The 57671-nt window shown below is 41.5% G+C and carries 31 protein-coding genes, 2 tRNA genes and 1 pseudogene; 17 read left to right on the forward strand and 17 right to left on the reverse strand.

What is annotated here, in order from left to right:
* Positions 1-289: 289 nt before the first annotated feature.
* The 6 genes from ACYPZI_RS00005 to ACYPZI_RS00030 form a co-directional block, all read right to left on the reverse strand.
* Complete coding sequence (locus ACYPZI_RS00005) at positions 290-2071, reverse strand: biotin/lipoyl-containing protein (protein WP_459597354.1); 1782 nt, start codon at positions 2069-2071, stop codon at positions 290-292.
* A 358-nt stretch (positions 2072-2429) separates the two neighbouring features.
* On the reverse strand, positions 2430-4901 hold the full coding sequence (locus ACYPZI_RS00010) for a bifunctional UDP-N-acetylmuramoyl-tripeptide:D-alanyl-D-alanine ligase/alanine racemase (protein WP_459597356.1): 2472 nt from the start codon (positions 4899-4901) through the stop codon (positions 2430-2432).
* A gap of 22 nt (positions 4902-4923) precedes the next feature.
* Entirely contained in the window at positions 4924-5904 is a 981-nt protein-coding gene (locus ACYPZI_RS00015) for a GSCFA domain-containing protein (protein WP_459597358.1), read from the reverse strand.
* Between the two features lie 130 nt (positions 5905-6034).
* On the reverse strand, positions 6035-6652 hold the full coding sequence (locus tag ACYPZI_RS00020; RefSeq protein ID WP_459597360.1) for a hypothetical protein: 618 nt from the start codon (positions 6650-6652) through the stop codon (positions 6035-6037).
* A gap of 260 nt (positions 6653-6912) precedes the next feature.
* Positions 6913-7356, reverse strand: a complete 444-nt coding sequence (locus ACYPZI_RS00025; RefSeq protein ID WP_459597362.1) for a hypothetical protein — start codon at positions 7354-7356, stop codon at positions 6913-6915.
* Positions 7357-7360: 4 nt separating this feature from the next.
* The gene (locus ACYPZI_RS00030) at positions 7361-7858 is read right to left on the reverse strand and encodes a hypothetical protein (protein WP_459597364.1); all 498 of its coding nucleotides are present in this window, start codon (positions 7856-7858) and stop codon (positions 7361-7363) included.
* Positions 7859-8084: 226 nt separating this feature from the next.
* Between ACYPZI_RS00030 and ACYPZI_RS00035 the strand changes: the two genes are divergently transcribed.
* The 5 genes from ACYPZI_RS00035 (at position 8085) to ACYPZI_RS00055 (ending at position 16389) form a co-directional block, all read left to right on the forward strand.
* Positions 8085-10292: a RelA/SpoT family protein gene (locus ACYPZI_RS00035; RefSeq protein ID WP_459597366.1), complete on the forward strand. Its 2208-nt coding sequence runs from the start codon at positions 8085-8087 to the stop codon at positions 10290-10292.
* A gap of 773 nt (positions 10293-11065) precedes the next feature.
* Positions 11066-12733 (forward strand): fibrobacter succinogenes major paralogous domain-containing protein, encoded by a 1668-nt coding sequence (locus tag ACYPZI_RS00040; protein WP_459597368.1) that lies wholly within the window; start codon positions 11066-11068, stop codon positions 12731-12733.
* A gap of 224 nt (positions 12734-12957) precedes the next feature.
* Positions 12958-13134, forward strand: coding sequence for a hypothetical protein (locus ACYPZI_RS00045; RefSeq protein WP_459597370.1), 177 nt, complete (start codon positions 12958-12960; stop codon positions 13132-13134).
* A 326-nt stretch (positions 13135-13460) separates the two neighbouring features.
* Positions 13461-15134 carry a fibrobacter succinogenes major paralogous domain-containing protein gene (locus ACYPZI_RS00050; protein WP_459597372.1) on the forward strand — a complete coding sequence of 558 codons (1674 nt, stop codon included), beginning with the start codon at positions 13461-13463 and terminating at the stop codon, positions 15132-15134.
* Positions 15135-15159: 25 nt separating this feature from the next.
* Positions 15160-16389 (forward strand): TlpA family protein disulfide reductase, encoded by a 1230-nt coding sequence (locus ACYPZI_RS00055; RefSeq protein ID WP_459597374.1) that lies wholly within the window; start codon positions 15160-15162, stop codon positions 16387-16389.
* Positions 16390-16423: 34 nt separating this feature from the next.
* Here the strand turns inward: ACYPZI_RS00055 and ACYPZI_RS00060 are convergent, their stop codons facing one another.
* The 4 genes from ACYPZI_RS00060 to ACYPZI_RS00075 all read right to left on the reverse strand — a co-directional run bounded on the left by ACYPZI_RS00060 (position 16424) and on the right by ACYPZI_RS00075 (position 24746).
* Positions 16424-17626 (reverse strand): acetate kinase, encoded by a 1203-nt coding sequence (locus tag ACYPZI_RS00060; protein WP_459597376.1) that lies wholly within the window; start codon positions 17624-17626, stop codon positions 16424-16426.
* 4 nt (positions 17627-17630) lie between these two features.
* Positions 17631-18596 carry a 3-hydroxyacyl-CoA dehydrogenase family protein gene (locus tag ACYPZI_RS00065; protein WP_459597378.1) on the reverse strand — a complete coding sequence of 322 codons (966 nt, stop codon included), beginning with the start codon at positions 18594-18596 and terminating at the stop codon, positions 17631-17633.
* A 297-nt stretch (positions 18597-18893) separates the two neighbouring features.
* Positions 18894-19904, reverse strand: a complete 1011-nt coding sequence (gene pta, locus ACYPZI_RS00070; protein WP_459597380.1) for a phosphate acetyltransferase — start codon at positions 19902-19904, stop codon at positions 18894-18896.
* 867 nt (positions 19905-20771) lie between these two features.
* Complete coding sequence (locus ACYPZI_RS00075) at positions 20772-24746, reverse strand: hybrid sensor histidine kinase/response regulator transcription factor (RefSeq protein ID WP_459597382.1); 3975 nt, start codon at positions 24744-24746, stop codon at positions 20772-20774.
* Positions 24747-24995: 249 nt separating this feature from the next.
* On the opposite strand from ACYPZI_RS00075, the gene ACYPZI_RS00080 reads away from it, so the two are divergent.
* From ACYPZI_RS00080 to ACYPZI_RS00125, 10 genes are all read left to right on the forward strand, one after another.
* On the forward strand, positions 24996-27197 hold the full coding sequence (locus ACYPZI_RS00080) for an alpha-galactosidase (protein ID WP_459597384.1): 2202 nt from the start codon (positions 24996-24998) through the stop codon (positions 27195-27197).
* A gap of 46 nt (positions 27198-27243) precedes the next feature.
* Entirely contained in the window at positions 27244-29247 is a 2004-nt protein-coding gene (locus ACYPZI_RS00085; RefSeq protein WP_459597386.1) for an alpha-galactosidase, read from the forward strand.
* A 313-nt stretch (positions 29248-29560) separates the two neighbouring features.
* The gene (locus tag ACYPZI_RS00090; protein ID WP_459597388.1) at positions 29561-32734 is read left to right on the forward strand and encodes a SusC/RagA family TonB-linked outer membrane protein; all 3174 of its coding nucleotides are present in this window, start codon (positions 29561-29563) and stop codon (positions 32732-32734) included.
* An 11-nt stretch (positions 32735-32745) separates the two neighbouring features.
* Positions 32746-34731 carry a RagB/SusD family nutrient uptake outer membrane protein gene (locus tag ACYPZI_RS00095; protein WP_459597390.1) on the forward strand — a complete coding sequence of 662 codons (1986 nt, stop codon included), beginning with the start codon at positions 32746-32748 and terminating at the stop codon, positions 34729-34731.
* A 20-nt stretch (positions 34732-34751) separates the two neighbouring features.
* Positions 34752-35939 (forward strand): DUF5000 domain-containing lipoprotein, encoded by a 1188-nt coding sequence (locus tag ACYPZI_RS00100; protein ID WP_459597392.1) that lies wholly within the window; start codon positions 34752-34754, stop codon positions 35937-35939.
* Between the two features lie 25 nt (positions 35940-35964).
* Positions 35965-37113, forward strand: a complete 1149-nt coding sequence (locus tag ACYPZI_RS00105) for a DUF4998 domain-containing protein (protein WP_459597394.1) — start codon at positions 35965-35967, stop codon at positions 37111-37113.
* A 176-nt stretch (positions 37114-37289) separates the two neighbouring features.
* Entirely contained in the window at positions 37290-39305 is a 2016-nt protein-coding gene (locus ACYPZI_RS00110; RefSeq protein ID WP_459597396.1) for a sialate O-acetylesterase, read from the forward strand.
* Positions 39306-39329: 24 nt separating this feature from the next.
* Entirely contained in the window at positions 39330-41570 is a 2241-nt protein-coding gene (locus tag ACYPZI_RS00115) for a glycoside hydrolase family 95 protein (RefSeq protein WP_459597398.1), read from the forward strand.
* Positions 41571-41580: 10 nt separating this feature from the next.
* Positions 41581-43428 carry an alpha-1,3-galactosidase-related protein gene (locus ACYPZI_RS00120; RefSeq protein WP_459597400.1) on the forward strand — a complete coding sequence of 616 codons (1848 nt, stop codon included), beginning with the start codon at positions 41581-41583 and terminating at the stop codon, positions 43426-43428.
* A gap of 144 nt (positions 43429-43572) precedes the next feature.
* Positions 43573-44181 carry an IMPACT family protein gene (locus ACYPZI_RS00125; protein ID WP_459597402.1) on the forward strand — a complete coding sequence of 203 codons (609 nt, stop codon included), beginning with the start codon at positions 43573-43575 and terminating at the stop codon, positions 44179-44181.
* 44 nt (positions 44182-44225) lie between these two features.
* Here the strand turns inward: ACYPZI_RS00125 and ACYPZI_RS00130 are convergent, their stop codons facing one another.
* From ACYPZI_RS00130 to ACYPZI_RS00155, 6 genes and pseudogenes are all read right to left on the reverse strand, one after another.
* Complete coding sequence (locus ACYPZI_RS00130) at positions 44226-47453, reverse strand: UvrD-helicase domain-containing protein (protein ID WP_459597404.1); 3228 nt, start codon at positions 47451-47453, stop codon at positions 44226-44228.
* Complete coding sequence (locus ACYPZI_RS00135; protein WP_459597782.1) at positions 47431-47775, reverse strand: translation initiation factor; 345 nt, start codon at positions 47773-47775, stop codon at positions 47431-47433. The genes ACYPZI_RS00130 and ACYPZI_RS00135 overlap by 23 nt, the downstream gene beginning before the upstream one ends.
* A gap of 50 nt (positions 47776-47825) precedes the next feature.
* Positions 47826-48391 (reverse strand): annotated as a pseudogene (locus tag ACYPZI_RS00140) (nitroreductase family protein).
* Between the two features lie 295 nt (positions 48392-48686).
* A tRNA-Leu gene (locus tag ACYPZI_RS00145) sits at positions 48687-48770 on the reverse strand.
* 8 nt (positions 48771-48778) lie between these two features.
* Positions 48779-48851 (reverse strand) — tRNA-Gly (locus ACYPZI_RS00150).
* A 177-nt stretch (positions 48852-49028) separates the two neighbouring features.
* A complete protein-coding gene (locus tag ACYPZI_RS00155; protein ID WP_459597406.1) occupies positions 49029-49364 on the reverse strand; it encodes a septal ring lytic transglycosylase RlpA family protein in 336 nt (111 codons plus the stop codon).
* A gap of 33 nt (positions 49365-49397) precedes the next feature.
* Between ACYPZI_RS00155 and ACYPZI_RS00160 the strand changes: the two genes are divergently transcribed.
* Positions 49398-49649, forward strand: a complete 252-nt coding sequence (locus ACYPZI_RS00160; RefSeq protein WP_459597408.1) for a transposase — start codon at positions 49398-49400, stop codon at positions 49647-49649.
* A gap of 220 nt (positions 49650-49869) precedes the next feature.
* Here ACYPZI_RS00160 and ACYPZI_RS00165 read toward each other — a convergent pair whose 3' ends face one another.
* Positions 49870-53931 (reverse strand): two-component regulator propeller domain-containing protein, encoded by a 4062-nt coding sequence (locus ACYPZI_RS00165; RefSeq protein ID WP_459597409.1) that lies wholly within the window; start codon positions 53929-53931, stop codon positions 49870-49872.
* A 400-nt stretch (positions 53932-54331) separates the two neighbouring features.
* Here ACYPZI_RS00165 and ACYPZI_RS00170 point away from each other — a divergent pair, with 400 nt between their 5' ends.
* Positions 54332-57658 carry a SusC/RagA family TonB-linked outer membrane protein gene (locus tag ACYPZI_RS00170; RefSeq protein WP_459597411.1) on the forward strand — a complete coding sequence of 1109 codons (3327 nt, stop codon included), beginning with the start codon at positions 54332-54334 and terminating at the stop codon, positions 57656-57658.
* The last annotated feature ends 13 nt before the right edge of the window (positions 57659-57671 follow it).

Consider the following 57671-nt stretch of genomic DNA (forward strand, 5'->3'; position numbering starts at 1 on the left):
GCAAACCGGTTGTGGGTCGCCGAGGGACGAAGCGCTAGCCTTTTGCTTACTTTTGGGCAATGCCAAAAGTAAGGGCAAGCCCGGCAGGGCGCGGCAGTAATGAGCATATGTTGAGAATATAAGCAATCTGTGATTGCGCGCAGAAGAAAAGGATGAAAATAATCGAACGTTTTTACATTACAGCAATAACTTTAACTGCTGATCGGCATTATATAATTGTTCTCAAAGAAGCCTTAAAAAAAGAAAAGGAACCTGTCTTTCAGATTCCCTTTCCTGTATGTATCCGGTTTTAATTCACATAAGCTAAAACCTGGTTCTTTTGCACTTTAGCCCCTTGTTTGGTTTCTATTTGTATAATTTTTCCCGAAGCCAGAGCTTTTACTTCTTCTATGCCGTAGTATGTTTGCAAGAAGCAGATGGTATCGCCTTCTTTCACTTCTGTTCCTATAACCGGAGCAGTAGATACATCATCTACATCTACCTGCCAGATAACCTGACCGCTTACTGTAGCCTGAACAGGTTTTGAGTCCGGATACTTAGCTTGTATGGCTGCCGCGTCAAATGCCGGAACTTCCACTACCTGACGGGTGACAATGATTGGCGCGCCCGCTTTTTCTTTTTCTTTTTCAAGGTCGGCATTGAAGCGTTCTTTAGCCAATCCCGATTTGTAGTCGCGATATTGACGGTCGTGCATAGCCAATTCGAACAACTCTTCATCGTCCTGACCATAATCCCAACCATTGTCATCCATTTCTTTACGGTATGTATCAAGGGCATCCGGATACTCATCCTGGGGATTATCAGTATAAAATTCAAGATTTTTAGACTTGGCCAGTTCAATGATCTCGTCATCCAGTTTGCCCGGAAGTGTCCCTGTCTTGCCAAGTATCATGTTCCAGCTGTCTTTGTCTATGTTTGAGAAGCGAGGTTGTCCCTGAGCCAAAGCAAAGATATTCATCAACGCGATATTCTTCACATATTGGCTGAATGGTGTCACCAATGGCGGATAACCAAGTTTAGGCCAAATATATTCTACTTCTTCGAACAACTGAACTACCAGGTCGTTCAACGAAACTTCTGCTTTGCCGTTGTTACGAAGAGCCATATTAATAGCAGGATGCATCCCTCTGAGGTCAGACATCATCGATCCCATCATACCGCCGGGAAGTCCGCACCCAACAAGCAGCGAAGACATTCTGAAGTTTGAAGGGTCCATAAAGTATCCCAAGAAGTCGTCTATGAAGCCTTGTGTCATCGCGCGAGCCTCCATATAGGCATTCATATTGATGTCAGGAACAGAAAATCCTGCATCTTTCAACATGGCCTGAATGGTGATCACGTCCGGATGGATCATACCCCACGATACAGGTTCCATGGCAACATCGATATATTCTGCTCCCGCGCGGGCAACTTCAAGCATAGAAGCTACAGAAAATCCCGGGCCCGAGTGTCCGTGATATTCGATAGGAATATTCGGGTGACGGTCTTTCAGGGCTTTCACCAGTCTGCCAAGAAAAGCAGGACGACCGATTCCGGCCATATCTTTCAAGCAGATTTCGTCTGCTCCGAAGTCCACCAGTTTGTCGGCAAAATCAACATAGTAGTCCACTGTATGCAATGGCGAGTGAGTAATACAAAGAGCAGTCTGAGAAATCATCCCGGCTTCTTTAGCATACTTTACAGATAACTCCAGGTTGCGGGGATCGTTCAATCCGTCGAACGAACGCGAAATGTCTGTTCCCTGCGCTTTTTTCACTTTAAACATCAGGCGGCGGACATCTTTTGGCACAGGATACATACGCAAAGCGTTCAGTCCGCGCTCCAGCATGTGCGTTTGGATGCCTGCCTTGTTGAAGGCCGCAGTCCATGCCCGTACCGACTTGTTCGGATTTTCTCCATAGAGTAAGTTAACTTGCTCGAAAGCACCCCCGTTAGTTTCTACACGGGCAAAACAACCCATATCGATAATCACAGGCGCGATTTGTTTTAGTTGATCGACGCGTGGCTGGTATTTTCCCGATGATTGCCACATGTCACGATAAAGAAGGCTAAATTTAATTTCTCTTCCCATAGCTTTTTTTAGGTATTATACTGAAAAGAGCGGCATAGGGGACACTATACGCACTCAAAAATAATTAATTCAAATATCTGTATATCAATCTCTCAATTGCCTCACAAATTTAGTTTTTTATATCCGAATAAAAGAATAAAACGGATACTAAAATTATCAATTTGTCATTAAAAATTTGTAATAATCCGATTTTCTCACAAGGTTTCTTAATTATTGCACAGACATAAGGAAAATGCGCAATCTTTTTGATTTTTAATAGACCGGAGGTTTGCTACTTAGAGTTGGCAAATTGGCATAAAAAATGCCGCGTAATCGCAGGAGTAATCGCGGCACTATATTTTTATTGAAATTTATCTTTTCACTCCTTATAATAAATATGTTTCACCCTGTTCGAAATAGAGGTGAATATTTCGTACGGAATTGTATTGATTTGTTTTGCCAGATCTTTAACAGACGGGCTTTCTCCGAAGATAGTGACCACATCACCTTCTTTAACATCTACGCCTGTTATATCAACCATCGTTAAATCCATGCAGATATTACCGACAATAGGTACCATATGCCCGTTTACAAGCACACTACCCACTCCGTTACCGAACTGACGACTGATACCATCGGCATATCCGATACGGATGGTGGCAATAGTCGCATCCTTGTCGAAATGCCCCTTACGCCCATAACCCACCGTTTCTCCGGCTTTGATATGCTTTATTTGCAGGACGGTGGTTTTCAGCGTACACACATTACGCAACCCTTCCTGCCCACTGGCGCTGACACCATAGAGGCTTATTCCCAGACGCACCATATCCATCTGCTCCTCCGGAAAACGTTCTATGCCTGCCGAGTTGAGGATATGTTTCATTACCGGATAATGACAGTGCCCTTCAATTTCTCCGGCTATCTTTTTGAATGTTTTTATCTGCTCTAAAGTGAAATCGTCGAAATTCCAACTTTCGCTCGCCGCCAGGTGAGAAAATATGGATTGTATGCGCACGCCTGTCTGGGTTTTAATACGATCCATCAACTCAGGAATATCCTCTCCGGTGAAACCCAGACGGTGCATACCCGTATCTATTTTCAGATGGATAGGGTAGTTAGTAATGCCTTGCAACTTAGCTTCTTTGATAAAGGCGTCGAGAATACGGAAGTTGTACACTTCGGGTTCGAGGGAATAGGTAGCCAGTTCTTCAAATCCTCCGACTTCAGAATTCAGCACAATGACAGGTACTTTTATTCCCTGCTTACGCAAAAAGACTCCTTCTTCGGCAACAGCAACAGCCAGATAATCGCACTTGTGATATTGCAATGTTTTGGCGACTTCCACCGAACCTGTGCCATAGCCATCGGCTTTGACCATACAGATCATCTTTGTTTTCGGATCGAGCTTTGACCTGTAAAACTTATAATTGTGGACGATGGCATCCAAGTCAATATCGAGAACCGTTTCATGTGTTTTCTCTTCGAGCAACCGGTTAATGCTTTCGAAAGAAAAACTGCGGGCACCCTTCAAGAGGATAAACATATCGCGGAAGTCGTGCCACATGTTAGAATGTATAAAAGCGTCCGTAGTGTCGAAAAAATGACTTTCTATCCCTTTAAACATTTCCTTATGAACCGAAATTTCTTTTCCGACACCGATCAGCAAATCTATCTTCTTATTTATCATCAAATTCGACGCCAGATAATATAATTCTTTCGGCGCCAGTCCCGACTGGGGAATATCGGATATGATCAGGACTTTCTTCTGTTCGCGGTCGGTTGCCCGCTGGGCCAAAAAGTCCAACGCGATATTCAGGGAATTTATATCAGAATTGTAAGAATCGTTTATCAATGTCGAATTATTCTTACCTTGACGAACGTCGAGCCGCATAGCTACGGGTTCCAGCTCTGCCATTCTCTTATTCAGTTCCGAAAGAGGGGTTCGCAAATAAAAAGCCGCCGCCAGCACTTGAATGGCATTTTCGACAGACGCGCTGTCTGTAAATGGGATCGTAACCTCCGACGCCATTCCCAACATAGTATAATGTATGGTAGTCGATTTTTCGTGTTTTCGCACCTTCATTATATGTAAAGGGCTATCATCAGCCCCTTTACGCGACCACGTCAAACGCTTATGAGATAAGCAGGCTATCTCCATGCACTCGTCTATCAGCTTATTTTCTTCTTCGCAAATAATCACATCGCAATGGATAAACAACTCCAGTTTTTCCAGGCATTTTTGTTTCATCGATTTGAAGCCTTCCTGATGTGCCTGTCCGATATTGGTAAATATACCGATAGACGGACGGATAATGCCTTCCAGTTTAGACATTTCCTCCGGTTGAGAAATACCGGCCTCAAATATACCAAGCTGCGTGTGACCGTTCATCTGCCATACAGACAAGGGTACGCCTATCTGAGAGTTATAGCTCCGGGGTGAATGGGTGACATTAAAATCCTGATGAAGAATCTGATAGAGCCATTCCTTTACCACTGTTTTGCCATTACTGCCCGTTATACCGATCACAGGGACATCGAACCGTTTACGGTGATGTGCCGCCAAACGCTGCAAAGCCGCCAATGTATTGGTGACAACAAGAAAATTGGCATCATGGTACTCTTCCCATTCGGGAAGCAATTTGCTTACAACAAAATTACGAACACCGAGCTCGTATAGTTCATTTATATATTTATGTCCATCATTATTCTTTGTAGACAGGGCAAAAAATAATGTTTCGTCAGGGAAAAATACCTGACGGCTGTCCGTGAGCAATATACTTATCGAGGCTTCATTGAAGCCGGAAGGTATAGCATCCAGAATTTTAGCTATTTCTTGTATCGAATATTTCATTGTAGGGGGTTCTCCAATCCGGTTATATACGGTTTATTATGTCCGAAATTTCATCTTCACAACAAATGTATGGATATTTCTCGTCGAATGCTTTAAGCTTTAACAAAGTTTGCCTTAAAAAAAGCTTATATTCCTCACTATCAATATTAAGTGGTCGATGATTGAGTGCGGAAAATATTTTTCGCCACTCCTCTATTATAGTATGAGTCTCTTTAAACATATAGGTTTCCGCAAGCCGTTCCCATATATATCTGACCGCGACGGAATTTGGATGCACCATATCTTCGTTATAGAAACGGTAGTCACGCAGTTCATCCAGAACGATCTCGTAAGAAGGAAAATAATGCAGAGACCGATCTGATCTACATAACTCGTCGACGGCCAAAAGAAGAACGGATTTACTCAACTGATTATCATGCGCGCCGTCTTTCAAGTGCCTGATAGGACTTACCGTAAAAATGACTTGCAACAAAGGATTTATTTCTTTCAATCGTTTCAATAAACTGCTCCAATCCTCAACAATATCTTCTATACCCAGCCTGTACCTATCGAAACGGTCGGCGGGAAGCTTATGGCAATTCCCTGCAACTTTACCTGAGTCTTTATTCCGGAAAACGTATGCCGTGCCGAAGGTTATGAACAAGATATCAGCTTGTCGAAGATCGTGGTGCGCTTGCTCAAGTCTACGGTTTATTTGCTCTAAACATATTTCTTTATCAAAATGAGAAAAAGAACTGTGATGGGAAAAGCTATGATAGAGCCCTTTGTATTCGAAAATATCGTCGGCGCCAAACTTCTGCTCATCTGTAAGTAATTGTAATGCCTGACTGATCGATTGGGGATTATACAGAACACCAAATGGATTGAGGTTTACATTAAACTTATTGTCGATAAGCAATCGCCCTATATTTTCAATAAAACATGAGCCGAACATCAGAATCCGGCTTTTATGTGATATATCTAAACCCGGTTTGGGAATGTCTGTTTTTGTTCTAAAGTCCATTTACATTAGAATTTAAAAATTTAAGGATTTAAAGATTTAAGGATTTAAGGATTTAAAAAATTAAAAATTATTGACTACCGACTACTGACTACTGACTACTGACTACTGACTACTAACTACTAACTACTCCCTATATTTTCTTTCCAGCCAGATCTTTTCTTTTTATCACCGGAACATCTTTTTCGTTAATGAAAAGTACAGGGAAATACCCCTCGTCGAGGCTCCACCCGGCATTCTGTTTAACAACATCCTTCTTGGCATATGCTCTGACATATATGCCCGAATCACTCTCTTTGTGATGTATCAGTACTGCCTTTTTGTAAAACGACTCTTTATTCTCCGACAGGATTTCATGCAAAGAAATATTCTGAGCCAGATTGGTTATATAATATTTATCCTGCCTGCGGGTATTATTCACAAAAACAGCATACAAAATATCTTTCTTCTCCCCGATAGTTGCCGCCAGGCAAACATGAAACGCTCCGGGAACAACCATCGCGGCTTTTTGCAAATGCTTTTTCATTGCTTTCAGCCAGATAGTACCTACGGCAAACAACAGTACATAAGGAATAGCATACAGTGAGTAGAGTTTATCATACCGGAAAAGATACAACAAACCTGCCAGACCAATAAACAGAATAAGAACAGGCGGGAGCATCGAGAGATTTTTCCACCACAAAGTTTTATTTAAATAGCTCCGTTTAAAGTTGTAATCTTTTTCAAGGACAGCATAATCATTCGGCTTCATATTCATTGATTTGTTTAAGGGCAAAGTTATAAACGATTTTCAGAATATTGGCTTTTCCGACTTTCATAATAATGTTTAATTAGAAAATATTAAAGATAGAACCTGTTTAAATTTTATTCGTTCCGAAAATGAACGAATAAAGAGCTATAATAAAATGTTTTGGTAAAATTTAAACAGGCTCTTAGTTATCATAAAAAAACTCCCACTTTTGGCGAATACATACACAAGCGGGAGTTCAGGTTAATCTTTTTCTCATAATGTCATCGTTTTTCTACTCTGATCGTTTCAATTAGACCATCCAGAAGGTCTGGAAGAGGTATTGGAGGATAACCATTTTCTTTTGCTGTTTTAACCCAATTATTTAACGCTTGATTCGCTTCGTTGCCAACAATAGCGACAGCAACTTCATAATATCCTGTTTCCATTGGCTCGCCGAGATATACAGCACAAACCCATTCTGAATTTTTCAGAGTTCGCTCTGCGATTCCCTGAGGATACCATCCATCAAAGCCTTCTAAATGAGCAAAAACCCATACATGCCCATTAACTGGCACATTAACAGCTTTACCTCTCATCGAAACCGGACGAGTAGTAATTTGTGATCCATCTTTATGGGAAGTAAAGCTTAATTCGCGCTTCTGACCATAAACAAAACTTAACGAAAATATCGCTAAAAACGATAAACACAACAATTTCTTTTTCATAGTTTTAGTAGTTTAGTGATTTAAAGAACTCATCATAATGATTAAACTGCGTTTTAGAATCTGTATAGCCCTTGATAGAATCGATCAATGCTTTACTCTTTTGTGATTCAGTAAGCAATTCGTAAGCCTGCCTCATTTTATTCAAAGCCTCTGTTATTGTTTTTCCCTCCAAATCACGCGCTTTCTCAACTAGTTTTGTTATTTCTTTATTTTTTATTGGCAGTGTTGTTTCTGTGATATTGGGCAGAGATTTAGATTTCAGCGTATCTTCCTCTTGAATAGATGTTTGTGATTCAGTCTCTTTTGCTTCTTTATTCAAAATAGTCAACGCGCAAATGGTTATTGCAATCAATATGACGGATATCGCTAGCAAAACTCTCTTTTTCTTGAAGTCTTTTCCCCATATAAACGTGATTATTGTCGTTATGCTCACAACAATAGCAAATATGCCTGAAATATATGTAATGACAGAGCTAGAACCTTCAAAAAAATCGGCGACCATTATTTATTTATTATACAAAAACTTACAAGTTTGATTAATAACCGCAATGTAATGTTTTTCATTGGATTTACCTCTTCTCCGTCCCTGTTTTTTCTTTCTCCAAAAAATTCAATCCTAAAAAAATAAAAACATCTACCCGAAAAAAGCATTATACTGTCAGAAAAGAATTAATTTTACTGTTAATTATCAGAAGTATTCCCTATTATACTCTTTTTGACATATCAGCATGGAAATCAATTACCACCCATATAATCAGGACGGACTGACCTATTCAAAATTCAAAAGACTGATGAGAGATTTGGAAACAACTCTCTCTGCCGGAGAATTGAATAATCTGAAACCTGTGGTAAAAAAGGCTTTATCGGAAGGAGTATATAGCAATGATGAGAAAATAGGAAGCATTACCGATCTTACCGTCAGCACCTGCATCATACTGATAGAAGAACTAGGCATGAAAAGCGCCTCTATTATATCCCTTATTTTGTATCGTCCGGTTATTTATAAGTCTACGACAATAGAGGATATAAAAAAACTATTCGGCAACGATGTTGCGGATATCGTATCAGGATTGATAAAGGTAAACACACTGGAAACCAACGAATCGGCTATAGCTTCGGACAATTACATCAAACTACTGATGTCGCTGGCCGAAGATATGCGGGTAATCCTGATCAAGATAGCCAGCCGCCTTCATAAATTCAGATGTGCCGAAAGCTACAGCGAAGCATTCCGTTTGCAACTGGCTGTGGAAGTGTCGTACCTCTATACTCCCCTGGCTCATAAACTGGGACTTTACAATATTAAAACAGAGTTCGAAGACCTCTACTTAAAATACACCGACAGGGAATCTTACGAATACATTCAAGATAAGATCAGCGAAAGTAAAGCGTCGCGTGATAAATATATCGCCGAATTCATCGCTCCTATCGATGGTAAATTAAAAGAAACAGGATTGAAGTACAGCATTAAAGGACGTGTAAAATCGATTTCATCAATCAATAACAAACTGAAAAAACAGAAAATCGATTTCGAATATATATACGACCTGTTTGCTATACGCATTGTGCTTGATTCGGATCAGGAAAAGGAAAAAGCAGAATGCTGGCAAGCCTATTCCATTGTTACGGATATGTACACCCCAAATCCGAAAAGACTGAAAGACTGGCTTTCAATCCCCAAAAGCAATGGCTACGAGTCGTTGCACATTACCGTAATGGGGCCCGAATCGCGCTGGGTAGAAGTGCAGATACGTACCCGCCGCATGGATGAAATCGCCGAACGTGGACTTGCTGCTCACTGGAAGTACAAAGGCGTGAAGAGCCAATCCAAAATGGACGACTGGCTCACAGGTTTGCGCGAAATGCTGGAAAATAAAAATCTGGGATCAGAAGAAAAACTCGAAAATTTTAAGCTCGATCTATACGACGACGAAATATACGTATTTACTCCGAAAGGCGACCTGCACAAATTACCAAATGGAGCTACGGTTCTCGATTTCGCCTTCTCTATCCATTCGCGGGTGGGATCGACATGCGTATCCGGGAAAATAAACGGGCGTAATGTCTCTATACGCCACAAACTGAAAAACGGAGACCAGATAGACATTCTTACATCGCCAAACCAATCTCCTAAACAAGACTGGCTGAATGTGGTTGTCACCTCTAAGGCTAAAAACAAGATTCGCCAAAGCCTGAAGGAGGAAGCCAATAAGCAGGTGGAAATCGCAAAAGAGCTGCTCAAACGCCGTGTAAAGAACCGGAAAATAGAGATCAACGAATCCATCATGATGCGTTTGATCAAGAAGCTTGGTTTTAAAACGATTACAGACTTCTATATAAAAATAGCAGAAGGAACGCTCGATGTAAATTCAGTAATAGACCAATATTTAGATCTGGAGAAGAAAGAGAGCGACCAGCACGAGAAACACGAAGCTATCAGCGCGGAGAATTATATTCCGCTCAATATGGATGCTGTAACGGAAACTTCGAAAGAGGAGTTGATACTTGATCAAAACCTGACCGGAGTGGATTACAAATTGGCTAAATGTTGCAATCCTATTTACGGGGATGAAATATTCGGATTTGTATCGTCGCAGGGAATTAAGATTCACAGAAAGAACTGTCCGAACGCGAACGATATGATTTCCCGCTTTGCTTACAGGCTGATACCCGCCAAATGGTCGGGTAAATCGGGATCGACATATACAGTCACTTTGCGTGTAATAGGGAACGATGACATAGGAATAATCAATAACCTGACCTCGATTATCTCGAAAGAAAACGGAATAAACATGCGCTCGATAAGCATCGACTCCATCGATGGATTATTTCAGGGAAACATATCGGTTATGCTAAACAATACCGATATGCTCAACGGACTGGTCAAGAAGCTGAAAACGGTAAAAGGAGTAAAGGAAGTCAGCAGAATAAGTTGATTATCAAAAGCGTTCAATCCCTTTCGTCATTTTATGCTGTGCGCAATCACAGATTGCTTATATTCTCAACATATTCTCATTACTGCCTTGTCTGGCTTTAGCTACGCCGTTAGCTTATAGCCTTTGCCGCTTCGCGCCATTGTTGACTGTTGACTGATAACTGTTGACTGTTATTGTCGCTTCGCGCCATTTGCTAATTTGCTAATTTGCTAATCTGCTAATTTTCAAATTATCCCCCTTCGGGGAGGGCTGGGGTGGGGCTACTTGGCATAAATTACTCTGTTTAAGTATTTTTTTATTAAAAAAGTATTTAAAATAGAACTAAAATAGTTACTTTGCTGCCCTTATGACTGCAAATAGTAAAATACAGCTATGGCCTTCGGCCGGCATAAGTGGAAAAATGCGAGAAAAAAACACAACTTCTTTCACTATTTTTCTTCCTGAAAATTTGGAAGTTAGCTGTATTTTGTTACACACACACACACACACACACACACACAATCCGGCACGCACGCGTAACACGCACGCGTAACGTAATTTACATATTTATTTCGAAAAAACAATACAGGGCATATTCTGTTTTCATGCGGAATATGCCCTGTATTGTTTTTTTCAGGGAAAAGATAAAATTAAAAATCTATTCTTCATTTTTAAAGTGGATTGCTTCGGACTATCGCCCTAGCAATGACGTGATAATAAAATATTGCAGATGGAGCATATAATTTTTTATTCGATATAAACGTTATTTTTTTTATTATACTTACAAAACAATTATGGAACGAAAAACTTTAAAACTGTTAGCAGTCATAAGCGCGTTATGCCTTATGGCTTTGCAACTGCAAGCCCAGGTAACCATCGGTTCGGGTATAGAACCCCGACGCGCGGCTTTACTCGACTTGAAAACGCAGCAGGGCTCTGCGAGTATCACTACCGTTGCGGATCCCGACAATATGACTTCCAACAAAGGCGGCCTGCTGCTGCCCCGCGTAAGCCTGACAGACATCTTCAAGCTCGACCCCTTAATGACTGACGCGGAAGTAACCGCGGAAGAAGCGGCAGCCCCTGGTTTTAAGCTCCGCCTTGCCGGGTTGATGGTGTATAATATCAACGACAACTCCACGACCCTTTACCCTGCTGTTTATACATGGAACGGGATGGGATGGGTTACTTCACAACTTAACACGGCTGTATCGTCCATTGTAAGTCAACCCGAGAAATTCAGCTTTTACGAGACGGGAGCGGAATATGGGACTGTTAAGCAGCTAAAATTTGAAGTGAGCGGGCCGGGTACATGGACGTACCAGTGGTACCAGATAACGGGCTCTAATATGCATGTCCGTATCGGTAAGCCTGTGGGAGAGCCGGGAACGATCTATCCCAATACTACAGACGCGGAGACTGACGGGTCAACGGGGGAGTACTTTACTCCGAATGCAGTCCTCAAACATTTTACCCACACCTATGCCGACAACAACGGTTTTTACAGATTCTATTGCATCGCCCAAAACGACCGCAACGAGGAATTGATCTCCGACATAGCCGAAGTAGCCGTGGGATGCGGCGCGAAGACCAATACCGGGGAATGGCTCTCCTTTATGTGCTTTAACCTGGGGGCTACCAAGCTGACTATTGCCGACCAAAGAGATCAACCTTTTAGCCCGAATGCCTTCCTTCATACTGAAAATCCAGATGAACAAGATATTTACGGTTCCCTTTTCCAGTGGGGCCGTATCGCCGACAACCATGAATTACGCGCCTCTGCCTCTGCTACGGCGCCTGTAACTCTTGGCGATATCGTTAACGGTTCTCTCTGTTCCGCATATGACTCTCGTCCTTACCAACAGATAATGACCAGTTCCTCTTGGTATGGTAGATTTATTTATGGCGCTGAAAACTGGACACCTGTCGATCAAGGTACAGCCGATCAGTTGTGGCGTAACGGCGTTTTTTTAGCGAATGACCCTTGCTCCCATTATGACTCGAACCTTACTTATCATGAGTTCTGGTATACAGGCGCCGACAACCCCACCCTCCCTATTAATCCCGCTAATCCCATTACTGCCGCTTGTGGCGAATCGAATTCAGGGTGGCGCACCCCTTCGCAGGAAGAATGGGGAGAGCTGTTCAGAGGCGGTACTCAGCCGGGTTCTCCCGCAACAGCCACTGCCAATACCTGGGAATGGAACAGCGCTAACGGCCGCGGTTACGAAATCAAACCTGACGGCAATATCACAACCCTCTTTTTGCCCGCGAGTGGCACCCGGAGCATCGTCGCCGCCGAAAATGGCCAGTTCTACAATCAGGGCTTGGAAGGCGCCTACTGGAGTGTCCGCATTAACGGTACTCTCTCGTATAGCCTGAACTTCGACAAGAATAACGTGAATCCTGCCACCGGCAGTTACCGTGCCAACGCCTTTGCGTTGCGTTGCATCAAGAATTGATAATCTGATGGCCCCACCCCGGCCCTCCTCGAAAGGGAGGGAGTTTTCCGTCATTGGTAGGGCGATAGCCCGAAGCAATCCAGTTAGGGGTTGAACACCCCTGCGGCGTTCGTTTTATCTATAATAGACAATTTGACAATTAGCGAATTAGCAAATTTGAAACAACGTTCAACGGAACGAAGTGTAGTTAAAATGTGAAAATGAGTGTGGAGTTTGCATAGTACATGACAAAAAATATTACAAAATCTTATATTGCCCTTACAGGGCGCGGTTTCAGGGGATTTCGTTTTCCCACCCAAGGCGTTGCCATTGGGCTATATTATGTAGCCCCTTCAGGGCATCAAGGAAAGAAACAGGCTGAAAGCCTGATATATTCCAGCCCGGGGGTAACACCCCGGTGAGATGACAGACTAGGGAATCGTGCCCTGTAAGGGCAACATAATAAGTCTTTTAAATGTATGTAAAATATTTTTTGTCATGTACTATGGGAGTTTGTTACTTTTTAGTTAAAAAGTTACGAGTAGACGAGATACAAGGTACAAGTTGTTGACTGTTGACTGACTACTGACTACTGACTACTAACTACTAACTACTAACTACTAACTACTAACTACTGACTACTAACTACTGTTCACTGTAGAAGTTTGTTACTTTTTTTTGAAAACGAAAAGCAGGAGTCTAAATTTTGACGCGTTTTCCCTTAATACTTAATAAACAGATAAAAATTATGAGAACAATAATAAACAGATTCAAAGGACTTTTACCGGTAGCCATGCTGCTTTTTCCCGTCCATTGCCTGCAAGCCCAGATAACCATTGGTTCGGGTATAGAATCCCAGAAGGCGGCTTTGCTCGACCTGAAAACCCGTCAGGGCACGGCGGCTATCACTGCCGTTACGGATCCCGACAATGTCAGTTCCGACAAAGGCTTGCTGCTTCCCCGCGTACAACTGGAAAACATCAGTACCCTCGAGCCTTTTATACCGGATGACGATCCTGACTTTATAGCCAATACCGGCAACCTGAAAGAGCGCCTTGCCGGGTTGATGGTGTATAATATTACCCTTGACGGTACGATTTACCCTGCCGTTTATACATGGAACGGGGCGCAGTGGCGTACTTCACAGGCTAATGCGGCTGTACCGTTCTACATTGAAAAAGATGGGCAACCCAAAAAATTCGCCTTCTACGAGACGGGAGAGCCGACGACGATTATGTCGCCTCTTGAATTTCGCGTTGTCGGGCCTGGTGACTGGACGTACCGGTGGTACCAGGTAACGAGCCATAATATGCATGTCCGTATCGCTAAGCCTGTGGGAGAGCCGGGGACTGTATCGGGCACAGGAGCTGACTCGAACTCCTTTATCCCTTCCGGAGTCCTTAAAGGCACTACCCGCGATGCCAACAACGCGGGATTCTACCGGTTTTATTGTGTTGCCGAAAGTTCATTAGGCGCGCATCTGGAATCGGATATTGCCGAAGTAGCCGTGGGTTGCGGCGCGAAGAACTCTGCCGGGGAATGGCTCTCCTTTATGTGCCTTAACCTGGGGGCTACCAAGCTGACTATTGGAGACCAACAAAATTATCCTGTCAATCTTACTGAACCTTCGGACTGTCAAGCACTTTACGGTTCCCTTTTCCAGTGGGGCCGTATTGCTGACGGCCATGAATTACGCTCCGCCACTGGAGTAAACAAATTTTGGCACCATGACGTAATTGCGGTGCCGCCTGTTCAGGATCCATTAACGGGTGTTTATTATAACGAGATAAAGATTAGCGATATCATTAGCGGTCAATTGTGTCCCTCATCCGGCATACCTTCTCCTTACTACCAGGTAGATCCAAACGGTGCCTGGCATGGTCTGTTTATTTGGGGATATGAAGACTGGACACCTGCCGGTCAGTCTCAGACTGCATCCGATCTGTTGTGGCGTACCGGGCGTTTTATCCAGAATGACCCTTGCGCCCATTATAAAACGGACGGTACTTATCAGGCGTTCTGGGCAACAGGGCCTGGAAGCGACGCTTGTACCGACGCGGGTACAGCGTGGCGCACCCCTACGCAGGAAGAATGGGGAGAGCTGTACAAAGGCGGTACTCATTCGGGTTCTCCCGCGACAGCCACTGCCAATACCTGGGTATGGAACAGCTCTGGCATTAACGGCGGTTACGAAATCAAGCCTGACGGCGTTAATACAACCCTCTTTTTGCCTGCGAGTGGCCTGCGGGACACAAGCTCAGATTCATTCGGATACCAAGGCTCGCAAGGCCAATACTGGAGTGTCGGCATTGTCGGTAAAAGTGGTGCGCACGCCCTGTCCTTCAACAACGAGGGCGTGGATCCTGCCGACGCTAAGGTCCGCTCGTCCGGCTTCGCGTTACGTTGCATCAAGGATTTATAATAAACGCTATTAATTATACTTCGGTATGTACAAAATTATCAGGCTTTTTAGTATACTATTACTGTTTCCGGCAATATCCCTTGCCCAGTCCGTATCCATCCGGTTACCCTGGTACGCCGGACGGGACTATTATTTCTGCCTGCTGGAAGGCGCTAAGCAGGACACCATCGCGAGAGGGGAACTGGACGCCGGAGGCCGGGCGTCTGTCACCCTGCCCCGAAACTACCGGGGAGTGGGACGCTTCTCTGTCAGGGAATATGGCAGGATATGGAATATCGTTATCAACGGCAATGAACAGTCCGGCCTGAGCGAGCCGGATGCAATGGTGGCAGAAACTACATTCGACGGTTCGCCGGAGAACAATTACCTGCTCAATACCCTTGCCCGGCAAAACAAAATCATAAAAGAATACGCCGAAGTTTCAAGCCGTCGGCAAAACCAAAGCCCGTCCTATGTGCTGGCTCCGCCCGAACAGCGTATGCAGGTGCTGGATAATGAGTATAAGGCTTTTAGAAAGGAGATAAATGACAGCCCTTTGTATGCCGCCCGCATAGTGGAGATACTGAATTGCCTTTCGGGAACAGGCAGTTCTTTCAACGTGCCGCCGGATGGCATATTGGAAGAACAGCGGGAGTTTATCGCCCGTATGGTCGATTTCAACGACCTGTACACCAGCGGTTTCTGGCAACAGGTACTGGAAACATGGGTACAAACTTCGACCAACGACAGCCTGCTGCTCAGCGATACCCGCCATATGATCGACAGGTGCGGCAACGATATACATATCCGCAGGGAAGTAACGCAGGCTATTATCCGCCTGTTCATCAAATATGCAAAGGACAGCCTGTTGGCAGAGCTGGGTACGGAATATCTGACCATGCCCCTAAACGGGCAACCCGCACCGGAGATTGTCGCAGGCGACAGTTCTATTGTTCCCAAACTCAGCTTGATTGTCTTTTATGAGACGGGTTGCGGCAACTGCCATTATGAGTTGGAGGAGTTGAAAAGTAAGTATAAGCTGTTGACAGATAACAATATCCGGGTTATCTCCATAGCGGCGGATGCGGACAGGGCTGTTTTCGAAGAAACGGCAACGGGCTTACCCTGGGCAGACAAGCTATGCGACTTCAAAGGCTTCGACGGAGCCAACTTCCGCAACTACGGGATAGTAGGTACTCCTACATTTATCCTGACCGACGGGGACGGTATTGTCCGTGGACGGTATGCCCAGCTGAAAGAATTGCTGAAAGAATGAGACTGTTTATTGTAAACCATCCGGCTTCATCTTTTCAACTGATATTGACGATCTTCATAGTGTCTGATGCAATCATATATTCTTCGTCGGTAGGTACTACCATCACAGTAACCTTGGAGTCGGGAGTGCTAATAACCGCTTCGTCTCCGTGTATTTCCAGATTCTTGGCTGTGTCGATCTTAATGCCCATAAATTCGAGATCTTTACACACCTGCTCTCTTACAAGGTCTACATTTTCTCCGATACCTCCGGTAAACATAAGAATATCTACACCACCTAAAGCTGCGGCGTATGCCCCTATATACTTTTTGATACGATAAATGAATATATCCAAAGCTAATTTAGCTCTCTCGTTTCCGGTAGCTATTGCAGCACGCAGTTCACGCATGTCGGACGATACACCCGAGACTCCCAATAACCCACTATGCTTGTTTACCAAAGTAGATATTGCTTGTGTGCCGATGTTTTCCTTTTCCATAATGTATGAAACGATGCCGGCATCAACATCACCCGAGCGGGTTCCCATCAGCAAGCCTTCCACCGGAGTCATACCCATAGATGTATCGATGGATTTTCCATCTTTTATGGCGGCTAATGATCCCCCATTACCTATATGGGCTGTAATGATGCGTTGTTTCTCGTATGGTACACCCAGCGATTCGCAACCTTTGCGGGATACGTAACGATGGCTTGTCCCGTGGAATCCGTATCTGCGGATGCCGTATTTCTCATATAAAGAATATGGAAGCCCGTACATATATGCTTCAGACGGCATAGTCTGATGAAATGCGGTATCGAATACCCCTACCTGGGGGATATTACCCATCAACTCCTTTACGGCATATATACCTGCTAAGTTAGGTGGATTGTGCAGAGGTGCAAGATCGATACACTCCTCCATTTTGGTTATTACTTCGTCGGTAATAAATACACTGCTGTTGAATTTTTCTCCTCCGTGCACAACGCGGTGCCCAACGGCATCTAATTCGCCGAGCGACTCGATACACCCGTATTTCGGGCTTGTCAATACGCCCAGTATATATTCTATACCTGCCTGATGCTCCAGAATTTCTCCTTCGAGGGCGACTTTATCTCCGTTTGGAAGCGGGAATTTAAGGAAAGAACCTTTGAGACCTATTTTCTCAACAACTCCCTGTGCCAGTACTTCCTTGCTTTCCATATCGAAAAGCTTATATTTGATAGATGAACTTCCACAGTTCAATACTAATATTTTCATGCTGTTAAATTAAATCGTTAGGGCCTATTATTTTTCCTGCTTCATTATACACATAGAATCCTCTTCCTTCAGATAGTCCGAGTTGTTTAGAGCGATATAGTTTCAGCAGTACCGGGGTTGCCTTGTACTTCTTATCGCCATATTCGTTGAACATGTCTTCCATCAGCATAACCAGCTTTTCGATACCTATAATGTCGGCCATCTCGAAAATCCCGTAACGTTGTCCGTAGATAATGGTAAATTCCTTGTCTATATCTTCTATGGTAGCGATGTTTTCCATCCATATCTGACATGCCTCATTAAGCATGATGATCATCAGGCGGAAGCTGACAAGTCCACTGCTTTCGTGTACCAGTATAGCCGTATGTTTGATCATTTTGGCGAAATGGAAAATCTTATTGATCGCTTCTTTTGATGTAAATGTTCCGCTTACGACTTCCAACAAACGTGCATCGGTATGCGAAATAGGGAAGTGAAGGCAAATACAGCGTTCTTTATATTTCAGGTCAGCGGCCAGTTCGCTTATGATTACTGTCGTTGCATTGGTAGCTATAATGGCATCGGGAGCCAATACCTGTTCCAGGTTGCGGAAAACTTCTTTACGAAGTTCTATGCTGCGCTCACCGGCCATATCGTAACGAATACATTCTATTACGAAGTCGCAGTTTTTCAGGTCTTCATAGTCGAGAGTCCCTTTAATGCGACCCATTGTAGCCCGTTTTTCACCTTGAGTCAGACCCCAGTTTTCGATTTTTGTATCCAGCTTGTTTTCTATATCGTTCAGGGCAATTTGTATCCTTTCTTCCGATACTTCTACGAATACAACTTCAATGCCCGAAAGGGCGGTTAGGCTAACGATATGACGCCCGTCGCGTCCGCATCCGACAACGCCTATTTTAGAAAAGAGAGATCTTTTCTTATGCTTTGTACTTAACCCATATTCTTCAATAGGTTCAATGATTTCTGCCATATATATTATTAATTTATCACCCCACCCAACCTCCCCAAAGGGGAGGGGCTGCAAAGCCATGACAAGCATACTGATAGATATACACTATATTTGTTGTAGCTTCGCTTACTACTCTCCTTTGGAGTAGGGCTGTTAAGTTCTCCACTTTATTCTGTTATTCTCTGCTGTCATCCTGAGTGGAACGAAGGATCTCCTTCGATTAAGAAGATGTTTCACTCCGTTCAACATGACAAAGAGGATATAAGGATTCAGAACTTAACAACCCCTCCCCTTTGGGGAGGTTGGGTGGGGTGCTCGTTAATTCTTTTTAGCCGCAATTGCCTGATTGGCCGCTATAGCCACCATATTATAAATGTCACTTACCGAGCATCCGCGAGAAAGGTCGTTGACCGGCGCGGCCATTCCTTGCAATATCGGACCCACGGCTTCTGCTCCGCCAAGGCGTTGTACCAGTTTGTAGGCAATATTTCCTACTTCCAGCGAAGGGAATACAAGGACGTTTGCTTTTCCAGCGACTTTACTATCCGGAGCTTTTTGTTTCCCTACCGATGGCACTAAAGCCGCATCAGCTTGCAATTCCCCGTCAATATTTAGTGAAGGGTCTATTTTTTGTGCCAATTGTGTCGCTTCTATAACTTTATCTATCATTGGGTGTTTTGCGCTGCCTTTTGTAGAGAAGCTTAGAATAGCCACCTGAGGTTCTTCGCCGACAAGGGCACGTGCGGTGTGACCTGTCGCTACAGCTATTTCTGCCAATTGCGCGGCCGTAGGGTCGGGAGTTACGGCACAGTCTGCAACCACAAGCAGTCCGTCATTTCCGTATTCTTTTTGCGAGGTGAACATAAGGAATGCTCCTGAAACCACACTTATGCCCGGAGCTGTTTTAATGATTTGCAGAGCCGGACGAAGTACATCTCCTGTTGTATTTTGCGCTCCGGCGATTTCGCCGTCCGCATCTCCGTTTTTAATCATAAGGCAGCCGATGTACAACGGGTCTTCCGCTAATTTCGCAGCCTGTTCGATGGTCATGCCTTTGGCTTTTCTCAGGTCGAAAAGGAGATTGGTATAAGTTTCTTTTTTCTCGTAATTCTGGGGGTCGATGATGGTCGCTTTGTCTATGTTGCTAAGGTTTAGTTTTGCAGCCAGATCTTTTACTTGTGTTGGGTTTCCTACAAGGATAATATCTGCTACTCCGTCTTCGATAAGGCTATCGGCGGCGGTAATGGTTCTTTCTTCCGTGCCTTCGGGTAAAACAATGCGTTGTTTGTTTGCTTTAGCCCTTTCTACAATTTGTTTTATTAAATCCATGATTATTTGATGTTTTAGTTGTATTTCTTATTTAATAAGGGCTAAGAGCCTGTTTAAATTTCCCCTTTTATTAGACGGCACAAATGTAGTAAAAATGTAAACTAGAGTTTGCATTTTTGATCAAAAAATAACAAGGAAATGTGAAATAACTAAAAAGAGGTATTCCCTTTTTAGCTTTGTCGGTTTCTTAGTCCTGTGGTTTTCCTCTGCCGCTATTCCGACAGCCCCGAGAATACAGGGGGTTAAGTATTTCCGTTATGCGAATCAGTAGTCAAAGAAGTTATCACTCGTTTCACTCATTAGTAGTCAAGGAGTTATATAAACGAAGTCTGATTTTCTTTTTAACTTCCAAGTTGCTAAGCAACTGATAACTACTTGACTACTTTAACTACTGATTGACGTTAGTTAATAATACGTAAATTTAAACCTTTTTTATTAAATAGCAAAGCTTTTGTTGTAAAAGATTTAGAAAATGTAGCCTCCTTTAGTTCCCCCGAAGGGGAAAAAGCCTCCCCGATAACTCCCTCCCTTTCGGGGAGGGCTGGGGTGGGGCTGTTGATGGTACTGACTACCGACTACTCATGACGGTCTCGCCTTTTTTATTTGTTCAGAATACGCAAGGATATTTAACAAATTGATTAACTATTCGGGGTATTGAGTTAAACAAATTTAAACTGTTAAAATTTGACCCTGAATAGTTTGGAATATATTTCAATACCCCTTATCTTTGTAATGTGTTTTTCATAGTATTAGATTTAAGGTTAACAATGAAGATTGGTTGTCGTGAGACAACCATTCCTATTTTAAGCCCTTACGTATAAATAATCATTGAAATTCAGCAATACACAAACTTGATGTATTCGTCATTCAATGTTTTTTTATTTTTTCAGAAAATTCTTTGGGAGTCATACCATATTGAATTTGGAATAGCTTGATGAAATAAGAAGAAGAATTGATGCCCACAAGATGGCAAATCTCGTTTATGCGATATTTTCCATCCTGAATCAACAGAACAGCTTTTTGCAGGCGGATGAGGCGGATAAATTCGATAGGTGAAGAATTGGTGAGATTTTTAATTTTCCTATGCAGGCTCGACCGGCTGAGGTTCAGGCGTTCTGCCAAAGTCTCTACATTGAAGTCATAATCTGTAATATTCATATTGACCAGTTCTACGACTTTCTCTAAAAAATCTTTTTCTCCCTGATGAGATACTGAGAGGTATGGTTTCTTTAAAAACTGTTCTATATCGCGCTGCCTGTTCTTTATTAAAGTTTCGAGCAGGGACGTCAGGTATTTAATAGAGAATGGCTTTTCCACATATGCGTTAGCCCCGATTTTCAAGCCTTCCACTTTACTTGGCAAGTCGTTTTTTGCAGTCAGTAAGATGAAGATGATATTATTATAATCAGAGTTCTCCCTTACAATTTTGCATAATTCAAAACCATCCATATTGGGCATCATCACATCGCTTATTATTACATCTATCTGCTTCGATTTCAAAACATCCAAAGCTTCATAGCCATCACTTGCCGATTCGGTAATGTATTCGTCTTTAAGTTCTTTAGATATAAAATGAAGCATGTCTGTATTGTCTTCCACAATCAATATAGTTTGTTTGGGAGACGAGAAAAACGATAGGGCGATATTTTGTTGCGTCAACGATTCTTCTTTGGTTTCCTGATCTGCAAGGAGGATTTTAATCTGTTTATGCATCTTGTTTACTACCGGCATTTTCAGCGTGAACACATTCATATCTTGCTGATTTTCGTAATATACGTACCCCCCGTGCATTTCTACTAAAGACCTTGTGAGGGACAAACCTATACCTGACCCGTAAGTTTCCTTCTGGGAAGATTTGACCTGAAAGAAAGGTTCAAAAATTTTGTCCTTGAGATTGGCCGGTATTAATTCACCATCATTCATTATTGTTATGGTATAATAGTCGTCATCGGCAGTAACCAGTATATAAATTTTTGATTTGGAATATTTTATAGCATTCGACAGTAAGTTGTTCAATATTTTGGTAAAGGCATCCTTGTCTGCTGCTGCCAGTATTGGCGATTCCCTTTCTTCCGTAAAGTTGAGCTGTATCTTTTTTAAGGTTATTTCTTTTTCGAACTGGGAGATTATTTCGGAAATAAACTGATTGACATTTATTTGCTGTATATCCAGCGTGAACTTGTTACTATCCACTTTCCTGAAGTCCAGAAGTTGATTTATCAACTGCAATAGCTGATTGGTATTTCTGTTTATAATATCCAGATTGTACTTTATATCCTCATTTTGGATATCATATTCCATGATGGACTCCAATGGGCCATTGATGAGAGTTAACGGTGTACGGATTTCATGGGCAATGTTTGTGAAGAAATCAACTTTTGCCTCATAGATTTCTTTATCCCGTTTAATCTCAAATATATGCTGATTTTCGATCGCTTTGTCCCTGCTCTTTTTCAGGAAATAACAGACAAGTAAGGATATGGCCAAAACTATTAGCAGGCAATAGGAGATATAAGCTAAGGTGGATTTCCACCAGGGAGGCAGTATGACAAGCTTGATAGAAGCCTCTTCATTGTTCCAAAGCCCGTCGTTATTGCTGCCTTTTACCCTTAGCGTATATTCGCCGGGAGACAGTTTAGCGTACGATGCCGTGTAATTGTTATTTGTTGTTACCCAACTATCGTCGACATTTTCCAATTTGTAGGCATACAGGTTCGATTTAGGAGAAGTGTAGCTAAGAGCGATAAAATAGAACATGATATTAGACTGATCATAATTCAATGTCAGCTCTTTTGTATAGATAATACTCTCCTGTATGGGGAAAACATCGGACTGGGGCGAAACTTCTTTATTCCCTATAGTCAATTTCGTAATATAGACGGGAGGAATAAACTTATTGGTTTCAGAATAACCCGGCCTGAATGTAACCAAGCCATCCAGGCCCCCAAAGTAGAATGTCCCGTCATTTGCTATTAGCGCTGCTTTATAATTAAAACGGTTGGATAAAAGCCCGTCATTCTGGGTATATACTTTTACTTCGTTAGTATGAGGGGTCAGCCTGACCAGCCCTTTATTTGTGCCGAACCATAGGTTATGATCTTTATCTTCCAGTATTTTGTATGTAATATCATCGGGCAGGCCATCTTTTATTGTATATGTCTTAAAGCGCCTGTCCTTCTTGTTATACATACAAGCGCCTCCCCGGTCGGTCGAAAACCAGATGTTTCCTAAGTGGTCTTCGGTGATGCTGTTTACCGAGTTTGAACTTATTGAATTATCTTTATTTGACGTGAAATGTATTAACTCCTGATTGTCCGGATTGAATTGGAAGACTCCGTTGCCTAAGGTGGCAACCCATATATATCCCTCGGTATCTTCCATTATGTCGTGAACGAAACACAGTCCAAATTCTTTCATTCCGGAAAATTTATCGTTTTGCCTGCCGGAAACAAAAATTCCCCAGGCATTCCCCAGCCAAATCTTACCTTTTCTGTCCTCGCACAAGGCATATATACTTTCTTCATTCAGCCCCAAGGTTTCGGATGAATAGTGTTTTACCGAATTATTTTGCAAATCTATAATATCCACGCCTCCTTTGAAATATCCGACCCATAGCTTCGAGTCTTGCATGAGCATCCCCAAAGTACGTTTATTATGTGTTGTTTTCGGAACTTTGCTAAAATGTTTTCGAGTAGTGTCGAAAAACATCAATCCGGCATCCTCAGTTCCAATCCATATATTTCCATTGTTATCTTCCCTCATCTCCCGTATACGGCTCGATAAATTTTTCTGTTCCGATTTTTGAGGGATATAACAATTAAAAATATTTTTCTTATTAGGGAAATAACATGCTCCACTAAAGTATGTACCGATCCATATCCCTCCTTCGCTGTCCTGGTATGTTTTTTCTATATAATTGTCAGACAACAGGTGTTTTTGAAATGCCAGTTGTCCATTTGTTTTACTCAGTTTTATCTTGTCGAGGCTAACGCTGAATAAACCATCCTGCGTACTCACCCAAAGGTCTGAATCGTAGATCGCAAGATGCCTTATTATTTTGAAGTCTATTTCGGGAAGCCCCATATGGCTTACTATTCCGTTCCGCTTATCCAAAAGTAGCAAGCGTTCTTCGTGTATTCCAATTATTAACTGTTCCTCGTAGTGGCATATCGTAAAGATGTTTTTCCCCATAACAGATTCTTTGCTGTTATCCATATCAGCATATTGGACAAAAGAATCATTTTTACTATCATATAAATATATACCCGAGCCATTTGTGCCTATCCATACCCGCCCGTTTTTTTCTATTGCGATGCATTGAGGATTGCTTACGCTGGGAAGCACTTCGTCTACGACCGAATACAATATCAGTTTTTCAGATCCCGGATTGAATTTAAAGACCCCCTGGTTAGGTACAACAATCCACAAGAAACCATCATTATCCATTTGTATGTCTTCCACCCATTGAGTAATTTCAATGCCCTTTTCTGTTTTATAATCGAAAGAGGAAAATATCTCAGTTACAGGGTTGAATACAAAGACGCCTTTGTCTGTCCCTACCCATATCTTGTTTTTCGCGTCGACGAAGAGCGAACTGATATTGTTGTTCCGTTTGCCTGTGCGGGGAGAATAACAATCGTAAACTTCCATATTGACACCATCGAACCTGTTCAGCTTATTCAGCGTCCCAAACCAAATGAAACCGTTGCCGTCCTGGATGATTGATTTTACATTATGGTGCGACAAGCCGTTCTGGTCGTTTATAGACATATAGTTATTTTGCGCGCATAAAGATGCAATCCCTTCAAAGATAATAAGGCAAAGGATAAATAGATGTTTCATGGTGCATGAGTAATGTATCTTACACAAAGATAAGTAATATGATTTATACGCTTTTGTCAATCTATGCAACAAATGTCGCAACGGATACAAAAGAAGCGGTTCTTAAAGCAAATATACTATTAATTGGCGCTTACAAGATTGAGTTAAATGAATTAAAAAGATATATTTGTGATAAATTGGCTATTGCGTACTTCTTTCATTCTGAAATTTATATTATACATATTATAATCATCTAACCAAAAAACTGCAATGAAAAATTTCTTTTTAATTGTTTTATGCTGTTTCTCGCTTAATATTTGGGGAACAACACAAAAAGGCCTGATCGAAATATCGACAGAGAACACATCCATAATATTGGGGGTATCCCTTGACGGGAAAGTTTGTTTTCTGCATTGGGGCGAAAAGATAAAAGATATACAAGCTTTTATGGATAAGCCATTCATAAAACAGCCCGATACAAATGACAATATGGCGCCTCAATTGTACCCGGCGTATGGCGGTCGCTATTATCTTGAACCGGCATTGAAACTTACACACAATGACGGAGCGCTGACAACAAGCCTGATATACGATTCACTCGATAAAGTGGAAATAGACGGCAACCGTACCGAATTTACGATTAAGCTCAAAGACAAAATATATCCTGTGTATGTTGATGTACGGTTTGTATGCTATAAAAAAGAAGACGTGATTTGTCAAAGCGTAACTATTTACCATAATGAAGATAAAACGCTGAAAGTTGAAAACCTGGCATCCTCATATATCCCGATCCATGCGGAATCTTATTACCTGACCCACTTTCATGGTACATGGGCAGCCGAAATGCAGATGGAAGAAGAAAAACTAAGGCATGGTATAAAAGTAATAGAAACAAAGAAAGGGGTAAGAGCCACACAAGCCGAAAATCCATCTTTCCTTATTTCGGTAAACACTCCTTCTAATGAAGACGCCGGGGAAATATACGCGGGAACGCTGGCCTGGTCCGGCAACTACAAACTGGCTTTTGAGATCGGCGAAACAGGGGAACTATTTATCACAGGAGGAATGAACCCTTTCGCATCCACATACAATCTCAAAGCCGGAGAAAAACTGACAAGCCCCGAAATGATACTGACATACAGTCCGGCTGGAAAAGGGGAGATATCAAGAAATTACCATGATTGGGCACGGGCATACGGCATGGCGCATGGCGACAGAACTCGCCCTATACTCCTCAATAGCTGGGAAGGCGCATATTTCAGTTTTGAAGAAAACACAATAACCTCGATGATAGACAACGCAGCCAATTTCGGAATAGAAATGTTTGTTCTCGACGATGGCTGGTTTGGCAATAAATATCCCCGCAATGGCGATAACGCCGGGTTGGGTGACTGGCAGGTGAATGAGAAAAAACTGCCAAGAGGAATAAATTATCTGGCCGGCTATGCCGTAAACAAAGGTTTACAGTTTGGAATATGGATAGAGCCCGAAATGGTAAACCCCGACAGCGAACTGGCAAAGAAACACCCCGAATGGATTGTGAAAAGCGGAAAACGGGATATTCTTCCTATGCGCAACCAGTGGCTTCTGGATCTGAGTAACCCTGAAGTACAGGACTTTGTGTTCGAAACGTTCGACAATGTCGTTTCTCTATCGAAAAATATAACCTATGTGAAGTGGGATGCCAATCGCCATGTCGATAATGCCGGGTCTGAATATCTGACAAAGGATAATCAAACACACTTTTGGTACGAATACGTGCGAGGATTGTATAAAGTATACGAGCGCATCCGTAGTAAATATCCTGACATCCAAATACAATTGTGCTCTTCCGGTGGAGGCAGGCTCGAATATGGCGCATTAAAATATCACGATGAATTTTGGGCTAGCGATAACACAAATGCCCTCGACCGCATTTTTATCCAATATGGTACAAACCTTTTTTTTCCGGCAATCGCTACAGCATCACACGTTTCCACCAGCCCGAACCATCAGACGGGAATGCTGCTGCCTCTAAAATTCAGGTTCGATGTGGCAATGTCGGGACGGCTGGGCATGGAAATGCAACCGTCTGATTTAAAAGGCGATGATTATGAGTTTGCGAAAAATGCCATCAACACATACAAGCAAATACGCCCTATTGTCCAGTTCGGTGATTTGTACCGTTTAGTTTCTCCTTACGGCGAAAGCGGATGGGCTTCGCATTTGTATGTATCGAAAGACAAAAAGGAGGCTGTAATGTTTGCCTATAGTCTGAAATACCACGGCAGGACAACTTATTTTGAAACAAAGCTGAAAGGCCTCGACCCTGATAAAAAATACAAAATAGAAGAAATAAACCGGAAAGACGGCAAAGTAATATCATTATACGATGGCGCTACCTTTAGCGGCGGCTTCCTGATGAAATCAGGTGTCACCCTGAATATAGGAGGAGCCTTCGACAGCGCGATATTGAAGATAACAGAGTTGTGATAATAAATAACCTATAATACAAATAACTTATAACCTGACTGATACTATGAAAAATACTTATTTTTTATTCATCTATCTGATGCTATTCCTTTTTGGGGCATGTAAAAACACATCTCAAGTATCGAATGATGTATGGACGATAAAATATAACAAGGAACTCAGGACAATAAATGTAGAGAAATCAACTGAATTTCTGATCAAAGATCTATATGCTTCATACAAACTGAACGGAAGTATAGTTACAACACGCGATTATAAAAACAGCGCGTCTATACTCAAAACTGTCAGTGATAACTTTGGCACAGGGCAGATTCTGCAAATAACATATATGGATAAAAAATTGCCGAAACTGACCCAGTCGTTCTACCTGTATCCCGATAGGGATTATATATTGACAGATTTTATACTGGAAAGCGAGGATGGGGAAATAGAGTCGAACTATATGGCTACTGTTAATATCGGCCATCTGGGTAAAATCCTTCCCAAAGGAGACAACAGGGCTTTATTCATTCCTTTCGACAACGATGCCTGGATCAGGTTTCAATCTCACCCATTGCCATTAGACAGCTTGCTAAGCTACGAAGTATCTGCGGTATTTGACAATGAAAGCCGCAAAGGGCTGGTTGTGGGTTCGGTGGAACATACCGATTGGAAAACAGCGGTGAGAATAGGAAAAAGTAATAACGACTCGATAGGCTCTCTGACCTGTTATGCAGGAGTTGCGGATAATCTTACCCGCGACTCGAAAGAACATGGAGCAATAAAGGGAAAGGTGATAAAATCGCCGAAAGTATATCTTGGATATTGTACAGACTGGAGGACAGGCTTGGAAGAATATGGCGAGGCCAACGCTATAACGGCGCTTGCCAAAGAATGGAAAAAAAGCATGCCCTTTGGCTGGAATAGCTGGGGTGCATTACAGTTTAACCTGACCTATAAGAAAGCCCTGGAAGTATCGGACTGGATAAAAGGCAATATCCAAAAGGATGGGTTCTACAACCGTGATAACAAATTAGTCGTATGGCTCGATTCCGGATGGGACAGTTTTACAGAAGAAGAATTGAAAGCTTTTGTCCAAAAATGTAAAAATAACGGGCAATTGGCAGGCATCTACTGGGTGCCATTTACCGATTGGGGGAAAAACCCGGAAAGAGAAGTCGAATATGCGACAGAATATAAATTCAAGGACATATACCTGTACGCTAACGGCAAGCCGCAGGAACTGGATGGAGCGTATGCCATCGATCCTACCCATCCTGCCATAGAAAAACGAATGGAAGCTATATCCGCCCTTTTCCGCCGTTGTGGCTTCGAATATGTAAAAATGGACTTTATGACGCATGGAATCATGGAAGCTGATTCGTGGTATAAACCTGAAATACAGACCGGAGTACAAGCTTATAATTATGGCATGCGCCTGTTGAACAAATACTTCAACGATATGTATCTCAATTTGTCAATATCCCCTATATTCCCGTCCAACTACGCGCAATCGCGCCGTATAGCCTGCGATGCGTGGAATCAGATAAAAGATACCGAATATACCATGAATGCCCTGTCTTATGGTTGGTGGATTGGTAAGGCATACCTGTATAACGATGCCGACCACATTGTTCTCAGAGACGCTACGGAAGGTGAAAACAGGGCTCGTATCACCTCATCGGCTATAACCGGATTATATATAACCGGAGATGATTATAGCGCGGACGGGAAAGTAGAAGGAAAAGAACGTTCCAACAAGTTCCTGACTAATCCCGGAATCAATGCTATGGCAATAGGAAAATCATTCAGGCCGGTAGAAGGGAATGGGGAAAAGTCAGAAAACCAGTTTGTATACACTGATAGTAACGGAGTAATATATTACGTGATTTTCAATTACGGAGATAGCGAAATTGAAGTTTTTCCATCTTTCGAAAGAATTGGGCTGAATAATCCGGCTGCTTATAAGGCCGAAGAACTGTGGAGTGGCCAACCGGTTGATTTGAAAAAGGCCATAATAATACCGGCAAAGGATGTGAAGGTATTAAAAATATCAGCAGAAACTTTATAAATACAATAGTCGATAAAACGTCTTTACGCGGAATAAAAGGAATGTCTTAAAAAATACAGCAATTGTATTACACCTTAGTATTTACAGTAATAAAAATGATATATCGGACATTCCATGTATTAATTGACAAAAAAATAATGCAAAAAATAAATAAGCAACATTAGTTTTGTTTTCCTGATAACAAGAGTCAACCATTTACTAATTTTTAAAAAAGAGAAAACTATGAAACATTAATCTTCGGATATCAAAAACAAATTAATCACTGCACATTCTTAACGAATAGCATACAGGAAAACAAACAATCTAAAAAATTATGAAAAATCAACAAGACTCATTATTAAGAAAGATTTCATATATGGCAATCTTTTATTTCCTTGGACTCTCTGTTGTATTTGCACAGAACAAGGTTATAAAAGGTACAGTTAGCGACGATTCCGGCGAAGCCTTGCCGGGTGTCACCGTTGTCATCAAAGGTTCTTTAGGCGGTGTAATAACAGACGTTGACGGGAAGTTTGCGTTAGAAGTTCCCTCTTCCGGAATATTAGAAGCTCCTTCTTCCGGAATACTGGTATTCTCCTTTATCGGGATGCAGACTCAGGAAGTAGCTATAGACGGAAGAAACACATACCGTATCCAAATGGTTTCATTGGCGAATGAGCTGGACGATGTCACTGTGGTAGCATTTGCCAAACAGAAAAAAGAGAGTGTGATTAGTGCGATAACCACAGTTAGCCCCAAAGAGCTAAAAATACCCGTAAGTAATCTTACGAATGCTTTAGCCGGAAGGATGTCGGGTATTATATCATACCAGCAAAGCGGAGAGCCCGGCAGAGACAACGCCCAGTTCTTTATAAGGGGAGTAACGACTTTCGGGTACAGGAAAGATCCTCTTATATTGATAGATAATATAGAACTATCCGCTGACGACTTAGCCCGCATGAATGTAGATGATATCGCTCAGTTTTCTATAATGAAAGATGCTACGGCTACAGCCCTGTATGGCGCGAGAGGCGCGAATGGTGTAATTTTAGTTACCACGAAAGAGGGGAGCACAGGAAAAACCAAAGTGTCGGTAAGGATGGAACATTCGATTTCGGAACCAACCAAAATGGTAGACCTTGCAGATCCGATTACATATATGAATTTAAATAATGAAGCTGTAGTGGCCCGGAATCCCGCGTTGGGAAACTATTACAAATATTCGCAGGAAAAAATAGAGAGAACAAAGGCAAATGTTAACCCATACGCATATCCGTCGCTAAATTGGTACGACGAATTATTTAAGAAAAGTACAACCACAGAACGGGTCAATGCTAATATAAATGGAGGCGGAGATATTGCCCGGTATTTTATAGCGATGTCGTATGCAAAAGACAACGGGGTGTTGAAGAATGATAAATTGAATAACTTCAATTCCAATATCGACCTGAACAAGTATACCGTGCGTTCGAACGTCAACCTGAACCTCACGAAATCGACGGAAATAATTGTACGTGTCAGCGGAAGTTTTGATGACTATTCCGGTCCGATAGACGGAGGCAATGAAACTTTCGAGAAAGTAATGAGAACAAATCCGGTCATGTTTCCAAAAAGCTTTCCGGCCGTCGGCGACTATGAAGGAGCGACCCATGTACTTTTTGGTAACGCTGTGTCGTCGGGAGGCAGCGAGGGTCCGGCGTATATGAATCCATACGCTGATATGGTAAGGGGATATAAAGAATATAACAGGACTAATATATCAGCGCAACTTGAGGCAAAACAGGATCTAAGCGCGTTGATAGAAGGACTTAGGGCCAGGGTATTATTAAATACGGTACGCTATTCATATAGCGATGTGAGCCGGAAGTATAATCCGTTTTATTATGCTTCAGGAGGATACGATCCGAAGACTAATACATATCAACTTCAAGAACTGAACCCCACTCAGGGAACGGAATATCTCGATTACAATGAAGGGACGAAAGATGTGACAACTACCAATTATGTGGAAATGTCGTTCGATTATAACAGGGCGTTTGGCGATCACAATGTCAGCGGTATGCTGGTACTGACCATGCAGGATCGTAAAATATCGAACTCGGGAAATATCCAACGTTCACTTCCTTTTAGAAATCAGGGACTGGCCGGGCGTTTTACTTATGCCTATCAATCTAAATATTTTACAGAATTCAATTTTGGCTATAATGGATCGGAGCGTTTCTCCGCGAAGGAACGTTTTGGTTTTTTTCCTTCCATCGGAGCGGGTTATATTATTTCGAACGAAAGTTTTTGGGAACCATTGCAGAAAACGGTCAATAAACTGAAGTTTAAGTTCACTTACGGATTGGTGGGTAACGACGCTATCGGTAGCGAAGACGACCGTTTCTTTTATTTATCGAATCTGAACATGGGCGACGGGGGCAAAACGGTCGATTTTGGGAAAGAATATGCCAATCCTAAGGGTAAGCCGGGTATAAGTGTCATTCGGTATGCCAACGACCTGATAACGTGGGAACGTTCAAAAAAGATGAATGTGGGCTTCGAATTAGGCCTATTTAACAATATTGAAATACAGGCTGATTTCTTCAATGAGTACCGTGACCATATTCTGCAAACCAGATCATATATTACTTCCACAATGGGATTACTGTCAAGTGCGAATCCAAAAGCAAATGTAGGGGAAGCGTCTTCGCGAGGAATCGACTTTTCCGTAGATTACAAATCATTTATAGGGAAAGATTTCTGGGCATCGGCAAGGGCGAACTTCACCTATGCGACAAGTAGGTACGAGGTATTGGAAGAAGCCAATTATGCCTCGATAGGCAGGCCTTGGAGCTCGGCTATAGGGCGGAATCTATCGCAATGGAGTGGTTATATCGCGGAAAGGTTGTTTATCGATGAAAATGATATTGCAAATTCTCCTCTACAAACTTTTGGCGAATATATGGCCGGAGATATCAAGTATAAAGATATCAACAACGACGGGCAAATTACAGACGCCGATAGAGTCTATTTCGGATATCCTACAACTCCGGAAATAACATACGGTTTCGGTTTTTCGACCGGATATAAAAATTTCGACCTGTCGATGTTCTTTCAGGGAAATGCCAGGGTATCATTCTACCTCGATCCGGGAAGAATTGCACCTTTCGTAAGCGAAACCGCCCTGCTTGATAAAATAGCGACAGACCACTGGTCCGAGGATAACAAAAACTTATACGCTTTTTGGCCTCGTTTGGCGGGTGGACACATAGGAAACAATCTTCAGACCAGTACATGGTGGATGCAGGACGGAACATTCATTCGTATGAAAACAATGGAACTGGGATACTCACTTCCCAAGAAAATTATAAAAAGCATTGGAATGGAATCTTGTCGAATTTATCTCTCGGGGAATAATCTCTTTACAATGAGCAAATTCAAACTGTGGGATACCGAAATGGGGGGTAACGGATTGGGGTATCCCATACAGAGAGTGTATAATATTGGATTGAACATAAACTTCTAATACATAAAAACATGAAAATATACAAGATAATAGTAACGCTTTTAGCGGTATGTTCTCTGAACAGTTGCTCCGATTATTTGGATATCGTACCCGATAATCTGGCAACCCTGGATATTGCGTTTAACAACAGGTCGAGCGCCGAGCAATACCTTTATACGTGCTATTCATATGTACCGCCATACGGCGACCAGTACGCTAATCCGGGAATAGCTTCCGGAAATGAGATATGGTATTATACTACTGAGGCAGGAGTCCGCCCCAATAGAACGACAAATTTGATAGCATACGGTTTACAAAACAGTTCGGACCCGATCGCTAATTACTGGGATGGATGGCAGTGGAAGATAGATGATAGGGATTATTCAGGAAAACCACTATTCCAGGCGTTAAGGGATTGTAATATTTTTCTCGAATATGTGTCTATCCCGGATCGGGTTCATGGATTGAGAGAAACCGAACGTTTGCGTTGGCTCGCGGAAGTTAACGTGTTAAAGGCTTTTTACCATTACTATCTTTTTCAACTTTACGGCCCAATTCCGATCATCGATAAAAATCTGCCCCTCGACGCCAGTATCGAAGAAACACGCGTTTCCAGGCAAAAGGTGGATGAAGTCGTTAAATACATAGTCGACCTGATAGACAACTCATACAGGGACTTACCCCCAAGCATAACCGCCGAAGGGTCGGAAATGGGGCGCTTGACACAACCCGCTGCGTTAGCTATCAAGGCAAAAGTGTTATTATTGGCGGCCAGCCCCCTGTTTAACGGAAATACCGATTTGGCTAACTTCAAAGACCATGACGGCCAGCCTTTCTTTAACCAGACATATGATAAAAGCAAATGGACATTGGCTGCCGAAGCCGCACGCGAAGCTATTGAGCTGGCTGAGGCTAACGGGCATGGCATATACTATTTTTCGGATGAATGGCCTATAGATTTGCCGGATGAACTGAGCTATGGAATGAATGTAAGAGGCGCCGTTACCCATCGCTTCACGAAGGAGTTGATCTGGAGTATCGGAAAACAATCGACCTATGATTTGCAATGTTCAGCTGTCGCAAGACTTACACCATCGATGCTAAATGCTAATTCTTGGTCTCAAATGGTACAGGCAAAAGGAATCTTGGCTCCTACATTAGCCACCGCTGAACGATTCTATTCACGAAACGGGGTTCCTATCGAAGAAGATAAAGATTGGGTGGTAAATAACAACTGGTACAATGAACGTTATAAATTCCAGACTATAGGGTCTGACAACAAGTATGTTATGAAGGAAGGAGCTAAAACTGCTATCCTGCATTTCAACAGGGAATATCGTTTCTACGGATTTCTTGGCTTCGATGGCGCTACCTGGTATGGAAGCAAATGGAAAGATCCCAATGGAACTCCCAATTATATACAAGGGAAAAAGGGCGAATATGGAGGAATCATAAACCCGGCAGAAGCGTATTCTGAGACAGGGTACTTTTCGAAAAAGGTGGTGCCCGTAGAATATGAGTTGGACGAAAATGGCGCCGTTGTATATGAGTATCCATTCCCTATAGTCCGTCTGGCCGATTTATACCTCATGTATGCCGAAGCATTGAACGAATCTACCGATGGAGAAACGGTTAATCCTGAAATCTACAAATACCTGGATATTATTCGCGAACGATCCGGACTGGAAGGCGTTGTGAAATCATGGAACGATCACTCTATCAATAAAGACAAGCCCAAAACAGTATCGGGAATGAGGGAGATTATCCGGCGCGAACGCTCGATAGAATTGGCATTGGAAGGACACTATTATTTTGATATCCGCCGTTGGAAATTAGCGGGTAAAGAATTTATCAAGCCAATACAAGGCTGGAATATATGGGGGCTCACGAACGAGGATTATTATCAGGTCATTACAATATATATACCCAAAATGTATCAGAACAAGCAATACTTCTGGCCGATAAAAGACAATAATATTGTATACAATCCTAATTTAATCCAATCATATGGATGGTAATTAAATAAAAGAATTAAGCTATGAAAACAAAAATATCGATATTTTTAATATCTCTCTTCATTTTATATAGTTGTGGCGAAGATAGTATATTAAAACCGTATGGGGAAAATGACGGCGTTCCTCCGGGAGCGATCATCCTTGAATCGTACACACAGATACCGGGAGGAGCTGTCCTGAGATACAAAGCGCCAAAGGATGAAGACTTATTGTACGTAAAAGCGGAGTATACACTCGACAACGGAATGAAACGCGAAATGAAAAGTTCCGTATATTCCGACAGCCTTAAAATAGAAGGTTTCGGAAATACTGAAGAAAAAAGCGTTATCCTGACTGCGGTCGATCGGAATGAGAACATAGGTCAACCGATCGAAATTAAGATTATTCCGGGTGAACAGTCCTTGTATAAATCATTCCGGACTATTTCATCTGATGCAACATGGGGAGGAGTCCGCTTCAAAATAGAAAACAAGGATAAAGGCAACTTTATTATCGATGTCATGACTCAGGATGCCGAGGGCGAATGGTATGTTGCACATACGGAGTATACGAAAAGCGCGTCGATTGAATTTGCGGTGCGGGGATTTGATCCTACGCCCAGAGATTTCAGACTGTCTATACGCGACCAATGGAATAATAAAACAGATGACTATGCGATAAATGTATCCCCATTGTATGAAGTTGAATTGGATAGGGGCAAATTCAGAAAGTATTATCTGGGTAATGACACCAGCGTTGATGAATGGGGCTTTTCAATGGAACGGATCTGGAACGGACAGAATTGGTGGGGCGCTTTCAATATGTGTCACAGCGCCAATTTTTCAGATTTTCCGGTATGGTTTACGTTCAATTTGGGTGTGACGGCCAAATTAAGCCGTTTTCACTATTGGCAACGATTGGATGACCTGATTTATCAAAATGGGAATATTAATAAATTTGAACTATGGGGGCATTCGGGCTCACCATCGTTAGACGGAAATTGGGACGGCTGGATAAAATTGATAGAGTGTGAAGACTTTAAACCGTCAGGTTTACCGGCTGGGGTAAATAACTCGGAAGATATGGATCATGCGGTAAAAGGACTGGAATTTGATTTTGATGTCTCTTTGCCTCCTGTAAGGTATATCCGCTTCAAAGCTCTATCGACCTTTACAGGCGCGAAAACAATACACTTCCAGCAACTTTGGTTCTGGGGGCAGGTGGTAGAATGAAATATAACATATAAATAGTAAAATAATGAAACAATTATATATCATACTTACAATCATATCTGCCCTATTTATAACATCCTGTGGCGATATGCTCGACGACATCCAGTCTTATCTGGACGAAGGTGAGAAAGTTTATGTGGGAAAACTGGATTCTGTAAAAATCTTTTCGGGGCAAAACAGGGTGTTGATCGCAGGAATAATGCCTTATGGAATGACTCAGACAAAATGTGTAATAAACTGGATAGACCCGCAAGGGGGAACCGGGACGAAAGAATTTCCGATAAATAGAGTGAGTCCGAATGAAAAATTTGAATTTATAATCGACAATCTGCTCGAAGGCCAATATGACTTTCAGATATATACCTATGATGCCAAAAACAACAGTTCGGTAAGAGTCGAAAATGGAGGATATTCATACGGAGAAGTATATGAATCGATGCTGGTTAACCGGAACATAGGCAGTATGTCACTGGATGAAGATGGATGTACGATAAACTGGCTCTCAGGAGCTAATGGTTTGGTACGTAGCGAAATAAGATATATGGATAAAGATGGCATTCTTCAGAATGTTTCTGTTCCGGCAGGCGAAAGTAGTATTTATTGCCCCGGAGCTCCCGGCAAAGGTGAATTTGAATACCGCTCGGTTTATATTCCCGAGGAGCTAAGTATAGATGAATTTTATACAGCCTGGAACAAAGCTTCGTTCCCGTATCTATTTGGAGATGTGGACAGAAGCCAGTGGAGCATTATTTTCTATAATAACAGCGACCCTTATGAGGGTTCCCCGTATAATATTATAGACAATAATAAAGACTCATATTGGCATTCGGATTATCACAACGCTACCGATTACCCATATACCTTTGTTATAGATATGAAAGAACAGGTGTGGGTCGGAGAAATCGGGGCTCAAACGCGCCAGAATGCCTATTATACGAAAGGCGTAGAGTTTTATACAATAGACAATTATACAGGGCCTACTGAAGGGCAGTGGATAAAGCTGGGTGATCTTGAACTGCCTCAGGATAATAATGATTTCGTCTGGAAAACTTGTTCCGACAATATTTTGGATGCCGGTATTAAAGCTCAATACCTTAAAGTAGTGCTCACAAGTGGTTATAATGGACATTTGGGAGGTCTTGCTGAAATATCGGTAAGGAAAGTATTACAATAATCGAAATTAAAGCCTGTTTAAATTTTAGCGAAAATATAGGCTGAAAGCTAATAGGTAATTTAAGTAATGGATTAATGGTTGTTATTACTACTGTCTGGCTGTTCATTCATGCCAGACAGTAGATTGATACAAACGCTTATTTATCAATTTAATAGAAACACTATATAATATACCGAATGAAACTTTTAAAAAACCTGAGATTTTTTTTGTTAGCTTGTTTATTACCGCTTGGCGTATTGTCGTTATTCGCCCAGATTCAACCGAGTCCCCTGTTCACTGACCATATGGTATTGCAACAACAAACGCAGGTTCCCATCTGGGGAAAATCTACACCCCATAAAACAATAAAGGTGGTTACCTCGTGGGACAAAAAATCATACGAGTCCCTGTCCGATGCGTCAGGCAAATGGATGGTAAAAGTTGCTACCCCCAAAGCAGGAGGCCCTTACAAAATTGAAATATCAGGAGACGGAACGGTCGTATTACAGGATGTGCTGATAGGCGAAGTCTGGATTTGTTCGGGGCAATCCAATATGGAAATGCCGCTGGCCGGTTGGGGACAGATAGATAATTACCAGAAAGAAATAGCCGATGCCGATTATCCGGATATAAGGTTATTCCATGTCGAAAGAACATCGAGCGTTGTGCCCACAGACCATATAAATGTGACAGGTAATGGTTGGCGGAAATGCTCTCCCGGAAATATTCCCGACTTTTCGGCTACATCCTATTTTTTCGGGCGTAAACTACATCAAGACTTAAAAATACCCATCGGACTGATACATACCTCGTGGGGCGGTACTCCTGCCGAATCGTGGACCAGTAACGAATCTCTGGAAATGATGCCGGAATTTCGGAAGGAAATAGAAGAAATAAAGTCTATACCTCAAGACCTTCAGGAAAGGAACAAACTGAAAGAAAAGAAACTGAAAGAATATGACATGGAAGTTATGTCAAAAGATTTTGGCTACAAAGAATCAATAGCCGTAGCAGCCTCTGCCGGATACGATGATAGCCTATGGGAACAAATGGTCTTGCCCGGACACTGGGAACAGAAAGGATTAGAAGGGTTCGACGGTTTTGTTTGGTTCAGAAAAACAGTAGACATTCCTGCCGCTTGGGAGAATAAGGAACTGACGCTTAGTCTGGGTGCAATAGACGATAATGAGGTAACTTTCTTTAATGGAACAGAAATTGGGCGGACAGATGGATTTAACGTAAACCGACGGTACAGTATTCCTGCCCGGCTGGTAAAGAGAGGAAAAGCCGTAATTACGGTAAGAGTGACGGACGGAGGAGGTGAAGGCGGGATTTGCGGTAACAGCGATGACCTGTTTTTATCCCCGGCAAAAAACGGCTTATCCAAAATCGATTTATCAGGAAACTGGAAATACAAAATAGCCCTGGGTAAATACGATGTAACGCCTGTGCCTGCATATTATAACGAAGGTAATCCTTATTGCCTGTCGAGCCTTTACAATGCAATGATACATCCCATCGTGCCATACGGAATAAAGGGGGCTATCTGGTATCAGGGCGAAGCGAATGATACCAGGGCTTACCAGTACAGGACATTGTTCCCTCTGATGATTAACGACTGGCGGACGAAATGGGGATATAGCTTCCCTTTCTATTTTGTGCAATTGGCTAATTATAAACAAATAGAGGATATGCCGGAAGAGTCGGACTGGGCAGAACTCAGGGAAGCCCAATCAGGGGCTCTGCATCTGGCTAATACAGGGATGGCTGTAACAATAGATATAGGTAATGCCAATGACATTCACCCTAAAAACAAACAGGAGGTAGGCCGCCGTTTGGCGCTGATCGCTAATAGCAACCTGTATGGAAAGGATGAACCATTCTCGGGACCGATATTTAATTCATACAAGATAGACGGGAACAAGGTTCGTATTAGCTTTACCCATACAGATGGAGGATTGAAGGCCAAAGGGGATGAAGATTTAAAAGGATTCTGCATAGCTGGCCCCGACCGCAGATTTTACCGGGCGGAAGCAATAATTGAAGGCGATGAAGTGGTTGTCAGTTCGCCTGATGTGATATTTCCTGTAGCTGTACGGTATGCCTGGGCCAACAATCCGGTTTGCAACCTGTATAATGGGGCAGGGCTTCCTGCATCTCCATTCCGGACAGACGATTGGCCGGGAAAAACATCCCCTTATAAACAACAATAAAAATAATTATATCAAACTTTAAGTATGAAAAATAAACTGCCGGTATTTTATTTATTACTGTTTTCCTGGTCATTTATTCAGGCAAAGCCAATCAGCCCACCACAGGGAGACCTTGTTTTATGGTACACCCAGCCTGCAAGCAATTGGATGACTTCGGCTCTGCCAATCGGAAATGGGCGTATAGGCGCTATGATTTTCGGGGGAGTGGAACAAGAACAAATACAGTTCAATGACAAAACGCTGTGGACAGGAAATACCCACGACAGGGGAGGTTATCAAAACTTTGGCGATATATATATAAAGTTCAGGAAGCAATCGAAAGTATCGGATTATACCCGCTACCTGAATATTAATGATGCGATAGCAGGAGTAAAATATAAATCGGAGGGTGTTACTTATACCAGAGAGTATTTTGCCTCTTTTCCCGACAATGTCATTGTTATGCATCTGACTGCCGACAAAAAGAAGAAAATAAGTTTTGACATTTCCATGCAGGATGCGCACGATGGAAAGATAGTGGCAAATAATAATGAGATAGCGGATAATGGTAAACTGACGCTGTTGTCGTACCAGGCCTCGTTAACGGTATTGAACAAAGGTGGAAAATTATCGACAGATGGGACTACTTTAACCGTCGAAGATGCGGATGATGTTACAATATTGCTGGCTGCCGCGACAGACTACGACCCGGCAACTCCTACCTATACTACAACCCGCGATTGGAGAAAAGATATGCAGGCAGCAATAAGCAAAGCATCATCCAAACAATACCGGCAACTGAAAAAAGGCCATCTTAAAGATTATCAGGCGCTATTCAGCAGGGTGTCGTTGAATGTGGGCGATACCAAGCCTTCTATCCCGACCAATGAGTTGTTAAAGAATTATGCCAAAGGGAAATATGATCCTTATACAGATGTTTTGTTTTTTCAATACGGACGTTACCTTACCATTTCATGTTCAAGAGACGGGCTCGACCTGCCTTCCAATTTACAAGGACTTTGGAACAACAGCAACAATCCGCCATGGGGTGGCGATATCCATTCCAATATTAATATACAAATGAATTACTGGCTTGCCGAAGTCGCTAATTTGGCGGAGTGCCATATGCCGTTTATCAATTATATATACAACGAAGCTCTGCTCCAAAAGTCGTGGAGGGATATGGCCGGCGAAATGGATTGCAGGGGATGGGCATTGAAAACGCAGAACAATATTTTCGGATATTCCGACTTTGCATGGAACCGCCCGGCAAACGGTTGGTATTGCATGCATATATGGGACAAATATTTATTTAATCCTGATAGAGAATACCTTGAAAAGACCGCTTATCCTGTGATGAAATCAGCTTGCGAGTTTTGGACAGACAGGCTCATTGTCGACGACGACGGCCGTCTGGTTGCACCTAACGAATGGTCGCCCGAACATGGCCCTTGGGAAAGCGGAATCGCTTATGCCCAACAGATTGTTGCCGACCTGTTTGCCAATACTATTCAGGCAGGGAAAATACTGGGTACCGATACAGAATTTACTACACTTCTGGAACAAAAATACAACCGCTTGGACAAAGGCCTTACCATTGGCGATTGGGGGCAGCTTCGCGAGTGGAAACATACCAACGATGACCAGAATGATAAGCATAGGCATGTCTCACACCTGATGGCGCTATATCCGGGCAGGGCTATCTCTCCGTTCCTGGATGCAAAATATGCCGAAGCAGCTCGCAAAAGTCTCGATGCAAGGGGTGATAGCGGCACAGGCTGGAGCAGGGTATGGAAAATAGCATTCTGGGCAAGGTTGCACGATGGTAACAGGGCGCATAAACTGCTCACGAGCGCTCTGGATTTGACTTCTGATACCGGCATGGACTATTCTGATAAAGGCGGGGTTTACGAAAACCTGTTCGATGCACACCCTCCATTCCAGATAGATGGCAACCTTGGGGTTACAGCATGTATCTCTGAAATGCTTTTGCAAAGCCATCTTGGGGAGATACATCTGTTGCCTGCCTTGCCTGATGTATGGAAAGAAGGCGAAGTGAAAGGTTTAAGAGCCAGAGGTGGTTACGAAGTGGATATGGAGTGGGATAGCAACAAGCTTGTCTCGGCTACTATCAAATCAAAGTTTGCTAACGATTGCAAAATGAGAACCGATATTCCGGTAAAAGTAGAAGGAACAGATATCGCGTCTGCACCCGATGGCAACGGATATCATGTCATTCTGATCAAAACTTCGCCAAACCAGGCTTATACTATTATTGCAAAGTAATTTAAGAACTATGAGAAAATATATTCTGACAGCAATATCGATAATCATAGCTACCCTGTCGTATGCTCAACAAACGATCAATGTATCCGATTTCGGGGTGCAGCCCAATACGTTTACCGATGCAACAGAAGGGGTGCAGAAGGCAATAGCCAAATGCAAGGAAACGCCCGGCGCGACCCTGGCCTTCCCTGAAGGGCGTTACGACTTTTGGCCCGACAAGGCGGAGCGGAGAGAATACTTCGTATCTAACACAACCACTGAAAGCGAAGCTCCTTCGAAAATAAAGAATATAGGGGTATTGCTTGAGGGGGTGAATGATATAACGGTTGACGGCAACGGCTCTCTGTTTGTATATCACGGAAAGATGATAACATGGGGGATAGACAATTGCAAAAATGTGAAAATCTGTAACCTGAGCGTTGATTTCGAACGGCCGTCTATGACGGAGTTTACAATAAATGAGGTACACCCCGACAAACTGATAGCTACTATACACCCCGATTCCAAATACAGTATCATAGATGGAAAAATCCGTTTCTATGGCGAGGGATGGAGTATGGACAAGAATTTTTTCTGCATAGAAACCGATACCATAGAGGGAACTAACCGTTATTCATGGTGGGACTCTGTAAAGGATGCGAAAGCGACCGAAATAGCTCCGTTTAAAGTCCGCTTCGACAACGACTTTTCGTATGTAGGTTATCAGGTTGGGAATGCCCTTACCATTCGCGACCACGTCCGCGACCATGTAGGGGTATTTGTCAATCGCTCTGAAAATGTGACGCTCGAGAATATCAATCTGCATTATATGCATGGATTGGGGATAGTATCGCAGTTTTCTGAAAACCTGAACTACAATAAGGTGAATATAGCGCCGTGGAGGGGGCGGACAATCGCTGCCTTTGCCGATGGCATGCATTTTTCAGCATGCAAGGGACATGTCGAGATAAGTGATTGTAAGATAAAGGGGCTGCACGACGACCCGATAAATGTACATGGCACATACCTGAAGATAACAGGAGTAAAATCTCCAAATAAGCTGGTAATGCGCTTTATGCATGGCCAGACTTACGGGATGCAACCTTTCTTCGAAAACGACTCGGTAGCTTTTATCCGGTCGAAGACATTACAAAAAGTGGACTATGCAATAGTGGAAAATGTGAGACGGATATCCGGTAGGGAGGTGGAGTTGTCTTTATCGAAACCTTTGCCTGATGGTATGGGCGAAGGCGATTGTTTGGAAAATATAACGTGTACTCCCTCTTTGCGAATATCCGGTTGCCGGCTTGAAATGACAAATACACGGGGTATCCTGGTCTCTACGCCCCGGAAGGTAGTCATCGAAAACAATTATTTTTACCGGACAGGTATGTATGCTATCATGATTGCGGCCGATGCCAACAGTTGGTATGAGTCCGGGGCGGTAAGTGATGTGCTTATCAGGAATAATATTTTTGATGCCTGCGCCTATAACCTCTATTATGATAACAACAGCTATGTAATATCCATAGAGCCCGAAAACCACGAAAGGGTAAGCAAACATTGGGTTCACCGTAATATCCGTATCGAAGGCAATATCTTTAAAATATATAATGATAACCTGATATTGAAGGCAAAGAGTACTCAGAATCTTTATTTCGGTAAAAACACAATTGAGAATACGGCATACCTTCCAATAGTTAAGGGTAGGACAAAAAACGAGTCGTCCAGCCCGTCTTTCCGATTTGAGGATTGTACTGGAGTAAAAATGGAAAATAATGTATATAAACCCGCTACTTCAGGAGTGAAAGTAGAGACTACATATATGAAGAAGAAAGATATTGATATTGAGCGTAATATATCTTTTACTTTTAAATAATTGGTGAATTTTAAACAGGCTCTTAATCGCAAGAGAGGTTTTTTATTTCACCACAGAGTTGAGTTTTATGTTAATTATATACTCCGTGGTGAAAAGTCAAGATGAGTTCAATGAAAGCTCTAAAAAACCTTATCTTTGCAACTTATGGAAGATATTTATAAAACCATAGCGGATATATCCAAAGCAGTTTACACCGAGAAGCGAAGCAAATTTATTGCTTATGCAATTCCTGTGCTTTCGACTGAAGATGTGAGAAAAGAAATAGATAAGCTGAAAAAAGAATTTTACGATGCCCGTCATATATGTTGGGCGTATATGCTGGGGGCTGATAGGCTTGAATTTCGGTCGAATGATGATGGTGAGCCGTCCGGAACGGCAGGAAAACCTATACTTGGACAGATAAATTCGAATGAGCTGACAAATATTCTTATTGCTGTTATTCGATATTTTGGAGGAATCAAGCTGGGAACCAGCGGGCTTATTGTCGCATATAAAGAGGCGGCGGCAGAAGTAATAGCTAATGCCGATATTGTGGAAAAAACAGTTGATGCTCAGGTTTCGTTTGGTTTTGAATATCCTTTTATGAATGATGTGATGAAAATTGTAAAAGACTTAGAACCGGCTATTTTAGAGCAGTCTTATGATATGAATTGTTCGATGACATTGGAAATACGGAAAGCTAAGTTTGACGAATTAAGAAATAGACTGGAAAAGGTGGAGTCCCTGAGTTTTATTGAACAGTATGAAAAGTGAGAAGTGAAACATTGTTCGGCGCTGGTTTTATCTATAAGGCTGATTTATACTTCCTTTACTTTGCCCAATGTGATATAGCAAATATATCCTTTAATGTCTGAGTAACCGATCTTGCGAATTTGATCGACATAATATTTCACCTGACGGATGTGTTTTTTGTCTTCTTTTTCTCCGAATTTATAATCTATCACAATTACCCTATCTCCTTTTATCATAACCCTGTCGGGACGGACAAATGTTCCTTTAGGCTGCAAAATCTGTACTTCGTTCAGAACCCGATATTCTCCCGAATACCAGGATGATACAAGAGGATTGGATAAATACGCATTCAAAATATTTCTAACCTCGCTTTTTTTACCTGCTGTTATATCTCCGTTAATGTAATACTCTTCAACAGCACTGTCTATATCATTTATTGTTTGCACTTTACTGATAATTTCATGCATTAAAGTACCATAGTCACGCTGTCCAGTGTCCGAAAAATAATATTTGTTTTTCAATAACAAATGTATCCTGTTGTCATACGATACACTCGATATATTCTCAACGCTGATTTCATTGATAATAGGACTCCTTTTTTTCTTTACAGAACGGTAGTTTTCTCCTGTCTCGAAAATACCGGTCTCTCTATCTAAATTTTGAGAGAGATTAACTATGTTTTCTATATCTATGGGCGAATTTATAGAAGCCCAAAGCAACGATGCAATATCTTTTACCTCTTCTTTTACCGGTTTGGGCGCAAAAGCGATCAATTCATTTTTGGCACGGGTGAAGGCAACATAAAGAACATTTATATTGTCAATGAATGCGTGCAAACGTTCATCATAATATTCATAATCGAAAATTGTATTTTTCAATTTTGATGAATATTTTACAGGAACTAAATGTAAGCGGTTGAATGGTTCCGACTTAGGGTGGCACCAAAGTATTGTCGCTAGCTTATGATCAATTTCCCAGTTACAGAAGGGTATAATAACAACATTAAAACCAAGGCCTTTCGATTTATGTATGGTCATTATACGGATTGCATCCTGACCATCGGGAGTAAAAATAGTCTTTTTAATTCCCGATTCATCCCACCACTTGAGGAAAGCGTCGAGGTCTGATGAGTAACGGATGGTAAAGTCCAGAACCATATCCAAAAACGACTGGATATAGACCAGTTCGTCATTGTCCATCGCGTTATCGAACAGTTTAAACATTTCCTCCGTCATTTCATACAAAGGAAGTTCGCGTATCTTGTTCAGTTCTGTCATTATTTCTTCCGGCAGGTCGTCTTTTGCAGAAAAATATTTTAATAAAGCATCCTCTGCCGTAAGCTGGTTATTATATTTAAAATATTCGTAAACGGCTAACGCTTTAAGTGAAGCTTCCAGCGGATTGTGCAAATATTTCAGTAGCGCGACAATCAGTTTCACATTCTTGGCGTTGTTGACAAACAAGGCCTCGTCTGAAATAATATCGTAACGATATTTCGGATCGGTATTCCGGCTTTTGTATTCCAACAGACGGTTTGCTACACTCGCTCCTTCTTTTTTTGTGCGGACAAGTATCGCTATATCTTTCAGGCTATAACCCTTATCCTGTAATTGCTCTATTTGCGAGGGTAATTGTTCCAATACATAATCTTGCCAGGCTTGTTCTGCGGTTTCTATAAACTCTACCTTTACATGCCCTTCATTTTCTTCGTGGCTTTCAGGTATTTGTTGATATACTTCGTTATAAGCTTTTGTTATTCGGGAAGAAAATGGTTGTAAGCGTTTATCCGCATCGATATCCAAGGAACTATTATAAGTCTCTTGAAGAAGATGTGCTCCTGTTGTAAAAATCGCATTGTTGAAATTGATGACGTTTCGGGAGCTACGCCAGTTTGTATCCAAAGTTTCGTGGGTAATACCTTCCGAATCGAAATCCTTGTCCAGTTGCTCATCCAGTAATTTCCAATCAGAATTTCGCCAACGATAAATACTTTGTTTTACATCTCCTACTATGAAATTCTTATTCCCTCCTGCCAAGCTGTCACGGACGAGAGGAAGGAAATTTTGCCATTGCATATCGGAAGTGTCCTGAAACTCATCGATCATGTAGTTATTTATGCGCAAACCCACCTTTTCATAAATAAAAGGAGATTCGTTTCCGGCGATGATCCGGTTCAGGAGTTCGGTCGTATCCGATATGAGCATGATATTATTCTCGGCGGCATATTCCCGGATCTTTTTATCTACATCGCCCAATATGCCCAAAGCGAAAAAATAACGGTTTATTTCGCTGGCAGTCTGGTATGTACGTGAATTATCGAAATGAGAAATAATCTTTACAACCAATGGGTTTAATTCACTGAAAACATCTTCAATCTGATCTTTTAATGATGTGGGCGTTTTTGTTGTATACCAATTAGATAAATTATCAGCCAGGGTACGGAATGTATTTGTCGGCTCGCTGACCGCACCATTGCCCCATCGTATAAAACTAAAAAAAGGAGAACGTGCCCCGCCTTTGAAATCATCCGGCTTTAGTCCACGATTGGTCATTATGTTCAGCGCTTTTTCAGCCATTTGTTGCAACTCACTCTCAAAATTGCGGATGATGGTGAAAAGCATTTCTTTATAATCGGTCATCAGTTGCTTGTCGGCAATATCGGCCTGCACCTGATTGCTGTATGCTTTGTAGCCTTCCTTGAATATTTCGGAAGAAAGGGATTGAATATCGCTACGGATATTCCACGTGTCGCCGCTTTCTATTTTTTCTTCCGAAAAACGGATCAGCCAGTCGAGTAGGAGTTTGTTGTCGCTACGCTCTAAGTCGAATAACATAGAATCAACCGCTTGCCCTAAAACTTTTTCGGTATCCAGTTCTATATTATATCCTCCACCTAATCCAATTTCACGTGTGAAAGCGCGCATTGTTTGCTGGAAAAACTTATCAATGGTGCTGACAGAAAAAGAAGAATAATCGTGAAGTATGCGTACCAAGATGTCATGCGCCTCTTTTCTTACTTGCTCTTCATTCAATCCATATTCATCGGAAAGCAAACCTACGTAATCCGATTTTCGTCCTTGAGCCAGATTGCCAAGCTCTTCGACGATGCGGGTTTTCATTTCGTCGGTTGCCTTATTGGTAAAGGTAACCGCTAGTATATGGCGATAAGCGTATGGGGAAGAAAAAAGAAGGCATAGATATTCTGCGGTCAGGCGATGGGTTTTACCCGAACCTGCCGAAGCTTTGTATACAGAAAGATTTACTTCATCGTCAAATAATCCTTGCTTTGGCATATCCCTCTTTTTGCAATAGTTCCAGTATCTTATTTCTGAAATCCCCTTGAACTATTATTTCTCCGTCTTTGGCTGATCCGCCGACTCCGCATTTTACTTTCAGAAATTTGCCTAGTTCCTCTAAGTCTGCGATTGTACCGGTGAATCCGGTAATCAGTGTCACGGCTTTTCCTTTGCGGTTACGTTTGTCCAGAGAAATACGAAGCTGTTGCTTCGTTTTATCCAGCGTATCCTCTTCTATGTTCTCTTCTTTTTCATATTTAAAGTCCGGATTTGTAGAATATACAACATTCAGACGGTCTTTCCAGTCGCTCATATTAATGGATTTTGTTTGATGCAAAAGTACGGAATAATTTAAGCAGTTTTACAAAATTACCACTTATTCATATGTATTTTGGAACTGTCGTATTTATCTTTTGCGAATAATCTCCTTTAGGATAACCAATTGGAATAACAACGAGCGGAAGAACTTGAGCAGGCATGTTGGTGTGTTTTATCACCGTTTCCATCCTGTCACGGTAGGGGTAAGAAGCAGTCCATACTGCGCCTAAGTCCATAGCTTCGGCAGCAAGGAGGATGTTTTCCGTTGCAGCAGAGCAATCCAAGTACCAATAGGAAGAACGGACAGTATCTCCACAAACAACAATGGCCATCGGTGCTTCTGCTAGCATTTTAGCAGTTGGTAGTTCTGCTGCCATTTTATCCAGAATATCCCTGTCGTTTATGATTAGAAACTCCCAAGGGCGTGTGTCTTTCCCCGATGATGCAGCCATCCCGGCTTTGATTAGCGTTTGAATATCTTCATCCGATACAGGCCTGTCTTTTATAAAGTTACGTACGCTTTTTCTGTTGAATATTACAGATAAGGCTGTATTTTTTTTATATATTTGATTTTCTTCTTTCTGAGAACAGCCGGAAAATATAATAGTGCAAAGCAATTATGGAAACAATGACACCAATTTCAGCTATTATTTTTGTCGTGTTCGGGATTCTCTCAATAATCCTGTTTTTTAAGATATGGGTAATGACTAATGATGTTGATAAGATCAGGGATATTTTGTCTAAGCCGACAGTAGAAAATACCTGTCTCTATATAATCTATACGGTATTGATATGCCTGACTTTTCAAAATATAAGAAATAAAAACCTCATCGTTTGTTCCGTAATTCGTTCCGCATAAAACAAAAACGCTTGAAAATCTATTGATAATCAAGCGTTTAAAAACATAAATAGTACTCGGAGCGGGACTTGAACCCGCACAACCGTAATGGTCACAAGATTTTAAGTCTTGCGTGTCTACCATTCCACCATCCGAGCAGCCTATGAGCGAAAGACGGGACTCGAACCCGCGACCCCGACCTTGGCAAGGTCGTGCTCTACCAACTGAGCTACTTTCGCATTCTCTGCCAGAGAACCTATATTTGTCAGCACTATGACCATTCTCTTTTTGCGAGTGCAAATGTAAAAAATGTTTTGCTTTCTACAAAGAAAATCCAGCTTAATTTCCTACGATAATATCCTATTTCACTTAAGTTGATTTTCTATTACCAAGCTGTCACGCCGATTTATGATAAGTTAACTATCTCTATACTCATAAATTTCAACTTGTATAACACCATGTTTTACTATATCTAGCTCTTTGGCTGCAGCGTAAGATAGATCTATAATTCGTTTCTTTCCGAAAGGGTAAGTACGATGAGCACAGACCATACTATCCTTTTTATATATTTCACCACTGGCTGTTTTGCGGTTATTAAACTTTTTCCCATAGAAAGTAGCCAATCCGATTTGTTGGGCATAAAATCGATTTGTTCTATAGTGATGAATCCCATGTTTGTACCGAAGGGTATGTTCCTTACGACTGGCAATTCCCGGGTGAAGAAGTCTGTATACTTTCCGAAAGGTCTGCACGACTGAACTGTTTTGCCATAATAAGCAGGGATAGTGAATATAATCCAGTTTGCCACGCAGGAAAAAATAGATGCGCAGAGAATCATGGAGTTTTTGGGAAACTTCTCTCTCTGGATACGCAAAGAAACTTTCCTTGTATTTGACAATGCTGCCGTACATCGTGCTAAATGCATTCAGGAACGTGTCCCGTTTTGGGAAAAGAGAGGTCTTTATCTTTTCTATCTACCTGTGTATTCTCCACATCTGAACATTACCGAAACTATATGGAGAAAACTCAAGGGATAGTGGAGCTGACCGGAAGATTATCTCTGCAAGGAACAATTGTTCTATGCAACACGAAATGCCCTTGCTGCTATTGGTAAGAATCTCTTTATTAATTTTAAGCATAGTGTTAACTAATTGTGATGTGCTATCTTTTAATTTTTCACATTTGTAAAAAGTTCATGGAAAATAATTGTTGTTTGGTAAAGCAATCAATCTTTAAGTTTTGGAATAATATTTCCGTTTACCAGACTGTTTTTTGATATTCGGTTGGCGTCATGTTGAATTCTGTCTTAAAACATTTCGCAAAATAACGCTGATCGGTAAATCCAACCGCGTAGGCGACTTCGGATATTGATATTGATCGGTCTTTCAGTAATTGGCATGCGTGTTTCAGTCGTATATTACGGATAAATTCATTAGGGGGTAAACCGGTCATAGTCCTTATCTTACGATATAGCGACGATTTCGACATATTCAGAAATTGAGCAAAAATGTTAATATCAAAATCGGTCTGAGACAGATGTTTTTCTATAATTTTTACTGCATTATCGAGGAATTGCTCATCTATAGATGGATAATTCAATGTGGCGATATTTATTTCTACATTCGATTTGAATTTCGCCTGCTTATTCTTTTTATTGATGAGGAAATTATTGATACGGGATACTAATACTTTTATCTCGAAAGGTTTCGATATATATCCGTCGGCTCCCGCATCATAACACTCAATCCTGTCTTCGACACTATTTTTTGCCGTGAGCAACAGCACGGATATATGACTGGTTTCAATATTATTTTTCAAGGTACGGCATAGTTCCAGCCCGTCCATTTCGGGCATCATCACATCGCTGACTATTATATCTATATCATTTGTTTTTATTATATTGAGAGCAATAAATCCATTTGTAGCCGTGAATACGTTATATCGTTTTAGCAGGATATTCTTAATTGTATAGAGAATATCTTCATTATCCTCTACCAGAAGGATATTTATATTTTCTTTAGCGATATCCTCATTTTCATCAATCGAAATACCTTTCTTAACAATATTATCGAACTCCTCGATAATTGGGGTAGCTACAGTGTTTTTATTTAACTCTTTCGCCGAAAAAGAATCTTCGTCAATAGGAATTTCGATATTGAATACTGTTCCGATATTTAATTCGCTTTCAACACTTATTGTTCCATGATGGAGTTCGACCAAATCGCGAGATAATGAGAGCCCGATACCATTGGTTTGACCGGCATCAATGTTTTTGTTATAGTAAAACCTCTTGAATATATTGTTAATATCATCGGGATGTATTCCTATTCCGGTATCGCTTATCCTGATAGCCAGACAGGGATGATTCTCTTTTATAAATATTTGCAAACGAAGGTTGACGCATCCTTTAGCAGGCGTATATTTCAGAGCATTGGATAGGAGGTTATATATAATTTTGTCAATCTTATCAGCATCGAAATAGGCTTGTATCTGTGCAGGCTCTGATTCGAATGTGAAATTGATCTTTTTTTTGTTGATTAAAGGTGTAAAATTATTATAGCAAATATCTTGTATAAATGTCGAAATATCACCATTTGAAACTTTTAATTTCAGATTTCCACTCTCAACCTTTCGAAAGTCAAGTACTTGTTGTAACAATCGCCTCAGCCTGTTTACATTAGACTTCATAATATCAAGCTGGAGGATTTTTTTCTTCGAAGCGGCTTCAATATCATCAATCAGACACTGTATAATCGTTAATGGGGTTAGGAAATCATGTGAAATATTTGTAAAATAGCGTAGCTTTGTTTGCGTTAGCTCTTCCGATTTATCTTTTTCTATTTGGGTTATTTTCAACTTATTCTTCAACGTTATCCTGTTTTGTATTATTCTGAAAGCAATATATGCACATGATAATATAAAGGCAAAATATATAATATATGCCCACCAGGTTTCATAAAAAGCAGGTTGTTTATATATAATGAAAGTGGTTGTCTCGCTGCTCCATAATCTATTTTCGTCTGTAGCCTTGACATGAAATATATGGGTTCCTTTTTTCAACGTATTGTACATCGCGAACTGTCTGTCGCCATTGGTATATACCCAATCATCATCAATACCTTCCATTTTGTATGCATATAATATTTTGCCCGAATAGGTATAGTTAAGAGATGTAAAGTCAATCTCTATATTTTTGTCGTTTGAATCTAAAGAAAGCCGTTGCGACATCGCTTTGAATTTGGCGGCATCCTTGTTGCTTATTACCGACTGCCCTTGAACTTTAACATCCGATACAAGCACTACCGGCATCTTTATCATGTTAATATTTTCATTAACAGGTGTAAACAGGCATATTCCTTGATTACCGCCGAAGTATATCCTGTTTTTCGTTTTATTGAAGAAGATAGCTCCTTTATAAAAGGAATTTACGAACAATCCGTCCGTGGTCGAATAATTTCGGGATGCCCCATTTTTCGGATTATACTTTGTTATTTTTTTATTTGTTGTTATCCATACATTGTTAAATTCATCTACAACAATGTGTTGAATGGCTTCGCCCCTCATTTTACAGGACATGGTATAGTCTTTAAATGTCTCTTGGGCTCCATCATAAACAATGATATTGCCTTCATAAGTTCCAAACCATATTTTACCATCTGTACCGGCATATCCCGATGTAATATTATCGCTAATCAGCTCCTTTCCTTTTTTGCTGTAGTTCTTTATTTTCGGTTCGGAAAGGTCGCCGTTTTCCGGAAATTCAATTTTGTAGATACCTTTGCTTTCACTGCTCATCCAGATAGCGCCGTTTATATCTTCCGTGACGGCTGTTATAGCAGAGTTTAATTCTGTGCTGAACAGTTTGATATTTTCACTATTATACGGCTTTACAAAAACAGTAGAGGTAGTGGTTATCCAGATATTATTTTTACTGTCTTCAAAAAACAAACGAATATTACCCGCGGAAGAATTTATATCGTTTAGATTGATTTGCTTTTTTATAGATATATCCGTCTTGTTTCTATCCAGAATATAAATGAGAGGCTCATCATCATGTGCTCCCAGCCAAATATCGTTTCGATTTTTTATTCCACTGATGCAAGCAATATTTTTCATACCCGGTATATTCTTCAACGCGGGATAATCGCTGAATTTAGTTATCGTTTTAGTTTGGGGCGAATAGGTACATAACCCAAATCTGTTTTGGTTTAACCATAGCATTCCTGTATTATCCTCATAAATAGATGTTATATTAGGTGTTGCACCTAACTTGTCGGTTAAATTGCTTAATTCGATATTCACAATATCGGGTTTATCGAAATTAATGGTAAACGCGCCTTCATCAAAGGAAGCGATCCAAAGATTCCCACACCTGTCCTTGATCAGCTCACTGAATATCTTATTGGTATTTTTCAAAAGATCAGATATAGGAACCTGCCTGATTGTATTATCGGGAAGGTATTTCAGGGCATATAATCCGGTAAAAGACATCACCCAAATGTATCCGAAATAATCGTCTTGCACGATGCTGAAGAATGTATCTTCAAGATGTTGACCATCAATATTGTAAACATCCTGCTTGACATACATCGATTCAGGGTTGCTATTCGGGAAAAAACGGAAAAGGCCTTCGCCCCATGTGCAAATCCAGTATTGGTTCTTGTTATCATGAAATATCCTAACAGGATTATTATTCTTTCCTATAACCGGATAATGAATAAACGTACCGTCTTTTTTATATTTATGCAACCCCGCATTCCAACATGAGACCCAAATGTCGCCGTGTTTGTCTTCATATATATAACTTATTGCCCTGTTTGACGATAATTTTTCGGTCATATCTTCTTTCGTGCCAAGTGAAATATTGTAGCAATATAATTTATTCTCAGATCCTACCCATACTGTTCCATCCGATGCCGCGACTATATAATTGATAAACTTGGCCCGTAGATCTTCATCATTGAAATGTGTTATTTGAAATGTTTCTTTATTCAGAATGTTGAGACCTTCCTTTGTTCCTATCCAGATATTATGCTTTTTGTCTTCCGCAAGACAGGTTATTTCATTATTCGTAAGCAAATTCGGGTTATTCATATCAGACCTGAACACCAAAATCCTATACGCGTCATATCTGCATAGCCCGTCTAATGTCCCAAACCAGAGAAACCCGTCGCTATCCTGGAGTATTCGTTGTACCGATCTGGATGGCAAATCTTCGATAGACGATATTGGATTAATAGATATATTCTGAGCGTCTATACTTGAGAGTATACTCAAAAAGGCAAGTATCGAAAAACAGATATTGGAAACTTTTCTCATGGCAAAAGAGGCTAATTGGGATAATACATAATATAGAGAAAACACTGCTAAGTTAATAAAATATAGCGATTATATTTAGTTAATATAGTGATGTATTCTTGAATGGAATCCTTCTTGTATTCATGTAAATTACTAATTATTAGATATGTATATGAAATATGCTTTTGTGTGTTTAATTATTGTAGAGCCATTTTGATGATATTTTCTACATATTTGAACGATCTATAAACATCTTTTCGGACAAGTTTCTTCAATTTTGCTAAACTTAAATACCGGAAAAACAAATAAAATACGCATGAAAAATTTAAAAATCCTAAAAACCATGAAAAATATCAATTTCCTTTTGTCACTTATTAATTACCATTTTTACATTTTTAAACAATCAATAATCTAATTTCTTATGAAAGAATTCTATGAAACATTAAGATTAAATGATAAAAACAGGGGTTTATCATGCACTGTTTTATTATTTATAATTATGCTTATTCTGCCGGTTTCCTTGATGGCTCAAGAGAAAAGTATATCAGGGAGGGTAATAGATGCTGAAACAAACGAAACTCTCGTTGGAGTTAGTGTTGTTATAAAAGGAACAACTACCGGAACAACTACCGATATTGACGGTAAATTTACGTTGCAGGCTGCACCCAATTCTATATTGGTTATATCCTATGTGGGATATGTAAAACAAGAAATCAGCGTTGGTGATCAATCTGATATTATGGTACAATTGGCAGAAAATGCCAAACTATTGGACGAAGTAGTTGTTGTCGGTTTCGGTACACAAAAGAAAGTGAACCTTACGGGAGCTGTTGGAATAGCTACGGCGAAAGATTTCCAGGATCGTCCCGTGATGCTGGCTGCTCAGGCGTTGCAAGGGCTTGTGCCGGGATTGAATATCTCGCAATCCAATGGTAGCCTTGAGACACGTTCGTCGATGTCTATCAGAGGAAAAGGCTCTATTGATAGTGGCACGAATACATCACCGCTTGTATTGATTGATGGTATAGAAGGCGATATTAATACCCTCAATCCCAATGATATTGAGAATATATCGGTATTGAAAGATGCTGCTGCTTCTGCTATCTATGGAGCTAAAGCTCCTTACGGGGTTATCCTTATTACCACCAAGAAAGGTGTTGCGGGAAAGACTAAAGTGTCTTACAGCAATAATTTCCGTTGGAGTAAACCTATTCTGATGCCGCAACAGATGGATTCTTATACATTTGCCCTCTATTTCAACGACGCATGTAAAGATACTCCCGGTTGGAGCCCTAATTTCAATGACGCGTGGCTGAAAGCCATCAAAGATTATCAGACAGGTGCAAGTAGACAATCGACCGTTCAGTCCGGTAATACCTGGGCGGAAGGTTTCGACCCTATCAGCTCTGCGGGAGGTGTAGGAGGTAGCGCCAATGAAGATAATTACAAAAATTTCTTCCGTTCAACAGGGTTTTCTCAGGAACATAACCTGAGCCTGAGCGGAGGTAGTGATAAAGTAACCTATTATGTATCGGGAAACTTCCTGGATCAAAAAGGCTTGATGCAGTTTAATCAGGATGGTTATCAACGGTTTTCTGTAAATGCAAAGATTAACTTCAAGGTAAATAAATGGGTGGATTTTAACTACGGAAACCGTTTTCAACGAGATACTTACCACCGTCCGTCCGCCATGTCGACAAGTTTATTCACCGACATAGGAAGACAGTGTTGGCCTATCATCCCGTTGTATGATCCTAACGGAAACTTACTTTCCCGCTGGGGACTTGCTTTGCGTGACGGTGGTACCGACAAATCGGAAACAGACAACTCATATCAACAGGCACAATTAGTAATAGAACCCATTAAAAATTGGAAAACCTACGCCGAAGTAAATTATTCCATTTATAATATTGACCGGCATTGGGATCAGCAGACTACTTACCGCTACGATGTGGATGGAAATCCGTATGCTATTGGCGAGCCGAGAGGCAGAGATAGTAGTGTACATGAAGAAAGCGCAAAAGAAAACTTATTTGGTCTCAACTTATATTCCGAATATTCATTCAGCTTGGATAATAGAAACAATTTCAAGGTGATGGTTGGATTTCAGGAACAGTCGATGGCTCAGAACAAAAACGGATTAACCCAATATGGTATTATTTTCCCTTCTTTGCCGGAAATAGATCTGACAAACGGGCTTGGCTATGATGGAACCGCCGTAGCGCCTACTCTCAATGGCGAACGCAATGCCTGGGCTACTCAAGGTGTTTTCGGGCGTCTCAACTATGATTTCGAAGGAAAATATCTGTTTGAAGCTAACTTACGTTACGATGTTTCATCCAGGTACAGAACAGGTCACAGAGGCGTTGTATCTCCCGCCTTTTCGGCAGGATGGAATATTGCACAGGAAGACTTCTTCCAGCCGCTTAAAAGTGTTGTGGATGTGTTGAAACTGCGTGTATCGTATGGCCAACTTGCCAATCAAAATACAACAGGATGGTATCCTACCTATCAGAATCTTGGGATATATTCCAGCTACGGTTCATGGCTACAGGGTGGAGTAAGACCTAATATTGTTACCTCTCCCGGCACATTGGAGAACCCGTTTATGACATGGGAAAAGGTTATTACCACTAATGGCGGTCTTGATTTTAGCTTATTGAGCAATCGCTTGACCGGTTCGTTTGACTATTATGTTCGCAAAACAACCGATATGATGGGACCTTCGCAAGCCAGACCTGCGGTTTTGGGTGTAGATCCACCTAAGATGAATGATACTGAATTAAAAGATTATGGTTATGAACTGTCTATCTCGTGGAGGGATGTACTTAACAACGGATTGGGATATGGCATCAGATTATTACTATCTGACTACCAAACAAAAGTTACCAAATATCCGAGCAACTCTACAGGAGATCTTAATACCTATTATAATGGAAAGAAAGTAGGCGAAATATGGGGATACGAAACCATTGGAGTAGCTAAAACCCAGCAAGAAATGGATGCCCATCTGGCTTCGCTTCCGAATGGAGGACAAACGTATATCAGCGGTTCTACATGGCGCGCGGGCGACATCATGTATGCCGATTCGAATAACGATGGCAAAGTAGATAAGGGACTCAATACTCTCGATGACCACGGCGATCTTAGAGTGATAGGTAATACGACTCCACGCTATCAGTTTGGTATTGACCTTACAGCCGACTGGAAAGGGTTCGATGTTCGCGCATTCTTTCAAGGGGTGATGAAACGCGATTTCTGGCAAGGTAGTTATTTCTTTTGGGGAGCGCGTGCCGGCGGTAACGATGGCTCCAATAATTCGGGTACAAACGGATCAAGCTGGCAGGATGGCGGCATGTGGTGGTCTACAGCCTTTGTCGATCACGAAGATTATTTCAGAGATGCTTCCTCGTATTCAGTATCAACAGGAGCTCTCGGCGAAAATGCGAACGCTTATTATCCGAGGCCTAATTTCGAGAACGACCGGAATCTGAAAGTACAGAGCCGTTATTTGCAAGATGCTTCTTATATCCGCTTGAAGAATTTGCAGGTAGGCTATACTTTGCCGGCTTCGACAACCCGCAAATTCCATATTGATAAGTTAAGGGTGTTTTTCTCAGGAGAAAATCTATGGACAGGAAGCAAAATGAATAAAATGTTTGACCCTGAAACTATTGGAAATGAAAGTTACGGTAGCGCTTATCCGCTCTCGGCAGTCTATTCATTCGGTATAAATCTAAACTTTTAAAAAAATCTAAAAA

The sequence above is a fragment of the Dysgonomonas reticulitermitis genome, assembly GCF_054601275.1.

Excerpts from the sequence above, each read along its gene's own strand:
- ACYPZI_RS00005 (WP_459597354.1), bottom strand. The coding sequence starts at position 2,071 with ATGGGAAGAGAAATTAAATTTAGCCTTCTTTATCGTGACATGTGGCAA.
- ACYPZI_RS00010 (WP_459597356.1), bottom strand. The coding sequence starts at position 4,901 with ATGAAATATTCGATACAAGAAATAGCTAAAATTCTGGATGCTATACCT.
- ACYPZI_RS00015 (WP_459597358.1), bottom strand. The coding sequence starts at position 5,904 with ATGGACTTTAGAACAAAAACAGACATTCCCAAACCGGGTTTAGATATA.
- ACYPZI_RS00020 (WP_459597360.1), bottom strand. The coding sequence starts at position 6,652 with ATGAAGCCGAATGATTATGCTGTCCTTGAAAAAGATTACAACTTTAAA.
- ACYPZI_RS00025 (WP_459597362.1), bottom strand. The coding sequence starts at position 7,356 with ATGAAAAAGAAATTGTTGTGTTTATCGTTTTTAGCGATATTTTCGTTA.
- ACYPZI_RS00030 (WP_459597364.1), bottom strand. The coding sequence starts at position 7,858 with ATGGTCGCCGATTTTTTTGAAGGTTCTAGCTCTGTCATTACATATATT.
- ACYPZI_RS00035 (WP_459597366.1), top strand. The coding sequence starts at position 8,085 with ATGGAAATCAATTACCACCCATATAATCAGGACGGACTGACCTATTCA.
- ACYPZI_RS00040 (WP_459597368.1), top strand. The coding sequence starts at position 11,066 with ATGGAACGAAAAACTTTAAAACTGTTAGCAGTCATAAGCGCGTTATGC.
- ACYPZI_RS00045 (WP_459597370.1), top strand. The coding sequence starts at position 12,958 with ATGACAAAAAATATTACAAAATCTTATATTGCCCTTACAGGGCGCGGT.
- ACYPZI_RS00050 (WP_459597372.1), top strand. The coding sequence starts at position 13,461 with ATGAGAACAATAATAAACAGATTCAAAGGACTTTTACCGGTAGCCATG.
- ACYPZI_RS00055 (WP_459597374.1), top strand. The coding sequence starts at position 15,160 with ATGTACAAAATTATCAGGCTTTTTAGTATACTATTACTGTTTCCGGCA.
- ACYPZI_RS00060 (WP_459597376.1), bottom strand. The coding sequence starts at position 17,626 with ATGAAAATATTAGTATTGAACTGTGGAAGTTCATCTATCAAATATAAG.
- ACYPZI_RS00065 (WP_459597378.1), bottom strand. The coding sequence starts at position 18,596 with ATGGCAGAAATCATTGAACCTATTGAAGAATATGGGTTAAGTACAAAG.
- pta (WP_459597380.1), bottom strand. The coding sequence starts at position 19,904 with ATGGATTTAATAAAACAAATTGTAGAAAGGGCTAAAGCAAACAAACAA.
- ACYPZI_RS00075 (WP_459597382.1), bottom strand. The coding sequence starts at position 24,746 with ATGAAACATCTATTTATCCTTTGCCTTATTATCTTTGAAGGGATTGCA.
- ACYPZI_RS00080 (WP_459597384.1), top strand. The coding sequence starts at position 24,996 with ATGAAAAATTTCTTTTTAATTGTTTTATGCTGTTTCTCGCTTAATATT.
- ACYPZI_RS00085 (WP_459597386.1), top strand. The coding sequence starts at position 27,244 with ATGAAAAATACTTATTTTTTATTCATCTATCTGATGCTATTCCTTTTT.
- ACYPZI_RS00090 (WP_459597388.1), top strand. The coding sequence starts at position 29,561 with ATGAAAAATCAACAAGACTCATTATTAAGAAAGATTTCATATATGGCA.
- ACYPZI_RS00095 (WP_459597390.1), top strand. The coding sequence starts at position 32,746 with ATGAAAATATACAAGATAATAGTAACGCTTTTAGCGGTATGTTCTCTG.
- ACYPZI_RS00100 (WP_459597392.1), top strand. The coding sequence starts at position 34,752 with ATGAAAACAAAAATATCGATATTTTTAATATCTCTCTTCATTTTATAT.
- ACYPZI_RS00105 (WP_459597394.1), top strand. The coding sequence starts at position 35,965 with ATGAAACAATTATATATCATACTTACAATCATATCTGCCCTATTTATA.
- ACYPZI_RS00110 (WP_459597396.1), top strand. The coding sequence starts at position 37,290 with ATGAAACTTTTAAAAAACCTGAGATTTTTTTTGTTAGCTTGTTTATTA.
- ACYPZI_RS00115 (WP_459597398.1), top strand. The coding sequence starts at position 39,330 with ATGAAAAATAAACTGCCGGTATTTTATTTATTACTGTTTTCCTGGTCA.
- ACYPZI_RS00120 (WP_459597400.1), top strand. The coding sequence starts at position 41,581 with ATGAGAAAATATATTCTGACAGCAATATCGATAATCATAGCTACCCTG.
- ACYPZI_RS00125 (WP_459597402.1), top strand. The coding sequence starts at position 43,573 with ATGGAAGATATTTATAAAACCATAGCGGATATATCCAAAGCAGTTTAC.
- ACYPZI_RS00130 (WP_459597404.1), bottom strand. The coding sequence starts at position 47,453 with ATGCCAAAGCAAGGATTATTTGACGATGAAGTAAATCTTTCTGTATAC.
- ACYPZI_RS00165 (WP_459597409.1), bottom strand. The coding sequence starts at position 53,931 with ATGAGAAAAGTTTCCAATATCTGTTTTTCGATACTTGCCTTTTTGAGT.
- ACYPZI_RS00170 (WP_459597411.1), top strand. The coding sequence starts at position 54,332 with ATGAAAGAATTCTATGAAACATTAAGATTAAATGATAAAAACAGGGGT.